We start from the raw sequence: 56,189 nt of genomic DNA, 5'->3' as shown, positions 1-56,189 counted from the left end.
TGGCCACGACGTACGTGCCGCCGCGAGTGAGCCAGGCCCGCCCGATGGAACCGCTGTACGACGGAGTCAGCGACACCTCGAATCCGCCGTAGCCGTAAAGAAGAGTGGGTCCGGGTGTGCTGTCTTCGGTGCCGACCACGAAGTAGGGGACCTGGGTACCGTCGGCCGAGGTTGCGAAGAACTGTTGCGTCACAATGTCTGTGGCATCGAAGAATGCGGGCGCAGACTTGACAACTGTGGGTTCGGATTCCCCGATGACTCCGTGCAGAAGCGTTGCCGGCGAGGTGTATCCGCTGGCGTTGAGGAAGTACTCGTTGCCGGAATCGGGATCGGTGTCCAGGATTTCGATGGTGGTGAGCTCGGGCAGGCCCTCGAAAGGCCTTTCTTCCCAAGTGTTGTCGGCGGGAGTCAGAATGCGCAGGGTGGTCCGGACGTCGGTCAGAACGACGAGAATCAGATGATCGCGGGTCCAGCTGTAGTGGTCGAGCGACGAATGATCGTCGGGCTCGAACAGGACCGTGAGTTCGCGAGCGCCCGCGAGGTAATCCTCGTATCGAGCGGCCAGCAAGGTGCCCGTTGCGTACTCGGTGTCCTCGACCGTCCACGGCGATTTGGTGCGAATCAGCAACCACTCGTGGTGAATCGAGATACCGGCGTCTTCGGGTGTGTCGATGAGAACGAGTTCGTCGTCGAGCGTGAGCTGGAACCGTCGTGAGTTGTAGAAGTCGACGGAGCGGGTGACGAAGTCCCGCTCGAAGCCAGGCGTCGGATCATGTGATGCGGAGACCGCAACGTCGGTGCTTTCGCCCTCGTACAGCGTTTCGGCGCTGGAGAGGGGAGTGCCGCGCTTCCATCGCTGTGCGAGACGGGGGTAACCGGAATCGGTGAGTGATCCCGGCCCGGTATCGGTTCCGAGATACACGGTGTCGATGTCGATCCAGTCGATGTCGGTCTTGGCCTCGGGAAGGTAGAAACCTGCATCGGGTCCATCAGGAGAGAGGAATTGTCGTGTCTCCATGTCGAATTCGCGAACCACTGCGGCGTCGGCTCCACCGCGCGACAAACTGATCAAGGCGCGATCGCGGTGGGGGCGCAGCAACTGTGTGCCCTTCCAGACCCAGTTCTCGCCCTCGGCTTCGGCCAACGCGTCGAGGTCGACCAACACGTCCCACTCGGGGTTGTCGCTTTGATACTGCTCGAGCGTGGTCCGTCGCCACAATCCACGAATATTGGTGCCGTCGCGCCAGAAGTTGTACAGATACTCACCGCGGCGACGCACGTACGGGATGCGAGCGTCGGTGTCGAGGACTTCGCGGACATCCGATTGCATCTGCTCGAAGCGCTCACCGGTTGCGAGTTGCGCTTCGGTGACGGCGTTGTGCGCACGCACCCAGTCGAGAGCGGTCTCGCCCGTGACGTCTTCGAGCCACAGGTACGGATCGCTGTCGACGGGGGAGTTCTGATCGGATGTCATGGCTCCATTCTTACTGCTCCCCGCCGACAGCATTCGACCCCGCTCCCGAAAGGCAGTGGGAACGGGGCCGAAAAGTGGGTGGACTCAGACGTTCAGCGAACGCGCGATCATCGGCCACGAGTTGTGGAGATCGTCCTGCCAGTAGCCCCACGAGTGGGTACCGGTGGGCTTGAAGTCGAACTGCGCGGGGATCTGCAGCTGATTCAGACGGTAGGCCAGATTGTGGGTGCAGTAGTTGACCGCTGCCTCGATGAGGCCGCCCACAATGATCTGGTTGGCCAGATTGGCGGGTTCACCGTTCATCGCCGGGTTGGCGAGGGTGTCGTGCGGGCCGGGCAGACCGGACCCGGTGGAGACGTACAGCTCGGTGCCGCGGAGCTTCTCGGCGTTGACAACCGGGTCGTTGTCGATCCAACCCTGACTGCCAACCGGGCCCCACATGTTCGCGATGTCAGCCCCACCACGGATACCGGTGACCAGCTGAATAGCGCCCTGGCCGACCGGCGTGCTGGTCTCGGCGCAACCGCTGTAGGCGCCGACGCTCTTGTACAGGCCGGGGGCCGCGATTGCGAGATTGAGAACCGAGGTGGCGGTCATGGAGATCGCGGAGATCGACTGGACCTTGTTGGTGTTGAATTCGGCGTCGATGACGGGCGGGAGTTCCTGTGTCAGGAACGTCTGCCACTTCTGACGACCGAGTTCGGGATCGTCGTTGACCCAGTCGGTGTAGTAGCTGAACGCGCCTTCGAGCGGGGTGACGACGTTGAGGTTCTTGTCCTGGAAGAAGTTCATGACGTCGGTCTTGCGCTGCCACGTCGCAGAGTCTTCGCCGCCGCCCGCGCCGTTGAGGAGGTAGAGCGTCGGGCGCGGTGCGCTGTTGTCTGCGGGGAGGATGACCTCGAGCGGAATGTTGCGACCCATCGACGCCGAGTACACGGAGATCGTGGACTTGCGGCCATTGTCGCTACGGCTCGCGAGGTACGAACCGGAGGTACCCGATGTGGCTTGTGCCGTTGTGCCGGATGAGTCGCCGCCCGCGGAGGCGATGGCGGGACTGATCAGCATCGGGATCACGGACAGTGCCGCTACTGCAGCGACCAAACGTCCCCGCGTGAATGTACGAGCGCCCATACGATCTGAAACCTCCACTACGTGTGCCCCGGCGTGTGTCCGGGGTCGATGTCACTGGTCAGTAAACCAGAATTGCCATGGTCAGGGGAGCGTTTGATGGTTCCAGCATCCATGTAGCACACAACCCCGCTCTCCAAGTCGAGGAGAGCGGGGTCGAGTGCTTGAAGCTGGTGGTGTCAGACGCCCATGGAGTTGGCGATCATCGGCCACGAGTTGTGGAGATCGTCCTGCCAGTAGCCCCACGAGTGGGTGCCGGTGGGCTTGAAGTCGAACGTTGCCGGGATCTGCAGTTCGTTCAAGCGGTACGCGAGGTTGTGGGTGCAGTAGTTGACCGCTGCCTCGATGATGCCGCCGACGATGATCTGGTTGGCCAACACGCCGACCTGGCCGTCGACTGCCTCGTTGGCGAGGGTGTCGTGCGGGCCGGGCAGACCGGAGCCGGTGGAAACGTACAGCTCGGTGCCGCGGAGCTTCTCGGCGTTGACAACAGGGTCGTTGTCGATCCAGCCCTGTCCGTCGAGCGGGCCCCACATGTTGGTGACATCCGCGTCGCCGCGCATGCCGACAACCAGTTCGATGGAGCTCTGGCCGACCGGCGTGCTGGTCTCGGCGCAACCGCTGTACGCGCCGACGCTCTTGTAGAGGCCGGGGGCTGCGATCGCGAGGTTGAGCACCGAGGTGGCGGTCATGGAGATCGCGGAGATCGACTGCACCTTGTTGGTGTTGAACTCTGCGTCGATGACGGGCGGGAGTTCCTGTGTCAGGAACGTCTGCCACTTCTGAACACCGAGAGCCGGATCTTCGTTAACCCAGTCGGTGTAGTAGCTGAATGCGCCCTCGATCGGGGTGACGACGTTGACGTTCTTGTCATTGAAGAAGTCCATGACATCGGTCTGACGCTGCCAGGTCGCGCGGTCTTCGCCGCCGCCTGCTCCGTTGAGGAGGTAGAGCGTCGGACGCGGTTCGCTCGTGTCAGCCGGAAGGATGACCTCGAGGGGAATGTCGCGACCCATCGACGGCGAGTACACGGTGATCGTGGACTTGCGGCCGTTGTCGGTGCGGCTCGCGAGGTAGGAATCCGTCGAATACGCTGCGGGAGCGGTACGAGTTCCAGCGGTGTCACCACCGGCAGAAGCCATGGCCGGACTGACAAGCATCGGCAGCACGGACACCGCTGCAATCGCGGCGACCACACGGCCGCGCTTGAATGTACGAGAACGCATAGGCTTAAGAACCCTCCACCTGAATTACCTTGTAGATCCGCCCCGGGTGGAACGATCCTTCGTCGACACTTCTCCGTATGGGTTTTTGCATCCCGACGCATATAGAGCGTGCAAGTCTTGATCTTTCTACAGCATCGGCGCGCTATTCGCCAGTGAACCGAAGATTTGCTGAACGATTGACCAGTTTCGAATTGACCTGGCTGTTTACCTATATGCTCAACGGGTGAACCGGACATATCCGATCTGGGAACAGCACTGCTGCTTGCCGTTGCAGTCCAATGCCTCTATTGCGGAGCTATTGCGGTACCGGCGGCCTGAGGGCAGTTACGTTTCGGTCAATGTCGGCTACGCGCCGCACACACGTGCCGATTCAACCGCCCTGGTCAAGAGTTTTGCCTGGCAGGCGCGCGTCGAGTATCCGGAAATCACACCGGTCTCGACGATTCTCGATGTTGCCGACGTGCAGCGATCCGGCGGAATCGCGCTGGCATTCGACCTCGAGGATTCCAACCCACTCGACGGCGATCCCGACAACATCGCGTACTTCTACGATCTGGGCGTGCGGTCGATGTTGCCGACGTACAACCACGTCAACGCCGCCGGCTGTGGGTGCCTCGACGCCGTCGACACAGGCTTGACTGCGTACGGCCGCGAACTCGTGGCCGAGATGAACCGCGTCGGCATGATGGTGGACGGCTCGCACTGCTCGACCCGGACCGGTCTGGATCTGGCCGCTGCCACGACACGTCCCATGATCTACAGCCATTCGAATCTCCGCAGATTGTGGGAGCACCCCCGAAACATCGCCGACGATCAGGCCAAGGCGTGTGCCGACACCGGCGGAGTTATCGGGATCAACGGCGTGGGAATCTTCCTCGGCGTCAACGGCCCCGACGACAACAAAGCCAGGCTGGAGGCGATGGCCGATCACATCGAGGAAGCCGTCGGACTCGTCGGTGTCGATCACGTCGGGATCGGTTCGGACTATTCGTTCGACGCGGAGGATTTCCTCGACGAGATACACAATCATGCGGCGTCGTTCTCCGAGGCGTACACCGCGTGGGGACCGCTGCAGTGGGTTCCGCCGGAAGACACCCTCACCTTGGACGTCGTTCTGCGTCGGCGCGGTTTCGACGAGTCCTCGATCGAAGCGATCTACGGCGGAAATTTCGCCCGAGTTGCCGCAGAAGTTTGGTCTACTGGCCGGTAAGGCGACCATCCGGGGACAGGAAAACGATGCAGGACTACCCTGTTACATCGTGACCTCACACTATGACGTCGTTGTCCTCGGAGCCGGCCCCGGTGGGTACGTCGCTGCTATCCGCGCGGCACAACTGGGCCTGAGCACTGCCATCATCGAGCAGAAGTACTGGGGCGGTGTGTGCCTGAACGTGGGCTGCATCCCGTCCAAGGCGCTTCTCCGCAATGCCGAACTCGCGCACATCTTCACAAAAGAAGCGAAGACGTTCGGCATGTCCGGAGACGTGTCCTTCGATTTCGGCTCCGCCTTCGATCGCAGCCGCAAGGTTGCCGACGGGCGAGTCAAGGGCATCCACTTCTTGATGAAGAAGAACAAGATCGCCGAATTCGACGGCAAAGGCACGTTCGCCGACGCCAACACCATCAACGTCGAGCTCAGCAAGGGAGGCATCGAGACGATCACGTTCGACAACGCGATCATCGCCACCGGTTCCTACACCAAGCTGCTGCCGGGCACCTCGCTGAGCGAGAACGTGGTGACCTACGAAGAGCAGATCCTCACCCGCGACCTGCCGGGCTCGATCCTCATCGTCGGCGCCGGCGCCATCGGCATGGAGTTCGGTTACGTCCTCAAGAACTACGGCGTCGACGTGACGATCGTGGAGTTCCTCGACCGGGCACTGCCCAACGAGGACGCCGACGTCTCGAAGGAAATCGCGAAGCAGTACAAGAAGCTCGGCGTCACCATCAAGACCGGCGCCGCTGTCCAGTCCATCAGTGACGACGGCAGCAAGGTCAGCGTTTCGATCAAGGACAACAAGTCCGGCGAGATCGAAACCGTGGTCGTGGACAAGGTTCTGCAGTCCGTCGGATTTGCACCGCGCGTGGAGGGCTTCGGCCTCGAGAACACCGGTGTCGCCCTCACCGACCGCGGCGCCATCGCGATCGACGACTACATGCGCACCAACGTCGAGAACATCTTCGCCATCGGTGACGTGACCGCCAAGCTGCAGCTGGCACACGTCGCGGAGGCGCAGGCCGTCGTTGCAGCCGAGACCATCGGCGGCGCAGACACGCAGACGCTCGGCGACTACCGGATGATGCCGCGTGCGACGTTCTGCCAGCCGCAGGTCGCGTCCTTCGGGTTGACCGAAGAGCAGGCCAAGGCCGAGGGCTACGACATCAAGGTCGCGAACTTCCCGTTCGCTGCCAACGGCAAGGCCCACGGTCTCGGTGACCCGACCGGTTTCGTCAAGCTGATCGCCGACACCACACACGGCGAACTGCTCGGTGGACACCTCATCGGACCGGACGTCTCGGAACTGCTGCCCGAGCTGACCCTGGCCCAGAAATGGGACCTCACGGTCAACGAGTTGGCACGCAACGTCCACACGCACCCCACGCTCAGTGAGGCGCTGCAGGAAGCGATCCACGGCCTCGCCGGCCACATGATCAACTTCTAGGTAGGGCCTGCGGCCCCCGTGCGTCTTTCTGGTAGCTCACGCAACCAGAAAGGCGCACGGGCCTTTTTGTATTGCCAACACGCCAGATCGCGACTTCGAGTCCGGGTCTGAGCTGACGGCGCACTAGCGTCCCGATTCATGAAAACTCGTTGTGTACTGCTCGCGGCCGCTCTGGCTCTCGGTCTCACCGCGTGTGGAAACTCGGCCGGTACCGAGTCGACCGCGGCTTCGACGGCATCCGCCGAAGCCGGCGCCTTTCCGGTGACAGTCGACCACGCCTACGGTTCGACCACGATCGATGCCGAACCCATGCGGATCGTGACCATCGGATGGAGCAGCCAAGATTCAGTGCTTGCCCTGAACAAGGTGCCCGTCGCGATGGAGAGCTTCTCGGGCGACGGTGTCGAGAACAACATATTGCCTTGGGACGCTTCACTGTTGAACGGCGCGACGCCGGTTCTGATGACCACCAATCCGGATGTGCCGTTCGAGCAGATCCTTGCCCTCGACCCCGACCTGATCCTTGCCGTGTATTCGGGGATCACCGCGGAGAAATATCAGCGACTGAGTGACATCGCGCCCACCGTCGCATTTCCCGATCAGCCCTGGGACACCGCCTGGGACAAGCAGATGAGCATGATCGGTGCAGCGCTCGGGCAGCCCGCACGCGCACAGGAGTTGATCGACGACACCGGAGCGTATTTCGAGCGGCAAGCCGCCGAACATCCGCAGTTCGAGGGCAAGACGGCAACATACGCGATGCGCACCGACGAGGGCCTGATCGTGTTCTGCAACACCGATCCTCGCATCCGTCTGCTGGGTCAGCTCGGGCTGAAGACCTCGCCCGGGGTCGACGCGGTGTGCACGTCCGGCGACAGTTCGGTGTCCGTGGGGATGGAGTCCATCGAAACCCTCGACGCAGACGTCTTCATTCTGGTTGACGCCGACGGCACCAATCTCGACAAGCTGATGGCCTTCGGTCCGTTTGCCAACATGACCTCGGTGTCGAACGGCCGGATCGTTCGCCTCGTCGGAATGGACTACGCGATGGCAACGTCAGCGCCGACGGTCTTGAGCGTCCCGTATGCGTTCGACGAGTTCATCGCTCAGCTTTCGGGGGCGCTCGACTGACTCTCAGGCTTTACCGATTGCGGGCCTCCCTGATTGCGGGCGTCACTGATTGCGGGCGTCGTAAGACTCTTGTGACGCAATGATTGTCGGCACGCGGGATTCGAGCAATTCGATCAGGGCGGTGATCTTGCCGGCCACGTCTGCGCCGAGTTCGGTCAGGCTGTATTCCACTTTGGGCGGGATGGTTTCGAGCACTTCACGGTGCACGAGACCATCCCGCTCCAGTGTCTGCAGGGTCTGCGAGAGCATGCGCTCGCTGACGCCGTCGACGCGTCGACGTAGTGCGCTGAACCGGTACGGGCCTTCGTGGAGTGCTGCCAATGCAAGTGCGCCCCAGCGGCCGGTTGCGTTCTGGAGCGCTGCCCGAGAATTGCATCCGCGAGCGAACACATCGGCCTCGAGGGTGGGATCCTGATCTGTTTCGGCAGCACAGTCAGGGGTATCGGTGCTGGTCATGTCCCCAGGTTACTACTAAACATACCGATAGCGCTAACTTGCAGGGTTGCACTTACGAATAATTAGTGCATGATGGTTGCAGAGCACATTTACGCTTCAACCTAAAACGGGAGTTCGCATGAGCATCGCAGTCACCGGAGCAACGGGAAACCTCGGACAACTTGTTGTCGAGGCACTGATCACGCGGGGCACACCCGCGTCGGACATCGTCGCCGTGGTTCGTAATCCGGAGAAGGCGGCGGATCTCGCAGCCCGCGGCGTGGTGGTTCGCAAGGCCGACTACACCGACGCCACCGCATTGGAAGCAGCCTTTGCCGGCGTCGACAAAGTGGTGCTGATCTCGGGCAGTGAGGTGGGCCAGCGGCTTGCGCAGCACACAAACATCATCAACGCGGCAAAGGCTGCAGGCGTCGGATTCATCGCGTACACAAGCATTTTGGACGCTCAGGATACGCCGATGAAGCTCGCAGCCGAGCACAAGGCGACCGAGGATGTGCTTGCCGCGAGTGGAATTCCGTTCGCACTCTTGCGCAACGGTTGGTACTGGGAGAACTTCCTCAATGACCTGGCCGGCGTTATCGAGCGCGGCGCAGTGGCCGGAGCGGGCGCTGACGGAAAGATCGCCGCTGCATCGCGGGCCGACTACGCCGACGCTGCCGCAGTTGTCGTCAACACGGACGGCCACGAAGGCGCAGTCTACGAATTGGGTGGTGACGAGCGTCTGACGTATGCCCAGTTCGCGGAGAAGGTCAGCGAATTTGCCGGCAAGCCTGTCGTGTATCAGTTTGTGCCGGAGGAGGCATACAAAGGCATTCTCGAGAGCGTCGGCCTGCCCGCCCCTGTTGCAGAGATTCTCGCGGATTCCGACGCTGCAATCGCCAAGGGAGCGCTGGACACCGAGTCCGGTGATCTGCAGAAGTTGATCGGCCGCGCCAGCACGCCGGTGGCTGAGGTTCTGAAGAAGGCGTAACCGCCGGTGCGCCTTTCTGGTAGCGGGAACTACCAGAAAGGCGCACAGGGGTTTACCCCATATGGACAGCGCCCTCAGCGGGGAGGTCGCCCTTCTTGGCGCGGACGAGCACCACAACGACTGGTGCGATGATCGCCAACAGGATTGCCGCCCAACCGAATGCGGCGGTGTATCCGGAGACCTCGGCACCGAAGACGTAGTCGGTCATCGAGGCGATGAAGTCCTGCACCGGCTGGGGGAGCAGAGCCAATTCGTCGCCGGTCGGAACGGTCGCGTTCGACATGTCGACGGGAATGCCTTCCGGGGGGATCGGCGCCGCGTTGTCGGTGGTGAATGCGGACTTGGCCGACGCGTAGATCGTGGTGAAGAGTGCGGTTCCCAGTGCGCCGCCGATCTGCAGCGTTGCGTTGACGAGGGCGCTGGCTGCGCCGGCGTCGTGGTCGGGAACACCGATCAGTGCAAGGTTCTGCATGGGCACCATCAGCAGGCCCAAACCGAAGCCGAAGATGGCAAGACCCGGGAACACGTGGGTCCAGTAGGAGCTGTGGACCTCGATCTGGGTGAGCATGAGCAGTCCGACTGCGGCAACCAGGGGGCCGGCGACCATGAGCGGCTTGGGGCCGATCTTGGTGGACAGCTGGGCGGCAGCGGTGGATGCAAGCACGATGAAGAAGGCCATCGGCAGCGAGCCGACGCCGGCCATGACAGGGCTGAATCCGAGCACGATCTGCAGGTAGAACGTCAGGTACAACGTGCCGCCGAGAAGCGCTGCGCCGACGAGCATGGACCCGATCAGTGCGGCGCCGCGGTCGCGGTGCCACGGAACGCTCAGTGGCAGAAGCGGATTTTTGCTACGACTCTCGACGACCACGAACAGTGCCAGGAAGACCAAGCCCAAAGCGATGAACAGGAGGGTATCGGTCTGACCCCACCCGTGCTCGGCGCGCGTGAATCCGTAGACCAGGGATCCGAGTCCGAGTGCGATGAGGACGGCGCCGGGAAGGTCGTAGCTCGTGTCGCCGTGTGCCTTGGTTTCCTTGACGATCGGGACGGCAGCAGCAATCGCGATGAGCGCGATCGGAATGTTCACGAGCAGGCACCAGCGCCAGTCGACGTACTGAGTCAGGACGCCGCCGAGCAGCAGGCCGATCGCTGCGCCACCACCGGAAATCGCGCCGTAGACGGCAAAAGCCTTGGCGCGCTCCTTTTCTCCGATGAAGGTGGTGGTGAGCATCGAGAGCGCGGCGGGCGCGAGCAGTGCCGCGAAGACACCCTGCCCGGCGCGGGCGATGAAGAGTTCGATACCGGTCTGGGCGATCCCGCCGATGCCTGACGCCACGGCAAAGCCGGCCATGCCGACGATGAAGGAACGCTTACGTCCCCAGTAGTCGGCGATGCGGCCACCGAGCAGAAGCAGTGCGCCGAATGCCAGCGCGTACGAGGTGACAACCCAGGCGCGATCGAGGTCGCTGATTCCGAGTTCTGCCTGCGCGGCGGGCAGGGCGATGGAGACGATGGTGCCGTCGAGCACCACCATGAGTTGTGCAAACGCGACGATGCAGAGCACCAGCCAACGTCGTTGATGATTCGGGTTTTCGGAGATCGCCGGAGACGGCGGCGTTGCGCCGCTTTCGACGTCAGTGGTGGTCATCGTTACAAGGTAAGTGAGCGCTTCTTCGAGAGTCAAACGAAATAGTTCGTTCGGTTACGATAATCACTATGGCTCCCACAGATGTGACCGCAACGAAGCAGCGAATCCTTGACGCAGCGCTAGAAGAATTCGGCACCTACGGACTCGCCGGCGCACGGATCGATCGCATCGCGAAGAACGGCAACGCCAGCAAGGAACGGCTTTACGCGTACTTCGGTGACAAGGTGGCGCTCTTTCACGCTGTGCTCGACGCCGATTTTGTCGAAGCCATGGAATGCGTGGAGTGGGTGGGCGGGGACATACCGCAGCATGCTGTCGAATTGTTCGATGCCATGACCCGAAAGCCGCACATCCAGCGCATGATGATCTGGGGCCAACTGCAAGGTGAAGGCCCGCGGATGCGTAAGCAAGCCGAAGAGCACTCCAGTTGGCTCCCGCGGATGGCTGCGATCCGCAAGGCTCAGGACGACGGCGGCATCGCAGCGCACTGGAATCCGGAAGACCTCATTACCTTGATCTTCGGCCTCGTCTTTGCCTGGGTGGTCGCACCCGGCATTATCGACAATCAATCCGTGGACGCGCAGGAACTCGCGCGCCGCCGTGAAGTGGTGCGGGAAGCGACAATTCGTATTTGCAAACCCTGATGGCCGGCTACGAAAAATCGCGTTGGACGCGCAACGTCGCGATAGTGGTAGCCAAGCCGTCGTATTGGGTGACCAGCAACGTGAATTCGATGAGCCGACGGTCGTCGAGGTGCTGGGACAACATGTTCCAGGTCACGTCGGTGACGTCTTTGGTGGTGACCAACTCGTCGACCGCGGTCAAGATCGCGTGGTGACGAGAACTCAACCCGGAAGCGTTGGGGCCCTCGATAATTCGGGCAAGCTCCTGGGCGTCGATTCCAGCCTTTCGGCCGAGCCTGATGTGGTGATCCATTTCGTAGTCGCACTGCCTCAGGTGTGCGACGCGCAGGATGATCAGTTCGGTGTCGTGGCGTGAGATCCTGCCGCCGGGCATCAGTGACCCGGAGTAGTGCAGCCAACCTCGGAACAGGCCGCCGGTCCGACCTAACGTGCTGAACAGGTGTGCGTCCGGTGCGCCCGCGGCTTTCGAGAGGACACGCCAAATTCCCCAGTTGATCGGGCCAAGTTCTTTGAATCGGCCTGGCCGGATGCGTGCGGTCATGACGCGTACTCCTCGAGTGTCGTGGGTTGATACGACGCTAACACTGCCCGGAATCGGATTACGGCAACCAGCGCGGCAAGTGCCGCGAGAACGAGCATCGGTATCGACGGTCCCAGGCTCGGTTCGAGGACAACCAGCAAGACCGGCAGTCCGAAGCCGAGGTACGTGCCGACGTAGAAGATGCCCGTCAATGTTCCGCGTGACGCCGGTGGCGCAAGGGTTTCGAGGTCGAGGAGACCGCTACGCAAGCACAGGCCGTATGCGGTTCCGAGCGTGAGGGCGCACACGACAAACAGGGCAAGCGGCGGGTGGGCTCCGCCGGCTGCGACGAGGCAGTATCCGAGCGCGGCTGATCCGGCACCGGCGCTTCCGGCCTGCCTGCCCCAATCGCGATGACGGGCAATGGTTTGAACGATGATGCCCGCGCCGAGTGTGAGTGCTGCGGCTATTCCGGGGAGTAGTGGTCCGGAGTATCGATCGCCTAGTCGCGCGGACATCGTCACGAATGAGACTGTCGCACTGGCAAACACCCAGGGCGCGAGCGGTAGCGCCCAGATCAAGGCCGAGCGGACGGATCGTTCCCCGTCGGCCGGTAACGGGAGCGCTGCCGAAGGTGAGGTCCGTGTTCGACTCCACATCGCCGCGGCGGCAACGGAACAGACGGACAGCAGCGCCGAGACGACAAAGGGCGTGGCCAAAGGAAAGGCCGCGAACTGGGCCATCAGGCCGGAGAACAAGGGACCCAAGGCAAAACCGGAAGTGAGGACAACGCCGGCCATCACGGTTCCGGCTTTGCCACGCAGATCAGCGGCCCAGGCTGTGCCGGCGCCGATTGCCAGACCGGCGCCGACGCCGACCACAAGACGGCCAACCAGGAGGCCGGAAGTGTTGTGCCACAGCAAGAGAAATACCGTGCCCAGCGACGCCACCAGAGCTCCTGGCAGGACAACGGCTGCTCGTCCGACACGATCGGACAGCACACCACCGGTCAACAGTCCGGGCAGCAGACCCAGCGCGTAGATGCCGAACACGCCGTCGAGAACCGCGTGCGAGAGTCCCTCGTGTCCCCGCAGCACCGGGATGAGGGAGGCAAAGTGGTTGGCGGCCCACCCCGTCGACAGAAGTACGGCAAGTACCGAGATGAACCCGCGACGGGATGGATCGCCCATGCCCCGCAGCTTAGGCGGGCACCAGGTTGCTGACGTCGGCGAGTAGTTCGAACGTGCGCAGCCACGCGGCGCGGTTGGTGCCGGTGGAGACGGTGATCAACTCGTCGGCCTGCGCGTGCTCGGTGAATTCGTCCAGGTACGTGCGGACTTCTGCGGGTGTGCCGACGGCGCTGTACCTGGCCATTTGCAGAACCTGTTGACCGGCGGGGGAGTCGAGCAACATGTCGGCCTCGTCGTCGGTGAACGTGCGGCCGCGGCCGAGGAGCAAGCTGACGCGGTTGCGCTTGGATTCGAGGAACTCTTGCTGAGCCTGCTCGGTGGTATCGGCGGCGATGACATTGACGCCCGCGATCACGTACGGCTCCGCCAACTGTTCCGACGGCTTGAACTCCCGGCGGTAGATGGTCACGGCGTCGCGAAGAGCGTTGGGCGCGAAGTGTGACGCAAACGCGTAGGGAAGGCCGAGCATCGCGGCAAGTTTTGCGCCGAACTGTGACGAACCGAGGATGTAGAGGGGGACATGGGTGCCCTTGCCTGGCACCGCGCTGATGCCCGGAATGCGCGAGGTGTCGCCAAGATATCCCTGAAGTTCGAGGACATCCTGCGGGAAGCTGTCGGACGAACTGGGGTCGCGGCGCAGGGCCTGCATCGTCTTCTGATCGCTGCCGGGTGCGCGGCCGAGGCCAAGATCTATGCGTCCAGGGTGCAGTGTCTCGAGCGTGCCGAACTGTTCGGCAATGGTGAGCGGTGCGTGGTTGGGGAGCATGATGCCACCGGCGCCAAGTCGGATCTTGGTGGTGTGAGCTGCAACGTGGCCGATCAGGACACTGGTCGCGGACGACGCGATGGAGCCCATGTTGTGGTGCTCGGCGTACCAGATTCGCTGGTAGCCCCACTCCTCGGCTCGCTGCGCCAGCGTGACACTGGCGTCGAAGCTGTCTTTGGCGGTCTCGTTCTGGCCGATGTGCGCAAGATCGAGGATGGAGAGTGGAACCGACATGAAGTGGGCACCTTTCGAGGCGGCAGAAAACAGTTGTTGTGAGGTGCAACCGCCGCGAGTGCATTCCTATTTCCTCACCACCCGAAAAATCGAAACGCGCCCTTCAGTATCGAACCGCACTTGCCAGTGCCGCCAACGACAACGCCTGCCGCGCGTGCTCGACAACCACGAGCCTGCCGTCGTCGATGTGCGCCCGCAACGACTCGAGCGCTTGTGGCAACTTGTTGTCGAGAACAAGTTCAGCTATCGCGATGTGCTCGTCGATCGTCGCTTCGATCCCGGCCGGTGTCAGGTAGTCGAACATCCGTACCGGCCGGATTTTGGCATTGACGGTTGCCAAGGCCTCCGTCAGTGCGGGGTTTCCGGCCGATACAAGTAGTGCCGTGTGGAACTCCTCGTCGAGGGTGACAAAGCTGGAGTCCGGTTCGAGTGAATGGGTGCGCAACGCATACCACTTTTCGAGTTCAGCGCCCAGAATATCTGCGTCGTGCCGGGCGTACTCCGTGTCGATGACTCGGCGAATTCCCTGCAGTTCGAGCAATATTCGTAGCTCGTACAATCCGTTGAGATCTTCCAGGCGTGGCCGATACGGATACAGCCCATGCTCGCCGCGTTGAACCAAACCGTCGGATTGCAAGCGGGCCAGAGCTTCTCGCACCGGAGTTCTCGATACTCCGTAGATCTGCGCGAGTCGCTCCTCGCTCAGTCGTTCCGTCGGCGTGATCTTCCCGGCCATCAGATCGGCCCGGATCGACTGATACACCTGATCCCGCAGCGATCCGGTCGAATGTTCGACGGCGGACATGTCAGATGGCCATCGCTCGTCGGACGGCATCGGTGGATGTAGTGCCTCCCTCTCCGGTCGACGTCACATGACCGGCCGCGAGAACGCTGTAGTGCTGCGCTGACTGGAGCGCGAACCCGATGTGCTGTTCGACCAGGAGGACTCCGAGATCGCCGCGATTGGTGAGGTCGATGATGGTGCGTTCGATCTCGGCGACGACGTTGGGTTGGATACCTTCGGTGGGTTCGTCGAGGATCAGAATTTTCGGTTCGGTGATGAGGGCGCGGGCGATGGCGAGTTGCTGTCGCTGCCCACCCGACAGCAAGCCGGCCCGGCGGTCGAGCAGTGTGGTCAGCGCGGGAAACATATCCAATGCTTCTGCAATCAGCGCCTTTCCGCGTTTGCGGCCGTCCGCGACAACCTGAAGGTTCTCGGCCGTGGTGAGTTGGCCGAAGGATTGTTGTCCTTGGGGGACATAGGCGAGGCCGCGGGTGACGCGGGCGCTCGGGCGCAGCGTCGTGATGTCTTCGCCGTTCAGGAGGATCGTTCCACTGGTCGGTTTGATCAACCCGACAGCGGCTCGGAGCAACGTCGTCTTTCCGGCGCCGTTGTGGCCCATGACGGCGGCGACACCGTTGCCCGGAACGGTGAGCGAGATTCCGTGGATGACCTCGGTGCGTCCGTATCCGGCGCGGACGTCCTTGATTTCAAGCATGATTCACTCCTCGCCGTGAGGCACAGCCGCAGCGGTGCCGAGGTAGACCTCTTGGACTTTGGGATCGGCCTGAACCTGCGCGACAGTTCCTTCCGCAAGAACCTTGCCTGCTGCGAGGACGGTGACCGAGGTGGCAAATGCTCGCATGAAGTCCATGTCGTGCTCGACGACAACCACGGTGCGCGCACCACCGATACGACGCAGGAGGTTGCCGGTTTCCTCGCGTTCTTCCAGGCTCATTCCGGCGACGGGTTCGTCGAGCAGAAGTACCGAACAGTTCTGTACCAGAAGCATTCCGATCTCGAGCCACTGCTTCTGCCCGTGCGCGAGGATTCCGGCGGGTGTATCGCGTAGAGCTTCGAGTCCGGTGGTTTCGAGGGCTTCCTCGATCTCGGGGAGAACGGATTTGCGGGTGCGCAGCAACTCCCACGGGGAGCGGCCCGCACCGGCAGCGATGTCCAGGTTTTGCAGAACGGAGAGTTCTTCGAAGACGCTGGCGGTCTGGAAGGTGCGCCCGACCCCGAGGCGGGCGATCTTGTGAACCTTCTTGCCCAGCAACTGTTCACCGGACTTGGTGATCGAACCCGTCGCCGGTACCAATCCGGTGATGGCGTCGACAAGGGTGGTCTTTCCGGCGCCGTTGGGGCCGATCAGAAAGCGAAGGTCACCCTGCATCAGAGTCAGGTCCACACTGTCGACGGCCTTGAATCCGTCGAAGCTGACACTCAAGTTCCGCACTTCCAGGTATTCGGAGGACATTCCGGCATTGCCGCCCAATACGGGGTTCGGTGCGCTTGTGTCGGTTGTACCGGTGCTGGTCATACGGACACCTCCACAGTTTCCGGTTCGCTGATTTTCGGTGTTTCGGGGGTGGTCTTTTCACGCTTGCGGCGGTGGCGCAGGAGCGCAAAGAGTCCGGCGACTCCGGCGGGGAAGAACCCGACGACGACGATGAACATCAGACCCTGGGCATAGATCCAGCCGGACGGCATCTTCTCGGAGAAGGCCGACTGAGCCCAGGCAACACCGATGGCACCGAGCACGGGGCCGAGAAGCGTTGCGCGGCCGCCGATCGCCACGCCGATGAGGAATGCGATGGAGGGAACGATTCCGACGTCGGCGGGGGAGATGATGCCGACGATGGGCACGAACAACGCTCCGGCGATACCGGCCAGGAATGCGGCGGTGACGTAGGCGACCAGCTTGATGTTGGCAGGGTCGTATCCGAGGAAGCGCACGCGCTCTTCCTGATCTCGCACTGCGACAAGCAGTTCACCGTAGCGCGAGTTCATCAGCTGCCGGATCAGGGCGACGGAGGCGAGGAGCACTCCGGAGGCGATGAAGAACAGCATCTGCTTGTTCGCGGGGTCGTTGAGGTTGAAGCCGAAGAACGTGCGGAAACGGTTGAGTCCGTTGCTGCCGCCGATGGTTTGCTGACCGATCAGCAGGATGGCGAATGCCGCGGCGAGAGCTTGCGAGAGGATCGCGAAGTATGCGCCCTTGACGCGTCGTTTGAAGACGCCGAGTCCGAGGAGAAACGCGACGGTCGCGGGCAGGAACAGTACCGCGAAGATCGCGACGAACGGGGAGGCAAACGGCTGCCAGTAACCGGGCAGTTCGGTCTTGCCGGCGATCGCCATGAAATCGGGTACCGCGTCACCTTTGAGTTCGGCGTCGGCGATCTTGAGGTGCATTGCCATGACGTAGGCGCCGATGCCGAAGAACACACCTTGGCCGAGGGTGAGCATTCCGCCTCTGCCCCAGGCGAGTCCGATGCCTACTGCGACGATCGCGAAGCACAGGAACTTTCCGAGCAGGGAGAGCCGGAAGTCGGAGAGCACGGCTGGGGCCAGTCCGAACAGGATGATCGCGGCGAGCGCGAATCCGCCCCAGACCCGGATTCGGGGATTGGTCAGGACGCTCATACGAGGCTCCTTGTCTTGACTGCAAACAGTCCCTGGGGACGCACTTGGAGGAAGACGACGATGATGACGAACAAGATGACCTTGGCAATCGATGCGGTGGTGGAGTACTCGATGAAGGAGTTCAGAATGCCGAGTGCAAACGCGGCGATCACTGCGCCCTTCATCTGTCCGAGTCCGCCGACGACCACAACCAGGAACGCGTCGATCAGATACGACTGCCCGATGGTCGGGCTGGTGGAACCGATCAGGGTCAGGGCGACACCGGCAACGCCGGCGAGTCCGGATCCGAGGAAGAAGGTGGTGATATCGGTACGGCGGGAAGATATTCCGCTGGTCTCGGCCAGATCGCGGTTCTGGACTACGGCGCGGATGCGCCTACCCATCGACGACTGCTTGAGTGCCAGAGACAATGCGATCACCGCCGCGATTGCCAGCACCAGAATGAAGATGCGGGTTTTCGGAACTACGGCGCCGAGGATGTCGATACCGCCCGAAAGCCAGGACGGTGCGGTGGTGTTGACGGCAGGCGCACCGAAGATGTCGCGCGCCAACTGCTGAAGGATCAGTCCGACGCCGAACGTCACCAACAACGTGTCGAGCGGGCGGTGGTACATCCGTGACACCAGAAGCACTTCCAGGGCCACACCCATCAATCCGCCGACGATGAAACCGACCAGTAGAGAGATGATCAACGAACCGGTTGCATTGGAGATTACCTGCTGTACAACGTAGGCCGTGTACGAGCCGGCCATGATGAACTCGCCGTGGGCCATGTTGATGACACCCATTTGGCCAAACGTGAGCGATAGTCCCAATGCAGCCAACAACAGAATCGAGCCGATGCTCAAACCTGTGAACAGCTGTCCGATCACAACATCCATGACAGACGTTCCACCTCTCTACCAGTCGGTTTCATTGCGGTCAGGTTGTTACTTGCTGGCGCCGAGACCCGAGGCCCACGGGTAGCTCTCGAGGTACGGGTCGGGCTCGATCGGCTGACCGGAATCCCAGACGGTGTAGATCAGTCCGTCGCTTCGGATTTCGCCGATGCGGGCGGTCTTGGTGATGTGATGGTTGTCGCCGTCGATGGTGACGAGGCCTTCGGGGGCTTCGAAGGTGACGCCGTCGGCGTTGTCCTGAATATCCTTGACAGCAAAGGAATTGGCCTTCTCGGCCGTGTTCTTCCACAGGTACACCGAGGTGTATGCAGCTTCCATGGGGTCGGACGTCGGCTTGTTCTGGCCGTACTTCGCCTTGTATGCCGCGACGAACTTGTTGTTCTCCGGGGTGTCGATGGTCTGGTAGTAGTTCCAGGCCGTCAGCTGTCCTTCGACGTTCTGCACGCCGATGCCGCCGACCTCTTCCTCTGCGATGGACACCGAGACAACAGGCATGTCGGCCGGCTTCAGGCCCACATTGGTGTACTCGCGGAAGAACGCGACGTTCGAATCGCCGTTGAGCGTGTTGAATACGGCGTCGGCGTCGGCCGTGCGGACCTTGTTGACGATGGTGGAGAAGTCGGTCGAACCGAGCGGCGTGTAGTCCTCGCCCTTGATCTCGATGCCGTTTGCTTCCGCGTACGCCTTGATGATGCGATTGGCGGTCTGTGGGAAGACGTAGTCACTTCCGACCAGGTAGAGGGACTTGACGCCCTTTTCCTTCAGGTAGTCCAGTGCCGGGATGATCTGCTGATTGGTCGTAGCGCCGGTGTAGAAGATGTTCTTGGAATCCTCGAGGCCCTCGTACTGAACGGGGTAATAGAGGAGCGAATTATTGTCTTCGAAGACCGGGAGCATGGCCTTACGGCTCGACGACGTCCAACCGCCGAAAACGGCTGCGACACAGTCGCTGCTGATGAGCTTCTCCGCCTTTTCTGCGAATACCGTCGGCTCGGATGCGCCGTCCTCGGCGACGATCTGAACCTTTTTGCCCAAAACGCCACCGGCGTCGTTGATCTCCTGAACTGCGAGTGCAATCGAATCGCGCACTGTCACTTCACTGATGGCCATGGTGCCGGACAACGAGTTGAGTGAACCGACCTTGATCGTGTCGCCGGAGGTGTCGACGCACGATGCTGCCGTGGTGTCACCCGACGTCGTATCAGAGGCTTTGCTTCCGCAACCGGTGAGTACCAAACCCAGAGCTGCAAGAGCTGCCGGAGCGGCGAGGGTGCGCTTCGAGAAGGTTCGCATAGACGGGCCTTTCGTCTTCATGACTTCAGTACCTGCTTTTCGCCGACGTGCAAACAGGGGCGTGGCTACAGGTACATGGCTTCGGGGAACGGACTACCGGATGTGATGTATCCGGCTCGCGTATACGGCGTTGTATTCGTCGATGCGGATGAGCGTAGGGAGAACTTGTTTCTGAAAGAAATAGACTCGATCACCATCGTGTGTCCGATATGTCGGTTGGATGAACGAGTGCTCACTCCGCAGGTCAGAGCAGGCTCGGTGTTAGCATCCTCGATATTCGATCAAGCATTCGCTTGACGATTGATGAGGGGATTAGACCAGTGCGTTCGACCCGACGGGAAGAGATACTCACTCACGCGGCAAAATTGTTCAGCGAGCGTGGTATCGCGGCAACGACGGTGCGAGATATCGCCGACGAGGTCGGAATTCTGTCCGGAAGCCTCTATCACTACTTCGAATCCAAGGATGCGATGGCGCACGAAATAGTCGTGCGTTTCCTCGAAGATCTCAACATCAGATACGAGGACTCGATCGAACCTGGCGGATCAGCTCGCGACCGGTTGGCGTCCATGGTCGAGGTCTCGTTCAATACCGCGCTCGACCACCCATACGCCACCGAGGTCTATCAAGGCGAGGCGATCCTGTCGTCCCAGCCTTCCGACGCGCCGATCACCGTTGCGGTCCAGAAGGCGCACAGCTACTGGCGCACGGCAATTGCGAGTGGGATTGCAGACGGGGAGTTTCGCGAAGACATCGATCCTGAACAGTTTCATCGGTTGATGCGGGAGTCGGTGTGGTCGACGGTGGCTCAATACCGTTCACAGTTGGCCGAGCTGGCGCCGGAACTGCAGCGGAATTTGATCCTTGTGTTTCTCGACGGTTTTGCCCGCCGCGGAGACGGTTCTACAGCGCTCGCTCGGGTGAAGGTCAAGGCTGACAATGTCGACGTTGCACCGCCGGTCGGTGAGGTTGCCGAACTGCGTTCGGACGTCGACGAGTTGAAGTCGGTTATCCGCGATCTGAGCACCGCGATTCGCGATCTGCAGGCCGAACAACGGGGCTGATCGCTCCCTGTTACGGCGGTTTTGACTATCTATGTGACCCAGTGCATACTTCTGCCCAGCGTCGTGAATCAAGCGCTTGTTTGATTTACCAAATATCGTTTGGACAGGAGTGGGATGTGAGACTCGGGAAGGCAATAGCCTTAGCCGCGGCAGTCGTGCTCGGGGCAGGTGCGTGTGCATCTGCTGGAGTCATTCCGGACAACGAGATCGTGATCGGGCTGGACGAGGATTCGACGGGCCCCGGTGCGTCGTACAGCACCATCGCGGGCAAGACGGTCCGCCTCAGCGTCGACTTGATCAACCAGGCAGGTGGGATCAACGGCAAGCCCGTCCGCCTCGTTGTCGAGAATGACGAGAGCAGTCCCACCAAGACGCCGTCGATCATTCGTAAATTGGTCGATCAGGGCGCAAGTGCCGTCATTCTGGCGACCGGCAGCGGCTCGGTCCTGCAGGCGAAGTCGATTCTCGAGCAGTCGAAGATCCCGGCGATTGCCCCCGTTGTCCTCAGCGACGCGTTTGCTTCCCCTCCTGGCAACGACTATTCGTTCATGATTCCCAACTCGCTCAAGCAATATGCCGAGGTGTATTGCGGAGCGTTCGAGAAGCTGGGCTACCGCTCACTCGGAATCCTCGGTGATGCAAGCGCTTCCATCGACGGCATCATCAAGACGCTGCGTCCGGCGCTGGAGAAGTGCGCAACGGTCACTGCCGTCGAGAAGGCTCCGGTAGACGCCGCGGACCTCACGGCGCAGGTGTCGCGACTCGCGGAAACGAAGCCTGACGCCATTCTTGTGGCCAGCATCGGTGGGCACTTCGAGATTCTGGCGCACAACACACTTTCGAAGATCGTTCCCGAGACGCAGCGTTTCTCACTGGCCTCCATCGGAAACCAGCCGGCGTCGTGGGCTTTGGCCGATCCGAAGGCCCTCAGTGGCATGGTCTACATGGGATCGCTCAGTGCCGACAATGCGCGAACTGCGGAGTTGACCGAGAAGGTCCGCGCGGTCAAGGGCGCTGACTATCAGTTGACCGCCTACGACGCGCAATCGTACGACGCGGTCATGATGCTGGCGAAGGCCATCGAGATTGCCGGTGATCATCAGGACCGGACCGCCGTTCGTGATGCACTCCAGCAGGTTTCGGGTCTTCCCTCCAGTTTCGGCCAGGACGATTTGACACTGTCCTTCAGCCCGGGCGACCACTTGGCCCCGGACAGCCTGTGCGGACTGGTGCTCATCGAATTCGGTGACGACAACAAGCCCGCCCATCCGTGGGATTCCTATCAGCCCCCGTGCGGATAACCGAGGAGCTTTGACATGACAGACGCACAACTCTGGCTTGCAGCCATCGAGATCGGTGCTTTCTTCTCGTTGATCGCCCTGGGGATGTACCTCGTGGTGGTCGGCGCGGATTTCTTCAACTTCGCGATGGGTCCGTACGCCATGGCAGCGGCTATGGCGAGCAGTTGGATCGCGGTCAATCACGGGTTGGCGCTGTGGTTGGCCATGCCACTGGGAATTGCTGTTGCAGTGGCGCTTTCGGTGCTGACCGAAAAGCTGGTGGTGAAGCAGGTTCAGAAGCGTTCGGGGCGTGGTGAGCTGCCGGCCTTGGTAGCCGTGACGGCGGTGCTCTTCGGTATTCAGCAGCTTGCGGGAACCGTATTCGGGCGTACGCCGTTGCCGGGGCAGAAGATCTTCGACTTCGATCCGATCACCGTTGGCGGCGCAACGCTCGACAGCGCGACTGTAGTTCTGATCGTGGCGACTGCGCTGGTGTTCATCGGAATCGGACTGTGGCTGAACAGGTCCACCGCCGGCCGGTTGCTGCGCGCCGTGGGCGACAACCCTGAGGCAGCACGGGTACTTGGCTTGCCGGTCGACCGTGTTCGATTGATTGCCTTCACGCTCGCGGGCGTCATCGCCGCGATCGCCGGACTGTTGTTCGCTCCCAAAGCCGGCGTGCAGTTCACCAGTGGATTGTCCTGGACGCTCACCGCATTCATCGCGCTGGTCATCGGCGGTACCGGGCGTAGCTGGGCACCGCTGATCGGCGGAATGTTGCTGGGCATCGTCCAGGTGTTCGCGCCGTACTACTTCGGTGCCAGCGCCGCACAGACCGCGATCCTCCTGATCGCACTGGTCTTCTTCGCCTTCCGCCCGGAAGGTCTGCTCTCGAGAAAGGTGCGCGTCTGATGGGTGCGATAACCACACCTCGCGCGATCAGGTCGCGAGCGCGGCTCGGCAACGTGTCGCGAGAAGCCCTGATTACGGTGACAGTTGTTGCCGTACTTCTCCTGTGGATGGGGCCTAGCCTGTACCGCCAGGACCTTATCTTCCTGGCCGCGACGTACTCGCTGATTGCACTGGGGATGTATGTTCCCTTCGTTCTGGCAGGTTCCCTGTCGATGGCCTACAGCGCCTACGCGGCGATCGGGGCTTACGCGGTTGCCTTGATGTCGGTGAAGACCGGGATGTCGATGTGGTGGGGGTGGCTCATCGGCGCTCTGGTCGCGGCGTGTGTGGCAGTGCTGCTCAGTCTTGCCACGCAGAAGCTTTCCGGATTCTACCTCGCCGCTGTGACTCTACTGTTCGGAATTGCCTTCGAGCACTGGCTCATCGACGGACCGAGTTTCACCGGCGGTTCGGCGGGAATCTCGGGCGTCGCGGCTCTCACGATGTTCGGCTGGGAACCACCTCGCTATGCGTTGGTCGTTTTCGCGATTCTGTTCGTCTGCGTCATCGCCGTTGCGGTCGATCGACTGCGGAAGTCCGTGTGGGGCCTGATGTTGCAAGCTTCGCGGGACAATCGGAACGTCGCCAGGGCATCCGGTGTCAACCCGATGCATCTGACCGTCGTGGCACTGGCTATCGGCGCGGCAATCGCGTCGACCGGAGGATCGCTTTTCACCGTCTCGGTTCAAGCGGTGACGCCGGAAACCTTCACGCTCAGCATCGTCTTCCTTGCCATCTTCATGCCGATCATCGGTGGCCGCGGCTCCGCGTGGGGCGCGCCGCTCGGCGCTCTCATCGTGGTGATCGTGACACTCAACATGCCCGGCTATCAGGGCAGTGGTGAACTCTTACTGGCCGGTGCGGTTCTGGTCATCCTGATCGTCGCACCTGGCGGCGTGATCGGTTGGTCTCGCGCGTTGATCAACCGTCTGACTGCTACCTACCAGGAGCGTGATTCCCGATGACCGATCCGTTGCTCGAGGTTCGTGGGCTCCACAAGTCCTACGGCGGTGTGCGTGCCGTCGACGACGTGTCGTTCAGTGTCGGTCGCGGTGAGGTGATCGGTCTGGTCGGACCGAACGGCGCCGGCAAGACAACACTCGTCGACTGCATCTTCGGTACCCAACAAGCCGATTCCGGAACGGTCACGATGGCCGGTAAGTCCCTGAGCGGCTCGTCGGAACGTCGTGCCAGGCAGGGGCTCTCGCGTACGTTCCAGCATCCGCAGTTGGCACTCGAACTCAATGCCGTCGACAACATCATCCCGGGACTCTACGGGCACCGGATCACGTCGCCGCTGCGCTCGCTGTGGTGGGCGATCAAGGGGCCGTTCGAGAACTGGGACAAAGCGTCGGACCAGGCTTCGGCGCTCGCGCGGGAGTATTCGATCAGCGACACCGAAAGCGCGTGCGGGGATCTGAGTCTGGGAGCGCAGCGGTTGGTCGAGGTTGCGCGCGCGATGGCCACCGGTCCGGAAGTGCTGCTCCTGGACGAACCGTTTGCAGGCGCGGATCACGACGGCATCGACGCTATTTCGGGCGCTGTCCGTTCCATTGCCGCGCAGGGCAAGGGTGTTGTTCTCGTCGATCACAACGTCGACCTCATCGCAGAACTTGCGACAACGGTTGTCCTGCTGAACTTCGGCGGCGTCGCGTTTTACGGTCCGCCGCAGGACTGCCTGTCCAGCGACGCGATGCGTGATGTGTATTTCGGTTCCGACGACGAAGAGGGTGTGAGCAATGCTCGAGGTCGATAAGGTCACTGTCCGTTACGGATCGGCCATCGCGGTACGCGACGTCAGCTTCGTCGCTGCCCCCGGTCAGGTCACCGCGCTGTTCGGACCCAACGGTGCGGGCAAGACTTCTCTGATGGGTGCGATCTACGGTTCCGTACCGGCGTCCGGCCGGATAACCGTCGATGGCCGCAGTGTCGAGAAGATGTCGGCACTCGAACGCGCACGCAGCGGTTTTGCTTATGTTCCGCAGGGACGGCAGTTGTTCATGCGCATGTCCGTCCGCGAAAATCTACGCGTGGGTGCCGATCTTCTAGGTCTGAACGCGGACGCAGTGGATTCGGCTTTTGCGCGCTTTCCCATTCTGAAGGACCGCGCTGAGAGTTTTGCCGGGGTACTCAGTGGTGGTGAGCAGCAGATGCTGGTTCTGGGCCGGGCGTTGCTGGCAAAACCGTCGTTGCTGCTTCTCGACGAGATGATGACCGGTCTCGCGCCCAAGATCGTGGCTGAATTACGCACGCTTGTAGGACAACTGGCATCGGAAGGGGTTACGGTGATTGTGGCCGAGCCCGCTTTGTCAGCATTGAAGGCGGTCGTGGACCGTGGGTACGTGATGCAACGCGGCGAGATTGTGCGCGAATGTGATTCCGCCGCTTCGCTGGACGCTGCTTACAAATTGTCGATGGGCGTGCACAGCGCCGAGGGGAGATGAACGACGATCATGCAGGAACCCACAACGTTGGACGTGGCAATCGGCGAGTTTGCCCTCGATCCGGATCGATTTTCCGGCGTCAGTATCAGTGAAATAGTCCGTCACTGGTCGGAGACCATTCCGGACCGCACGGCCTTCATCACCCCGACTTCGCGAATTTCGTGGGCGCAGTACGACGCGGCCGCGGACGCCATTGCGTCGGCACTCGAACTTTCCAGTGAGGGATACGGGCATGTAGCGGTGCTGCTTCCGGACACCATGGTCTTCCACGCCGCGCTGTGTGCCGCGTACCGGACCGGCCGGGTGGCCGTGGGAATCGGGTCGCGATCCGGGCTCCGCGAGATCTCGCATCTGATCGAACGTTCCGACGCCACAGTTCTGGTGACGACGCGATCTTTGCGCGGCGTCGACACGACGGAGTTGATCTCACAACTGCGACAGGCGCATCCCACCCTCGACGTGGTGTTTGCCGATGACACCGGAGCCGTGAGTTTCGAACGGGCCGCCGCGGTGGGAGGTGTTGTCTCTCTTCCCGTGCCGAAGCGGGTTTTCGAGGCCTCGAGCCCGACCTTCTCGACGGCTGCCGTGTCCATGCTTAACTCGACGTCCGGTACGACCGGACTTCCGAAGCTGGTAACTCAGACGGAAGATCGGTGGGTTGCATTCTCCGAGATCGGCGCAGAGGCAGCCGATGTCGGACCGGAAGAAGTCTTCCTCGGGGCGGTTCCGGCTCCCTTCGGTTTCGGCCTGTGGACGTCGCATTTCCTGCCCGCGTTGCTTGGCGCCCCCAACGTGGTCATGGAGCGATTCGACGTCGCGGTGATGATCGATCTCATCGAACGTGAAGGCGTCACCGTGTTGAACTGTGTGAGTACACAATTCAAGATGCTGTTGCGATCCGACGCCGCTGCGAGCGCAAACCTCGATACGTTGCGCGTCATGTTTACCGGGGGAGAGGCGGTTCCGTACTCGGAGGCGCTGGCATTCGAGGAACGAACCGGAGCAGCAGTGCTGCAATTCTACGGTTCCAACGAAACCGGAGCCGTCTCCGTCACCACCGTCGACGACGACTCCGACACCAGGCTGCGTACCTGTGGTCACGTCATCGACCGGATGCAGGTTCGGGTATTCGACGACGCCGCAAAAGAAGTGGTCGGATCCATGCGCCGCGGGCAACCGGCGGTCAACGGACCGTTGATGTGTCAGGGCTACTGGGGCGACGTCGACGCCAACAACGAGCTGTACACCGAAGACGGCTGGATGCTGCTCGGCGACATCGTCGAAATCGACGAGGACGGTCGCGTCCGCGTTGTGGGTCGTAAGGCCGACATCATCATTCGTGGTGGCAAGAACATCTCCGCCGTCGAAGTCGAGGAATACGTCCGTGCGCACCCGCTGGTGGATTTGGTTGCCGCGGTCGGCGTCGACGACGCTCTGTTCGGGGAAAAGGTGTGCGCCGTTGTCGTGACCACGGACAGTGAGGCACTGTCCGCGGCAGAGCTCACCGAGTGGATGCGTGAGCAGGGCATCACTCGCGAATACATTCCGGAGTATGTGATGACGCTGGCGGAGTTGCCTATGGCAGCCGGCGGAAAGGTTGCCAAAGGCGCTGTCAAGGAACTTGTGCGCGAGAAACTGGCTGAGGCGATCTGTTGATCCGGCGGCTTCGACGGTGTCGGGTTAGTCTGATTCGAACCTAGTGCCGAGCTGTCAGGACTCCGATGCCATATCGACTCAGGACACCGATGTCCCATCGACTCAGGACACCGATGTCCCATCGACTCATGACTCTGCTTCGCAGCCCGAAGCCCGGCGCGCTGATTGTGCGCTGGGTCTTCGGCCGTGACGCAGCAAAGGTCACCGACAAGCTGCGCAAACACGCGCCGGGAGGCGTCGACGCCATTCGGGATCAGTACTATCGCACCGATGATTCCGACGCCCGACTGGACGTGTATTTCCCGGCTGGTACGCAGACCGCGCTCCCCACCGTGGTGTGGACACACGGCGGTGCCTGGATTTCCGGCAACAAGTCCAACAACGCCACGTACTACGAGTTACTTGCCTCGCGCGGTTTCACCGTCGTGTCGCTGGACTACTCCATCGGACCGGAGCATCGGTATCCGACGGCGATCGGTCAGCTCAACGACGCGCACGCATATATCCTCGCGAACGCCGAGAGGTTGCACGTCGATCCGTCGAAGATATTTCTGGCCGGTGATTCGGCAGGTGCTCAGTTGTCGAGCCAATTGGCAACGATCATCACCAATCCGGAGTACGCGGACCTTGTCTGTGTGAAGCCGGCCTTGCATCCGGATCAACTGCGCGGAGTTGTGCTGAACTGCGGAATCTACGATGTTGCGAACATGGTAGGTGGCCCCGGCATCATCGGCTGGGGTGTCGATCGTTCGCTGTGGGCCTATACCGGTGATCGCCTTTTTGTCGATAGCACAGCGGCACAACAGATGTCGACGCTCCATCACGTCACGGCCGATTTCCCGCCCGCCTACATCAGTGGCGGCAATGCCGACCCGCTGACAGATCGTCAGTCGAAACCTTTGGCCGACAAGCTGACTGGATTCGGCGTCAAGGTGGACACGTTGTTCTTTCCGGAAGATCACGAGCCGCCGCTCGGACATGAGTACCAGTTCAACCTCGATGGTGCAGACGGTGTGGTGGCGTTCGAGCGCACCGTGGATTTCCTGTCGGCGCGGGTTGATTGATCGTATCCCCTTGTTCTGCTTGAGAATTTGACAATCCCGGCAATCTGGTCGTCGATAATTGACAGGCAATTCCCAGGAACCGCATCTCCGCTAGCCTTGTGCCCGATGCTGTTTCCGACACCCAGGAGTTGCCGTGCCCAAGTCGTCCACACGTCGATTGCCCAGGTGGGCGCTCGGCCTGTTGAGCGCGGTGTTCACGCTGATGATTATCGGCGGATCGGCGACGTACTTCAGCCCATGGCCGGGGACGTTGGCAATGCGGTGGATGGCGGAGGGAAGTGCAGATTCGGTTTCTGCGACGCTGTCGGAGTTGGCTCCGTCCGGCGTCGAGACGCGTACCGACGTGACCTACCGCAACGGCGATCCGGATGCCCTACTCGACGTCTATTTCCCGGATTCGGCGTCGGCAGCGCTGCCGACACTCATCTGGACTCATGGTGGTAGTTGGGTCTACGGCGACAAGGAAGATTACTCGGGCTACTACAAGAGTCTTGCCGGCCAAGGGTTCACGGTCATCTCCCTGGACTACTCTCTGGGCCCGGATGCGACGTACCCGACAGTGCTCCATCAACTGAACGACGCCTATCGGTACATCACCGACAATGCGGACCAGTTGCACGTGGATCCGAACGCACTCTTCCTCGGCGGCGATTCTGCGGGCGGCCAGATCTCGAGCCAGATTGCTGCAATGATCACCGACCCGGTCTACGCCGCCGAAGTCGGAGTCACGCCGAGCCTGTCGCCACAGCAGGTCCGGGGCGTCGTCCTGGACTGTGGCGTCTTCGATATGTACGAATTCCTCGATCCCGACGGCAGATTCGGGTGGACGGCAGACCGCGAATCCGTTTGGGCCTACACCGGGACCAAGGACTTCGAGAACTCACCGGCGGTCAGGCAGATGTCGACGATAAACATCGTCACATCGGCTTTCCCCCCGACCTTCATCACCGGCGGCAATGCTGACGAACTGACGGCCGGCCAGTCGAAACCGTTTGCGGACACACTTATTCGCCTGGGTGTCGACGTCGACGCGCTCTTCTACCCGGATGATTACGAACCGGCGCTCGAACACGAGTACCAGTTCGATCTGGATACTCTCGACGGGCAGATCGCATTCGATCGCACCGTTGCATTCCTGCGTGCGCATTCGCAGTAGCGTCGAGCCTCTATCGAATTACGTACGGCGAGATCGAGCTTCGATGCTCGCTGATGTCCAAGGCCTTGCCCAATGGAGGGAAAGCGCGCTGGGGGCAGTTCAAGCGTTCGCACACCCGGCAACCCGAACCGATCGGTGTGCCGGGATTGGACTCGTCCAAGTCCAAGCCGTCGCCGTAGACGAGACGGTGGGCATGGCGGATTTCGCAGCCCAATCCGATGGCAAAGATCTTCTGAGGCTGGCCGTACCTCGCGGCCCGGCGCTCGACTGTCCGCGCCACCCACAGGTACCGTCTGCCGTCAGGCATCTGGGCGATCTGCGGCATGATCTTGCCCGGGTAGGAGAAGGTTTCGTACACATTCCACAGGGGGCAGGTGCCGCCGCTGGTGGAGAAGTGAAAGCCGGTGGCGGACTGACGCTTCGACATGTTTCCGGCGCGGTCGACGCGGACGAACATGAACGGGACACCGCGTAGTTTCGGTCTCTGCAACGTCGAAAGTCGGTGGCAGATCGTTTCGTAGCTGGCAGAGTAGAACGCTGACATACGTTCGATGTCGTACCGGAAATCTTCGGCCACATCGTGAAACTGTCCGTACGGGAGGACGGTAGCCGCGGCGAAGTAGTTGGCCAGCCCGAGGCGAGCCAGCGACACCGATTCCTCGCTGGTGAAGTTCCCTTCGGCGACGAGGGAGTCGAGCAGGTCGTTGTGTTCGAGGTAAGCCAGCTCGGTGGCGAACTTGAATACCTGCTGACCACCGGAGAGGTGCGACGAGATCTCGAGGACCCGGTTCACGGGGTCGTACCGATGCAGAATGTTCTCGCCGAGGTCGATTCGGCGAACGATCTGCACGTCGTGAATCGTTTCCAGACGGCGGGCGATTTCGCCCGCGATGTCGCCACGGTGGAAACGCAGGCGTGACGTCAGTTCTTCCGCGGCAGTATCAAGATCGTGGATGTAGTTCTGCCGTTGGTAGAAGTAGTCGCGGACTTCCTCGTGGGGCATCGTGATGGAACCACTGCCGCTGCCGTCCGAAAAGCGATCCTCGGTGGCCGCGGCCAGCTGCGCCGTGGTGTTGCGGAAGCGGCGGTGCATGTTGACCATCGCCTTCGCCAACCCCGGATGGCTCGACACCATCTCGGCGATCTCGTGCGCGTCGGCGTCGATACCCATTTCCTGATCGAGAGCCACCTCGCGCATTTCGGCGATCAGACGCGTGTCGTCCTGCGACGAGAAGAAGGTGGTGTCGACACCGAACACCTCGCTGATCCGCAGCAGGACCGGCACCGTCAGCGGGCGGACGTCGTGCTCGATCTGGTTGAGGTAACTTGCCGATATTTCGAGCGTCTTTGCCAACGACGCCTGGCTCAGCCCACGCTCGGTACGCAGTTGGCGGAGCCGGACACCGACGAAGGTTTTCGACATTCAGCCAGGATACGAGGGGTGTAGGAAGTTCGCAAACTAGTGTTTGCAGACTTAACCTAGGCTTTGTCCTCCGAACGCGGAGCACCCATGCCGGGATCGATCTGGAACGGACCGTTCGCAGACGGGGCAAGTGGGAAGTCGAAGATCGCGGTCGGGAGATACACCGTCGAGCAGGAGTTCGGAATATCGACGACGCCGGAGAGCCGGCCTTCGATCGGCGCGGCGCCGAGTAGCAGATATGCCTGCTCCGGTGCGTAGCCGAACTTCGTGAGGTATTCGATCGCGTGCAGGCAGGCGCGCTGGTAAGACAGATGGGAGTCGAGATACTTCTGCTCACCGTCCAGCGTCACGGATGTGCCCGAGAATGCCAGCCACTCGGAGTACTGCGGATCTGTGTTGCCCGGCATGAAGATCGCATTCTCGGATACCCCGTAGGTGTCCATGCCGCCTTTGATGATGTCGACGCGCAGATCGATGAAGCCGCCCATCTCGATGGCGCCGCAGAAGGTGATCTCACCGTCGCCTTGGGAGAAGTGCAGGTCGCCGACGGACAGGTTCGCTCCGTCGACAAATACGGGGTAGAAGATTCGGCTGCCCTTGGTCAGGTTCTTGATGTCCTGGTTGCCGCCGTTCTCGCGCGGGGGAGCTGTGCGGGCAGCCTCGCCGGCAACACGCGTGTAGTCGTCGCCGGTGAGGGTGCCGAGTACGGCGTCACGGGGCTCGGGTGGAAGTGCCAGCGGAGGAACACGATTGGGATCGGTAGCGATCAATGCACCTTCGCGGGCATTCCACTTGGCGAGCAAGGCCGCTGACGGCGCAGTGCCCATGAGTCCCGGGTGCACGATACCGGTGAACGACACGTGTGGGATATGGCGTGACGTAGCAGTCTGCCCTGAGAAATCCCATACCGCTTTGTATGCGTCGGGGAACTGCTCGGTGAGGAATCCGCCGCCGTTGTTACGCGGGAAGATGCCGGTGTACCCCCAGCCCTGGCCGGCCAACGGTCCCGAATCTTCTTGGGGGATAGGGCCGATGTCGAGAATGTCGACGATCAGGAGGTCGCCGGGCTTTGCCCCTTCGACGGCAAACGGGCCGGAAAGCGTGTGCACGGTGGTGAGGGGCGCATTGAGGATGTCGTCCGCGGAGTCGTCGTTGTGAATGGCGCCGTCGAACCACTCGCGGCAGTGAACCCGGAACGCATCGCCCGGCTTCACCGTGACTGCGGCCGGAATATCAGGGTGCCAGCGGTTATGGCCGACGATGGCCTGCTCGGTGAACTTCTTGGTGGAATCGAGGGGGAACAGCAACTCCGGCATGTGAACTCCTCATCATCGAAGGTGATACTCAGGGGCGAGGTAGCTTGCGGTGCAACGGATTAGACGTAGTCGGGGTGACAGTGCGGCGAGTGCCCGGTAGTGAGCCGTTGACTACTGCCGGCTCGTGTGCGGATCGCGCAGTGGCGTCGAGTAGTCCCATCGCGGCAGAGGATGCGTGACTCAATCTCGGTGTGGACATCACGCGTCGGGAATCGGCGGAGCATTGTGGGCACACAATCGACGCGGGAACCTCGGCCATCGCAAACGACCGTTCGAGCGGTCCGCAGCCGGTGCAGCGAAACTCGTACAGGGGCATGGCCGTCACGCTAGTGGAGGTTGGCGTCGGCGGCAGCGGAACGACGAGCCCAGGCGCACACAAGTGTGCGAAATCAGGCCGAAGCGCACGTTTCGAGGCAACTTGTGTGCAATAAATCCCGCCTGCGCACGGTGAATCTGCGAATTCCACCCCGACGGGCGTGATTGCGGTCACTTCGAGTCACAAAATGTTGCTGGGAGTGATGCTGGAGTTGCCCGCCGGCGGCGCGCTTGCGTCGTCGCAAAGGGTTGCGTGCATTTCGTTCACAGCCTGCAGTTTCTTGCTACCGGCCAGTAGGAAACCTGCCCGATTGGCGAGGTTTGAACCCCTCTCGATCTTCACAGTCTTAGCAAAGTGTGTTGAAAAGCTAGCGAAGATTGGCATTAGCAACAGGTAGACGGCACTTTTTCGATGTGTCATTCTCGATGAGTACACAAAAAGGGCCTGGCAAGGATGTGAAGCAGTACGCACGTACCGCTCACAACGGGCCAGACCAGTAGATCTAAGAGATGGAGTCTTGATGTCGACCACCGGCACCCCGAAGACCGCAGCAGAGCTTCAGCAGGATTGGGACACCAACCCTCGCTGGAAGGGCGTAACTCGTAACTACACGGCCGATCAGGTCGTCAAGCTCCAGGGCACCGTCGTCGAGGAGCAGACCCTCGCTCGCCGCGGATCCGAGATCCTCTGGGATCTCGTGAACAACGAGGACTACATCAACTCCCTCGGTGCACTTACCGGCAACATGGCTGTGCAGCAGGTTCGCGCCGGCCTCAAGGCCATCTACCTCTCCGGCTGGCAGGTTGCCGGCGACGCTAACCTCTCGGGCCACACGTACCCGGACCAGAGCCTCTACCCGGCCAACTCGGTTCCGACCGTCGTTCGTCGCATCAACAACGCACTGCTGCGCGCCGACGAGATCGCCAAGACCGAGGGTGACACCTCCGTCAGCAACTGGCTCGCTCCGATCGTTGCCGACGCCGAAGCCGGCTTCGGTGGCGCTCTCAACGCATACGAGCTGCAGAAGGCCATGATCGGTGCCGGCGCAGCAGGCGTTCACTGGGAGGATCAGCTCGCTTCGGAGAAGAAGTGCGGCCACCTCGGCGGCAAGGTTCTCATCCCCACGCAGCAGCACATCCGCACCCTGACCTCGGCTCGTCTGGCTTCCGATGTCGCGGACGTTCCGTCCGTCATCATCGCCCGCACCGACGCTGAGGCCGCAACCCTCATCACCTCCGACGTGGACGAGCGCGACCGCCCGTTCCTCGACGGAACCCGTACGGCTGAAGGCTTCTACGGCGTCAAGAACGGCATCGAGCCCTGCATCGCTCGCGCCAAGGCTTACGCACCGTACGCAGACCTCATCTGGATGGAGACCGGCGTGCCGGACCTCGAGGTTGCAAAGAAGTTCGCCGAGTCCGTTCGCAGCGAATTCCCGGACCAGCTCCTGGCCTACAACTGCTCCCCGTCCTTCAACTGGAAGGCACACCTGGACGACGCGACCATCGCGAAGTTCCAGAAGGAGCTCGGCGCGATGGGCTTCAAGTTCCAGTTCATCACGCTCGCAGGCTTCCACTCGCTCAACTACGGCATGTTCGACCTGGCCTACGGCTACGCCCGTGAAGGTATGACGGCATTCGTCGACCTGCAGGAGCGCGAGTTCAAGGCTGCCGAAGAGCGTGGCTTCACCGCCATCAAGCACCAGCGTGAGGTTGGCGCCGGCTACTTCGACACCATCGCCACCACGGTTGACCCCAACACCTCGACGGCAGCTCTCAAGGGCTCCACCGAAGAGGGACAGTTCCACTAAGAACTGACATCGGGTGGGGGAGAGGCTCGGCTTCGGGTCTCTCCCCTGCTTGTATCACCGCACTACTTCTCTTTCGTCTTCAAAGCAGTTCCGATTGCGCCGGCCATCAGCGTCGACGCGGTTCGAAGTGCTTCCACAGCTACACCTCCACCAGACAAACTCCACGAGACAAACAAGGAGCTGACGTGACCAGCGAAAAAATTCAGCGCGTCGGCGTTATCGGCGCCGGAATCATGGGTGCCGGAATCGCCGAGGTGTGCGCCCGCGCACATGTCGATGTTCTGGTCTTCGAGCAGACTCGCGAGCTTGCAGCAGCCGGGCGTTCACGCATCCTGCGTTCGCTCGACCGCGGCGTGAGCAGCGGAAAGATCACAGAACGTGAGCGTGAGCAGGCCGCATGGCGTCTGCGTTTCACCTCCGATCTGGGAGATTTCGCGGACCGCCAGCTCGTTGTGGAGGCCGTCGTCGAAGACGAGAAGATCAAGAGCGAAATCTTTGCCGAGCTCGACGCGGTCGTGACGGATCCGGATGCGGTTCTCGCGTCCAACACGTCGTCGATCCCGATCATGAAGCTGGGTATCTCGACCAAGCGTCCCGAGCGAGTCATCGGTATGCACTTCTTCAACCCGGTGCCGGTTCTGCCGCTCGTCGAACTGGTGACGACGCTCAAGACCAGCTCCACGGTGTCGCAGCGCGCCGAGGCTTTTGCCAGTGACGTCCTTGGCAAGCAGGTTGTCCGCAGTGCCGACCGCTCCGGCTTTGTCGTCAACGCACTCCTGGTGCCGTACCTGCTCTCGGCCATCCGCATGGTCGAGTCGGGCTTCGCCACCAAGGAAGACATCGACAAGGCAACGGTTCTCGGCCTCGCGCACCCCATGGGTCCGCTGGCTCTGACGGACCTGGTCGGACTCGACACCGTCAAGTCCATCGCCGACTCCATGTACGAAGAGTTCAAGGAGCCGCTGTACTCCGCCCCGCCGCTGCTCCTCCGTATGGTCGAGGCCGGTCTGACGGGTAAGAAGTCCGGCGCAGGGTTCTACGAGTACACCGACAACGGTCGTTCCGCCAAGCAGGCAAGCTAAGGCCAATGGCCCTGTGCGCCTTTCTGGTAGTTCCGGCTACCACAAAGGCGCACAGGGCGCTTGCGCCCCTCGGTTAGAAAGGTCGACCGCATGTCCAGCAGCACTGCAGCATTCGGCTCCAGCGTCCTGGGGTACCCGCGCATCGGGCCGCGGCGGGAGCTCAAGCGTGCCCTCGAGTCCTACTGGCACGGCAATTCCGACAAGGACGCACTTCTCGCGGTTGCCAAGGAACTTCAGGAATCGACCTGGAGCGAATTGGCTGCAACGGGATTGAGTCAGGTTCCCGGCAATACCTTCTCGTTCTACGATCACGTTCTCGACAACGCCTTGCTGTTCGGCGCCGTGCCCGAGCGGTTCAAGCCGCTCGAAAGCGCTTTGGACCCACTCGATTTCTACTTCACGATGGCGCGTGGGCGTCCCGACTTCCCGCCCCTGGAGTTGGTCCGGTTCTTCGGCACCAACTACTACTACCGTCAGCCCGAGATCGACGCCGCCACCGAGTTCTCACTCCACTCGGAGGCGTTGCTCGACGAATTCGAGCGCGCCAAGGAACGAGGCATCGAACTGCGTCCCGTGATCATGGGACCGGTGTCGTTGCTTCTGCTCTCCAAGGTGGGGCCGGCAACCGAAGCGGTCGACGCCGATTTCACGCCGCTCGATCGACTCGACGATCTACTTCCCGTGTACGAGAAGCTGTTCGAGCAGTTGGCCAAGGCCGGTGCAACATGCGTTCAGCTGGACGAGCCTTCGGTGACGGAGGATCGCTCGGCAGAAGAGCTCGATGCGCTCAAGCGGGCGTACGAGAAGCTGTCCACCGCGCCGCTGCGTCCGCGTCTGCTGGTCACAGGACCGTACGGCAAGTTCGGCGAGGCTCTGAACATCCTGGCTGCCACCAAGATCGAGGCATTCGGACTGGACCTCGTGCACGGCCGGATCACGGCCGAAGAACTGGCTGCGGTTCCCCATATCAAGCGCAAGCGGATCTACGCCGGTGTGGTCGACGGCCGAAACGTCTGGCGAGTCGATCGTTTCAACACCTTGACTTACCTCAACGAGCTCAAGGACGTTGTCCCGGATCTTGTTGTCTCCACGTCGTCTTCGCTGCTGCACGTGCCGTACGACGTGCTCTCCGAGTACGACATCCCAGGAGACGTCGCGGATCGTCTGGCCTTTGCCAAGCAGAAGGTCGGCGAGGTCGTGACACTTGCGAAGGCCCTCACCGAAGGTCCGTCGGACAAGTGGCGCAAGCGTCCGACAAAGGTGCACTTCAAGCTCAAGCACGCCGTGCGAGCTCGGGTCAACGCAGTCAAGCCCGAAGATCGTATCCGCGCTCCGTACGAAGAGCGTCGTAAGGCTCAGCAGGAACGGTTGAACCTGCCCTTGGTGCCGGCTCAGACATTGGGCTCGTTCCCGCAGACCAACGAAATCCGCCAGGCACGTTACGAACTCGGCGAGGGTCGGTTGGAGTGGGACGACTACTACAAGCGCATCCAGGAAGAGATCGAACGCACCATCCGGCTGCAAGAGGATATCGGACTCGACGTCCTCGTGCACGGTGAGCACGAGCGCAACGACATGGTCCAGTACTTCGCCGAACTGCTCGAAGGCTATGCCTTCACGCACAACGGTTGGGTGCAGGCATACGGATCTCGTTGCACGCGTCCACCGATTCTCTACGGAGACATCGCGCGTCCGAAGCCGATGACGGTCGAATGGATTGCGTACGCGCAGTCGCTGACCGACAAGCCGGTCAAGGGCATGCTCACCGGACCGGTCACCATGATCGCCCGTTCTTTCGTCCGTCAGGACCAGCCGCTCTACGAAACGGCAGAGCAACTGGCCCTTGTCATTCGGGACGAAATTGCAGATCTCGAAGCGGCCGGCATCGCCATCATCCAGGTGGACGAGCCTGCAATTCGTGAACTGCTGCCGCTACGTGAGGACGGCCGGGAGGCCTACCTGGAGTGGGCCGTCGACGCGTTCCGTCTGGCAACAGGTGGAGCGAAGCCGGAAACACAGATTCACACGCATCTGACGTACTCCGCTCGGTCGTCGGTGGTCGACGCCATCGAACGGTTGGACGCCGATGTGACGGCTATCGTCGCGACCCGCTCCATCACGTGGGTGCTCGACGCACTGAAGGAAGGCGCGCTCACACACGGCGTCGGACCCGGTGTGTACGAGTCCCGTTCGGCGAGGATCCCGGATATCGACGAACTCGACGAATTGCTCACGGAGGCAAGCGAATCGATTTCTCTCGATCGTTTGTGGGCAAACCCGGACGGTGGGCTCAAGACCCGCCATCCGTGGCAGCTCGAGCCGTCACTGCGCAACTTGGTTGCGGCGGCGAGACGACTGCGTCGCCGGGCCGAGAACGCTCAGGATACCGACAACTAGACAAATCGGTACAAGAAGGGACCTGCAATTTGCAGGTCCCTTCTTGCGCGAGTAGGCATGTACCCATGGTTACTGCTGCTGCTTACGCCGCTATGTCCGCTGACGGTCCTCTGGAGAAGACCACCATCGAACGACGCGAGCTCGGTCCACTGGACATTCTCATCGACATCAAGTTTGCCGGAATCTGCCACTCCGACATCCACTCCGCCCGAAATGAGTGGGGCGGAACAAAATACCCGGTTGTCCCGGGCCACGAAATCGCGGGTGTAGTTGCCGCGATCGGCTCCGAGGTGACGACGCACAAGGTCGGCGACCGCGTGGGTGTCGGTTGTTTTGTCGAATCCTGCGGGGAATGTGACATGTGCGTCGCCGGTGAGGAGCAGTACTGCCGCACCGGAGTGACCGGCACTTACAACGCCAAGGGTCGCGACGGCGAGCGCACCCAAGGTGGGTATGCGACGTCCATCGTCGTCAACGAACACTTTGTTCTTTCGATCCCCGACGGCATCGAACTCGATGTCGCGGCGCCACTTCTGTGTGCAGGTATCACGTTGTACTCGCCGCTACGGCACTGGAAAACCGGACCGGGCACGAAGGTTGCGATCATCGGCTTCGGTGGACTCGGCCATGTCGGTGTGAAGATCGCCAAAGCGATGGGGGCCGAGGTCACCGTCCTGAGTCAATCACTGAGCAAGCAGGACGACGGTCTGCGTTTCGGTGCGGATCACTACTACGCCACCAAGGACCCCGGAACGTTCAAGGCATTGCGTGGACAGTTCGATCTGATTCTCAACACCGTTTCGGTCAACCTCGACATCGACGCGTACATGTCGTTGCTCGCACTCAATGGAACCTTGGTCGAATTGGGATTGCCGGAGAAGCCGATCGAGGTGCGCGCGTTCTCGCTTGCCGCGAACCGTCGTAGCCTGGCCGGCAGCATGGTCGGCGGCATTCCGCAGACGCAGGAGATGCTGAACTTCTGCGCCGAACACGGAATCGGAGCCGAGATCGAACTCATTCCGGCAAGTGAGATCAACGTCGCTTACGATCGCGTGGTCGCAAGCGACGTCCGTTACAGATTTGTCATCGACACGGCCACAATCTGATCGCGGTCGCTACTGCGGGTTAGTCGAGTTGCTCGCGAAGGCTACTGAGAGTCTTCGCGAGCAACCGCGACACATGCATCTGCGATACCCCGACCTTCTCGGCGATCTGCGTCTGCGTGAGATTGCCGAAGAACCGCAGCATCAACACGGTCCTTTCCCGGTCAGGTAGCTTCTCGAGCAGTGGCCGCAGAGCTTCGTGATTTTCGACATTTTCGAGAGCTGCGTCGTAATCGCCGAGAGTTTCCACCAGGGGTAGATCGTCGGTGTGGTTGGACGCAGCGCCGTCGACCGACACTGTTTGATAAGCGTTTCCGGCGATGAGCGCTTGGGCTACTTCTTCGCGCTCGACACCCAGCGTCGCCGCAAGTTCGTCGACGGTCGGAGCGTGCCCCAACTGCTGTGACAGCTCGCTGATCGCCTGGCCGAGTTGGAAGTGCAATTCCTTCATGCGGCGAGGAACGCGGACCGCCCAGCCGGTGTCCCGGAAGTGTCGACGGACTTCTCCCATGACAGTGGGGACGGCAAACGATACGAAGTCCGATCCACGACTGACATCGAACCGGTCGACCGCGTTGACCAGACCCAGCCGTGCGACCTGAACAAGGTCGTCATGTGCCTCGCCGCGGCCGTCGAAGCGCCGGGCAATGTGCTCGGCCAGCGGCAGGCAGCGCGTGATGAGCGCGGCCCGCACTCGCTCGTACTCAACTCCGTGACGATCGAGGGTGTCCAACTTCTCGAAAACGGCTATGACGTCTCGATACTCGTCTGTCGACCGACGACGCGGCCGCGGTGGGCCATGCTCGGGCGATGCCCCGCGAGCGGACGATGTCACTGGCGCCTGCCGTCGGCTTTGGTGAACTTCATAGTCGTGATGTACCCGGCGCCATTCGGATCTTCTTCTTGATCAAGGGAAATCGAGTCGGTGAGGGCGGTGAGGACGTGCCACCCGAAGGATCGCTGGTCGGCACCGTCGGACTCAGCTGTCGTGGTCGCGACCGAAATATGTAATTGGGACGCCGCGTAGACAAATCGGCACACCAGTACAGAATCGGGGAGAGCTCGGACGATGAGATGCGTACAGATCTCATCCATGGCCAGCCTGATGTCGGCGATGGCGTCGAGGTCGAAGCTCTCCTGAATCGCGACGGTCGCAGCGAGCGCCCGCAATATCGACAGTTGGTCAAGGGTTGCCCGGATTCTCAACTCGACGACGGGTTGAGTGCGATCCTGATCGGGTTCGATTGCGCTGAGATGTGGCATGAGTTCTCCGGATCGTCGTACCAGGTGCCGGCCCCGGACGCTGGTGCGGTGAACCATACCGACCGATACGATCACAGACACCCCTATACAGAAAATATCTACGCCGGTGCGCAGACGCTTAATGGGGATTACCTCCAAAGGGTGCAGTTCAAACCACAACTTTGCGCAACCTCGACCACCAGCTCGTGACGTGCGACCGAACCGAACGCTCACACCGCGCTTGTGACCTCCGTCATCTCGGGGTACTGTTCCTAACCGAGGTTGAGCACACAGCCGATGAGGGATTATCCATTATTTATGGGGCCCGATATCGCGTGCGCCCCTGGTGGATGTCCCCCGTTTCTTTGCACAGTGTATGCCGTTGCGGGATGGGAGAACCATGACTGTTGTTCCAAAATCATCTGTTCCAGGATCGCCTCTTTCCGGGCCGTCCGTCTCTGGATCGTCTGTCCCTGGGAAGGCGAACGTAGGTTCGAAACCGGGCTTTTCGTACGCAGGTCGAGGTTCGCTCGACTACGGTCCGCCGCCATCGGCGACGTCGACCGCCTCGTTTCGCGCGAACAAGGTCAGTGCCTCTACGGTCGTGATTTCGGTTCGCGGTGAAATCGACTTGTTGAGCGTCAACGCATTCCGTGATTATCTGTCCAGCCAGGTTGTGCCGGGTCGGACCCTGGTTGTCGACATGTCGGATCTCGAATTCATGGGTATGTGCGGGTTGTCGTCGTTGTCGATCCTTGCCACGCTCACCCGGGATGCCGGCGGTGCTCTTGCCTTGATCTGTGGTCGACCGGTTCAGCGTCTCCTCAGAGCCGCCGGCCAGGAATCCATGTTCGACTGCTACACCTCGTTGGAGCACGCAGTCGGCCTCGGTGAAACCAAACGTTTCCTTGCCTGAAAGCGCTGAGTCATACGGCGTTAAGGAGTATCGGAGATACAGCGTCAAGGCGAATCGAACTTAAGGAGAATCGGGTCGCTCACCGAGCTACTTCGCTTCGGTGAGCGACTCTGTGTGCCCGCGTGCGGGGCGGCGCGGTGACGCAGCGACCATAGGTCCGCACAACTTCGCCGGCCACGTGTTCCCACGAATACGATTCGCACATCCTGGCTCTGCCCGCGCGTGAGAACAAGGCTCCTTCCTCAGCGTTGTCGAGCAGGTGCCGAACCACCCTCGCGGTCTGCTTCGGATTGTCGACCGGAACGCGGTGTCCGGTCAGTCCGTCCACCACGGTGTCGCGCAGCCCGCCGACCGGTGTTGCGACAACGGGAACACCGCAAGCCATAGCCTCGAGCGCGACGATGCCAAACGGTTCGTAGCGGGCCGTGCAGAGCAGTGCGTCCGCCGACCGCATCAACTTCGGCAGCGACTGGTGGGGAACGCGGCCGAGAAGTTTCACTCGATCCGCGACGCCCAGTCGTTCGGCGAGCTTCTGCAACTGCGTGGCGATCTCGTCGGTGGGCAGACCTGACGACGGTGGACCGCCGGCCACCACCAACTCGGTGTCGGGCAGCGACGCCAGAGCCGCTATCGCGATGTCGAATCCCTTCTGCTCTACCAACCTTCCGACGCACAACAATCGGTGCGGCGCGTTTCGTTTTGCCCGCGGCCCCTCCGGAGTGAAGTGGTCGATGTCGACGCCGGACGGAACCATGGTTGTCCGCGAGCGAGGCGAGCCGAGCCGGACGAGATCGAACACCTCGTCCGAGCTCGTCGCGATTACATGCGTCGCACCCTTCGCAACCAACTGCTCCAGATGGGAACGCTCCGAGGGGTTTTCGTCGGACAAGCCGAGATGGCGCCGTTCCGTGATACCGAGCGAATGGAATGTTTGCAAAACCGGGATGCCGAGAATCCTCGTTGCCAGTTCCGTGGCTATACCCGACATCCAAAAATGCGCGTGCACTACGTCGGGCCGGTCCAGAGTCCACAAATTCCGTAGTTCACTACCGAATTCGCCGAGATACTGCAGTAGTTCCTTGTCGCTCAGCGCATGCAGCGGACCGGCTTCGGCATACACGACGGTATAACCACCGCGTGCGCGAACACGGTCGGGACCGTGCGCACTCTGCCGCCGCGTGTACACCGTAACGTCATGGCCCGCGCGAACGAGCGCCGAGGACAACTCGTCGACGTGCAGATGCTGGCGTCCGGCAACGGAATTGCCCACCTGAGCCAGTGGGTCCGCATTGACCGACACCATGGAGATATTAAGCATTCGTCCGGGTGCGATGGCGGGCGAATAAGTCATCTGGGCGCCTCTCGGTTGACTGTTTCGTCTTCGGATACCCCCAGTGCATGATCTGAACCGGGTTTCGCTGCGCCCCGGGATGGGCACATTTCAAACACGCACGGTGAGGAGTGGATCGATGACCGAACAGGTACTAGTCGACGCGAGTGTGGGGCTCGGATTCCAGCGGTACATCCAGTCGGTGGCCGAGGGCGTCGGCGCAGGAATCGAGCAATGGTGCTGCCGGGGTGAGCATCCGATGGAGGCGTACATCGCCCTCGATCGAGAGGTGCCACGTTTCCCCGGCCGGGAAGTTGCATTGCTGTGGGAGGAAACATGTGGTTGGGCGTTGGCAGTGGAAACCCGATCGGGTGAGGATCTGATCGTTCTCGGATACTTCGGGGACGACGCAGTGCCCACTGCGGACGTGGTCGCGGCATTCGGCGCGAGCGTCGGCACTCCTGACGCCCGGATGCGTCGACGCGCGTCGTGGACCAACGATCGTCCGTTGGCAGATTCCGATCGGACTGCGCGCCTGCTCCGTCAATACGGTCACGACGCGAACTGATCGAATCCGCTAACTCACCACTACGTTCAGATCAACTAGTTCACTACGTTCAGTGCCGGATCCAGGACCGGCGCTGACGCCGCCTCTGTGTCCAGATCATCCATCAGCCGGAACACGATGTGCCCGCCGATTGCGCCGCCGACACCGATGGCGCTCAGCCCGACCAGTGAAAGCAGCCGCGCGAGTAGCGGAGGCGGGGAATCGTTGCTGCGCAAGAAGTACGACACCAGGAAAGCGTCGATGCCTACCGCATTGCTCGCTGCGTGGACGAGCCCGACCCGGCGCGCGATCGTGTCGCGTTCAGACCAATCGAGCCAGCCCGTGATGAGGGCGGGCGGTGTTGTGACCAGTCCGAGAAGGATCAGGTTGCGCACTGTTTTCGGGTCCCGCACAACATAATCGAACACAACGGATGCAGTCCACGCTCCGATGGGAACGGCCACCAGTGCGGGATGTAGCGGGTGCTCGACTGGTGATCCACGAAGGATCGACGCAACTTTGCGCGTAGCCGGTGAGCGTGAGGTTGCGTCGAGGATTCTGCGTTGAAGCCCTGTGGACGGACCGTCCAGTTGGTCGGCGGATTCGATTCTGCGGAAAAGGTTTCCGATATTCATGTAATTCGGCTACCCCAGGTGTCGCCGGGGAAACCCGCTTGTCGGGCTGTGTGCTCAGGCGTACGGTCGAATCGAAAGAGATCCGATCCGAGGAGCCAACATGAAGCTCAATCTCTTTGCGGCCTGGGCGTCGTACTTCCTGGTTCTAGTCACTGTGGTCTGTCTGGGCGGATTCCTCTTCGCAGCCGGATCAGGCAACGCCGGCTGGGCGCTGGTTTCGGGGTTGGCGGCAGCGGTGTCCATAGGCCTCATGATCGCGCTGTACAGCGGAACCGTTCGGCACGATCACAAGGTGCATCGGGAAACGCCCCACTTGTTCTGACTCTCCATCAGGCTGTTCTGAATATCATCAGGACTCGGCGAGTCGAGCCTTCTCGATCTCGACGTCGAAATCGGCTGGCGGCCATGACAGGTCGAGGCTCTCGAATGCGTCGATCAACAGTTCGGTGACGGCGATGCGGCTGTACCACTTGCGATCACACGGCACGACGTACCACGGGGCGTGCTCGGTGGACGTGTTGTCGAGCATCGCCTGATAGGCCTCTTGATATGCGGGCCACAGTTTCCGTTCGGTCACGTCGCCCGGGTTGTACTTCCAGTACTTCTCCGGCCGGTCGAGTCGCTCCTGCAGACGTTTCTTCTGCTCGTCGAGCGATACGAACATCGCGACCTTGACGATGGTGGTGCCGGCGTCGACCAGTTCCTTCTCGAACTGATTGATCTCGTCGTAACGTGCTCCCCAGACATCCGGCGGCACCAGATCGTGAACTCGCACCACAAGAACGTCCTCGTAGTGGGAGCGGTCGAACACCCCGAGATAACCGCCGCGGGGAAGTTGCTTCTTGATCCGCCACAGGTAGTGGTGCTGCTTTTCCTCGTCTGTCGGAACACCGAAGGACGCGTGGTCGACACCCTGTGGATCGACGTGCCCCACGACGTGGCGGACCATTCCGCCCTTGCCCGAGGTGTCCATTCCCTGCAGGACGAGGAGGACTGACCGCGAGTCACCCGAGCGACCGTTGGCATACAACAGTTCCTGCAAGCCAGACAGCACGGCGCCGCGTTCTTCGAGGAGACGCTCGCCGTCAGCTTTCTTCCCGGTGAATCCCGGAGTGCTGTTGCGGTCGAGACCTTCGAGATCGAAGCCAGACTGCGATCGAAGAATCGTCACGGCCGGTGTTTCCCACAGCGAGTCGTCTGTCATACCCGGAGACTGTGCCACAGCCGAGGTGGCCTCCGTGGGAACTTCAGGCTCAGTCGTTTTCGGGAGCGATCAGCGGATGAGGCATGGATTTGAACTTGGCCGGCGAACCCTTGACGGCGGCGATACCGGTGATGCCGCCCCACGTCATCATCGTCAAGTAGTCGATCAAGGATTCAGCGGACATCGACTTGTTGGAGATCCACCAGTGCGTCGCCAACTGAATACCGCCGACGATGCCGTACGCCCACGGCAGAGATCCGCCGGAATCCATTTCCATCTCGCGCAGACGATTGCCCAGCACCGTGGACAGGAGTTCGGCGATCATTCGCTCCGACTCGGCGACGACGTCACGACTTGCGCCGGCTCCGTTTGCCATGACATAGAGGTAGATCGCCGGGTCCGACGCAACAGTCTCGACATACGCGGTGATCGTTGCGTGTGTCAGTTCGAAATCGTCGAGTTCGTCGCTGATGGCCTGATAGATGCGCGGCGCGAGAATTGTCTCGACGTACCGCATCATCGTGGCCGTCGTCAGGTCACTCTTGTCAGTGAAGTAGCGGTAGAGGACAGTCTTGGACACGCCGATTTCGGACGCGATCTCATCCATACCGATTTCACGGCCACGCGCCCGGATCGCTGCGATGGTGCCGTCGACAAGCTCTTCACGTCTGGCGATCTTGTGTTCGCGCCAGCGTCGTTTGCGTCCGTCGGACTTCTCGGGCTTCGTGTCAGCGACAACTGGGCCGTCTACCTGCTCGTTGTCCTGCACAGCGTTCTTAGCCACGGGGTATCTCATATCTGTGGTGCGATCCACGTCCGAGCGGTCTCATTCCGTTTCAGCTTAGTGTCCGGGGAATTACGGTGGGCACGCACCTGCGGCTTCGACGCACCAGCGACAAGCTTTCGGCACAATGGCAAGGGTGCAGCAATTGAGCCCTAACGCTTTCGACTCGACTTTCGGCGACGACGCCAAGCGTCGGGACCTCCGCAAGATGAAGTTCTTCGCGACCGGTCTCCTCGGTTTCGCGACGGTCGTCTATCTGTTCTGTCGATGGCAGGAATCACGCGGCGCGGGCGAGTGGGTCGGGTACGTGAGGGCTGCGTCCGAGGCAGGAATGGTCGGCGCGCTGGCGGACTGGTTTGCCGTCACGGCGCTGTTCCGTCACCCGATGGGCATACCGATTCCGCACACAGCGATCATCAAACGCAAGAAAGACCAGCTCGGGGCCAGTTTGAGTTCGTTTGTCGGTCAGAACTTCCTGGCCCCGGACGTTGTGTCCGCGAAGGTGCAGCAGGCACAGATCCCGCTGCGGCTCGGGACGTGGATGGCCGAGCGAGACAACGCTGCGCGTGTTGCCGCGGAGACGTCGACGATCCTGCGGGGACTGGTAGAAGTGCTGCGCGACGAGGACATCGCGCAGGTCATCGACCACACGATCGTCAAGCGGTTGGCAGAACCGATGTGGGGCCCGCCGATCGGCCGGGTACTCGGTGAGCTTCTGAAGGAGAACAAGCAACTGCCGATCATCGAACTGCTGGCCGAACGCGCTCATCAGTGGGCGCTCGGCAGTCAGGAAACCATCGACCGGGTGATCGTCCGGGACTCTCCCGCGTGGTCGCCGAAATTTGTCGACGCGATGCTCGGCGAGAAGATCTACAAGGAACTGGTCGAGTTCACGTGGAAGGTGCGGGCAAATCCCGAGCACGAGGTTCGGCTGGCGGCCAATCGCTTCCTGATCGATTTTGCGGACGATCTGCAGAACGATCCGGAGACTATCAAAAAAGCCGAGGGCATCAAGGCCGAGATCATGGGGCGAGAGGAAGTCACCGGACTCGCGTCGGCGACGTGGAAGGTCGCGAAGCGGCTGATCATGGAATCGGTCGACGATCCCAACAGCACCCTGCGGACCAAGGTTGCCGAGAACGTCGTCGGATTGGGCATCCGCCTGCGCGACGACGAGTCGATGCGAGGGAAGGTCGACGGGTGGCTGGCCGCCGGTACGACGTACATCGCGGAGAACTACACCGACGAGATCACCGGTGTCATCAGCGACACCGTCGAGCGCTGGGACGCCGAAGAAGCAAGTCGCAAGATCGAGCTTCAGGTCGGTCGTGATCTTCAGTTCATCCGCATCAACGGCACGGTGGTCGGCGCGATAGCCGGTCTGTTCATCTACACGGTGTCGACGCTGATCTTCGGCTAGTAATCGGCCCTCGAATGTGACGTGCACCCCAGTGCTAGCAGTAGTGCTTGCAATAGTTAGCACCCTCTCCTACTCTGGGAAATGTCCACAGGAAAGGGAAGACGCAATGTCTGCGAAGTCGACGAACTCCGATGAAGGAGAACGTGAATCATCCGGTGCCGCAGCCGGAGCCAGCGACTTGGCAGCGCGCGTCGTCAGCTCTGCGGCACACGACATCGGGGGATTCATTCGTGCGCAGCGCGAAGCCGCACAAGTCTCGATGCGCCAACTTGCACAGCTCGCCGGTGTAAGCAATCCGTACCTCAGTCAGATCGAACGAGGACTACGGAAACCGTCAGCCGACGTGCTCGCGCAAATAGCAAAAGGGCTCCGAGTGTCTTCGGAAGTCCTCTACGTCCAGGCCGGATATCTCGAACAACGGCCACATAGTCCGATCCGTGACGCCGTGCTCGCAGATACCTCCATCAGCGAGCGACAGAAACAAGTGCTGCTCGAGATCTACGACTCGTTCTGTCGGGAGAACGATTCGACGCGGCCCGCTGCAGTAGCCCAGAGCGCAGCCCCCACCACAATTCCGGACTCAGACCTCCCAGAAGGAGAACAACATGACCGATAAGACCGCCATCGACAACGTCAAGACCTCGATCTACGCCGCAGTCGGCGCCGGCGACCTCGTCGTCCAGGCCGTTGCCGACGTTGTTGCCCAGGTTCGTGAGCGCGCCGAGACCAGCCAGGACGAGGTCACCGGCCGCGTCGACGGTGCACGCGAAAAGTTCGCCGCAGTGCAGGGCGACGTCGTGGAAAGCGTTGAGGCTCTTCGTGAGCGTCTCGCCGGCCTGCCGTCCGAGCTGCCCGAGGAGCTTGCCGAGCTGCGCGAGAAGTTTGCACCCGAGGAGCTCCGCAAGGTCGCCGAGGCATACCTCAAGGTTGCAGGCGATCTGTACAACTCGCTGGCAGAACGCGGCGAAGATGCAGTTGAGCGCATCCGCAAGCAGCCGGCCGTCGAAGAGGGCATCGCCGCTGCGGAGTCCGCTCTCGGTGACGCCGTCGAGCTGACCGAAGACGCACTCGGAACCGTTGCCCGTCAGACGCGCGCCGTGGGCGAGCAGGCTGCCAAGCTGGCCGGCCGCGCTGCCGGACGCATCTCCGACACCGCCGAAGAGGTTGGCGAGAAGATCTCCGACGCCGGCGAGAAGATCGCCGATGTGGGCGACGAAGCTGCGCTCAAGGTCCTCGACCTCGGCGACCAGGCAGACGAGGCTTCCAAGGAAGCTGCAGCTCGCGTGACCGCTGCCGCATCCGATGTCCAGGAGCGCGCAACGGCCGCTGCCAAGAAGACTGAACCCACCAAGGCTGCACCGGCCAAGGCTGCGCCGGCGAAGGCTGCTCCCGCGAAGGCTGCTGCCGCACCGGTGAAGGCCGCTCCGGCCAAGACCGCTGCACCGACGAAGGCTGCACCGACCAAGAAGGCTTGATCGGCTGGCTCGACAAAGTGAGAAGGCTCCTGCGCTCTCGGGTGCAGGAGCCTTCTGTTCGTGATGTCGGACTACGGAAACTAGGATGTAAGACGTGGTAGCTGTGGATGGCATTATCGGCCTGATTTTTCTCGCACTGAAGTTGCTTGCCTTGGCAGGTGCTGTCTTCGCGATCGTGCATGCCGTGCGGCAGCGCCCTGACGCGTTCACCGCAGTCAACAAGCTGACCAAGCCGATCTGGCTTGGCATCCTTGTCGTCGCGGCTTTGGTGTTGTTGGTGACGTCTCCGGTGGGAATGCTGGGCATCATCGCGGTAGTCGCAATCTGCGTCTATCTCGTTGACGTGCGGCCTCGCGTGGACGACATCCAGCGCGGTCCGCGCTGGTAGCGCGTTTTTCGCAGTTCGTCCCCACCGGGGTGGCACTATGCGGTGCTATTGTGGGTTAACGGCAGTCACACATAGATTGCCGGTCCTCGTGGGGAGTGAACTGCGATGTCTGTCGAGCATGGCCGATCGACGAACGATCGGCGCCCATCCCGACTGACGCGTGCCGGTGACCGCCAGGAAACAGCGTCCAAGCTCCTTGCCTCGGCTGCCCGCACGTCCTACGACCCGTTGATCGAAATCGACTGGGAAGCTCCCGTCCCCGGCGACCTGTACGGGATGAGCCCCGAGTGGTGCAGCCTCTACGGCACGCCGATGTGGGACGAGATGACGCAGCAACAACGCATCACGCTCACCATCCACGAGGCTGCCAGCATCGCCGGCACCGGCATCTGGTTCGAAATGATCCTCATGCAGATGCTCGTCCGCGACATCTACTTCCACGATCCTTCCACGGCGCACGTGCAATTTGCGCTCACCGAAATCGCCGACGAATGCCGGCACTCCACGATGTTTGCGCGCTCCGCAGCCAAATTCGGCGTCCCGTCCTACCGCCCGAAGACCTGGATCCGCACCGCCGCGCGCCCGTTCAAGGCCACGGCCACCGGATCCCTGGCCTACGGCGGAACACTCTTCGCCGAAGAAATCCTCGACATGATGCAACGCGAATTCATGCGAGACACCCGAGTGCAACCGCTCACCCGAACCGTCAGCAGAATCCACGTGGTCGAAGAAGCCCGCCACATCAGATTCGCCCGCGAGGAAACCGTCCGACGAGCAGCCAACATCACCCGGTTCCAGCAAGCCCGCGTCCGGTTCGTCCTTGCCGTCACGGCTTACTTCGTGGTCACCAGCCTCGTGAACAAGAACGTTTACGCAGCCGCCGGACTCGACGCCGAAGCGGCAATCCACGCCGCCAAAAACAATGTCCACTACCACGACATGGTGCGTCGAGGATGCGCGAATACCGTCGAATTTCTTACCGAGGTCGGCCTGATCGGCGGCCCGTCAACGATGTTGCTGCGCCGAGCGCACATCATCTGACACCCATCATCCGTATCGATTTTCTTTCGAATTCAGTCAGGGGTACATGCATGTCCAGCAGTTCGCGAACCACCACACTCCGGGTATTGGCCGGAGTTGCCGGAGCCGGAGCGTTTGCGGCAGCCGTCGCCGCTATCCGTCGTCGTAGCTCCACCAGAGGGCTCACTCTCGTTGCCGACGTCGAACCGAACGCACTCTTGAAGACCCCGACGTTCAAAGCGGACATCAGCGAACTGACCACCGAAGACGGCGCGATCATCAACATCCGGGCATACGGCCCCGTCGACGGTGATCCCATTGTTCTCAGTCACGGCTGGACCTGCTCAACCGAATTCTGGTACCCACAGGTCAACGCGCTGGCCGGCGAGTACCGGGTCATCACGTACGACCAGCGCGGACACGGACGCAGTACTGTCGGCACTCTTCCGCTTGGGCCCGACGTACTCGCCGACGACCTCTCGGCAGTGCTCGGAGCGACCGTCCGTGAAGACAAGAAAGCCGTCATCGTCGGACACAGCATGGGCGGCATGAGCATCATCGCGTGGGCCGGAAAGCACCCCGGCGACGTCAAGAAGTACGCGTCGGCGGTAATGCTGGCCAGCACGGCAAGTGACCGTCTGATTGCCGAAACCACCGTGATTCCGCTGCCGGAACGCTTCCCGCGGGTGCCGGTTCCGGTCGGCCGCGCCATCCTCAGCTCGCCCGTGCCATTCGTGTCCTCGGGCGCGATGACCAAGGCGATCCAGTACGTCTCGATGTCGCCTAACGCCACCAAAGCCGAAGTTCAGTTCTGCGAGAACATCGTTCGAGAGTGCAAGCCGCGCATCCGCGGCGGTTGGGGAGCGGCCCTGAGCACTCTCGACATTCACGAGGGACTCGACAATCTCGAAGTGCCGACCACCGTTCTCGTCGGATCACTCGACCGACTCACGCCACCCGTCCACGCACGCAAACTTGCGCAGGTGCTCGACGAAGCCGGCAACCTCGAACGGCTGATCGTGATTCCCGGTGTCGGTCACATGTCGTCCATCGAGAGCATCGACGAATTCGACCGCGAGATCGTGCGGTTGCGCAATCTCTAGCTGAACGCCCTGCTAGCTGAACACCACAGTCTTGCGGCCGTGTACCAACACCCGATCTTCGAGGTGCCACCGCAAACCGCGGGAAAGAACAAGCTTTTCGATATCGCGACCCTGGCGGACCATGTCGGCAACATCGTCGGCATGGTCGACGCGGATCACGTCCTGCTCGATGATCGGGCCGGCATCAAGTTCCGCGGTGACGTAGTGGCACGTCGCACCGATCAGCTTCACACCCCGAGCAAAAGCCTGGTGGTACGGACGGGCCCCGATGAACGACGGCAAGAAGCTGTGATGGATGTTGATCGCGCGGCCCGCCCAGTGCTCGCACAGTGACTGCGGCAGAACTTGCATGAACCGAGCCAGGACAACCGCGTCCGGGTCATGGGCGTCGACCAGGGCGCGCACCTTCTCGAAGGACGGTCCGCGTTCGGCCGGGTCCTTGGGGAAGGGAACGTGGTGGAAGTCGATCCCGTGACGCTCGGTCACGCTGCGCAAATCCTCGTGGTTTCCGATGACGGCGCTGATTTCGGCTGGGAGTTCGCCGCCGGCCGCGCGTCCGAGGAGGTCGTGAAGGCAGTGACCTTCCTTGCTCACCAGCAGGACGATTTTCTTGGGAGCCCCCGAATCGTGCAGCGTCCACTCGGTTTCGGGTCCGATCTCGGCGGCAACGGCCTTGAAACGCTCACGCAGTTCCTCGATGCTGATACTCACCGACGATGCCCGCACTGCCTGACGAGTGAAGAACCAACCGGTGTCCGCGTCAGCGTGATACGCCGCTTCGACGATCCAGCCACCGACATCGGTGAGGAAAGACGAAATGCGCGCGACGATGCCCGTCGTGTCCGGGCAGCCGAGGGAGAGTACGTAGCGTCGATCATCAGTCGAGGGTGCAGCGGTCATACCGCCTAGTCTCTCAGGTGTCGCAGTGCCGCTCGACGCATGGTCGTATGCCAAGCTTTCTTTCATGGCCCACGCTGCGCTCACTCGTTCACAGGTTGCCGCAATGGTCGACCACACCCTGCTCAAACCCGAAGCCACGGCCGCCGACGTCACGGCGTTGATCGACGAGGCCCGGGAATTGGGCGTTCTCGCTGTGTGCGTCTCACCGTCGATGCTGCCGATCCGGGCCGACGGTCTGATCACCGCCGCGGTGGTCGGCTTTCCGTCCGGCAAGCATCACTCCTTGGTGAAGGGTGCCGAGGCTCGTCTTGCCGTTGATCAAGGTGCCCGCGAGATCGACATGGTCATCGATGTCGGGGCAGCACTCGCCGGTGACTACAACGCTGTGCTTGCCGATGTACTCACCGTCCGTGAAGCCATGGGCGAGCACGCGGTGCTGAAGGTGATCCTCGAGACTGCGGCACTGCCCGACGAAGCGATAGTCGAATGCTGCCGCGCGGCAGTACATGCGGGCGCGAACTTCGTGAAAACTTCCACAGGTTTCCATCCCGCCGGCGGGGCAAGCGTCGAGGCTGTTGCGTTGATGGCCAAAACCGTCGGGCCGTCGGTGGGAGTCAAAGCCAGCGGTGGAATCCGCACGACGCAGGCAGCACTCGACATGATCGCTGCCGGTGCCACCCGCCTCGGGCTTTCGGGAACCCGTGCTGTGCTCGACGGTCTGGGGGAGTAGCACTGGATTACCCGATTCGGAAGTGATTCAGACCTGATTCAAAACGGTGGCGGGTCGTTGCCGTAGTCGACGGTTTTGTGGGGCACGCGCTTTCGGGGTGTGGAGATCGGGAAGGTTTGCCGCCGTTTGCGTTCCGCATTCTTCGCCGCCCGGTTTTGAATCTTGACGCGGCGATGTTTGCGTTCGCTTCGGATGCGGCCAGCTTTGTTCTCCAGTCGAGTTCGTCGCGGTTTGCCGCCTTCCGGTGGCGGCGGTTCCTGCATCCCGGCGAGTAGTCCGGCAGCCCTGGTGCGGTAGCAATGCCCGGTCTGCGAGGTCAAGGTGATACTGCGATCCGGATTCGGGGCGAGCAGCCACTTCCCGGAATGCTTGAGGCGGTGATGGTTGCGGCAGAACGCACTCAGATTCGACGCAACCGTCTTCCCGCCCTTCGCAGGGTCCGCGTGGTTGAACGGATCGTTATGGTCGAGGTCGCAATTCCAGGCCGGGACATCGCAGTGCGGCCACTGGCAACTGCCCGCGCTGACCCGCAGCCAGGTGTCGAGTGCCGCGCCAGGGCGGTACACAGATGCCGAGGCAGGCTCAGGTGTCGGTTCGGGATCTGCGGGTACGCGCACTTCTTTTATCGTGGCGTCTTTTGCGATGTCGCGGGCATGTTCGGCGCTGATCACCCCGAACCCGTCGAGATGCGCAGGTTCATCCGATCCTGCGTGCAGTGCGGAATCGTGTATCACCACATGCACGAGTGGCCGGCGAATGATGACAACACCGCTACGATCCTGCGGGCAATCACCGCGGTCGCAGTCACACACCAACACCGTCGAACCGCTCACCAGGGCGCCCAAGGCATCGGCTCGGCGCTGTTCGTACGTGCGGGAATCGTGGCGGCACACCGACATGGCCAATTCCCGCAACCTGCCGTCGAAGGCGCGGGCTTGTTCGGCCGGGATACTGCCCAGGATGCGAGCCATGCCGTCTTCGGCGGCGCTGACTCCGACAAACCTGTCGGCGAGGGCGCGGCGGCGTCGTTCCCGCATACCTTCCGGATCGACGCGGGCGACGATCCGGTCGATCGCCGCCGTCAACCGCCGACCCGTCAACCCCATCCCACCGTCCACCGGTGGAGCCAACACCTGCTCGAGCAACAAGCGTTCTACTTCGTCGATCAGCTCGTCACCGACATTTGCGGTCGCGGACTCGATCAGCCCGACCCGGTAGAAGTCGAGTTCACCGCGGGCCATCGCGGCCCGCGTGCGATGCAACCGCGTCTTCAACGCAAAACCCAAACCGATGAGCTTCCCGGCAGCAGCGCGCCCCATCGTCAGGACCGCGCCGACCTCGGATTCGGCGAGCTCGTGCGCCGACGACGTCCACGTACCGCCCTCGACATGCTCAGCGCTGCGGCGGGTGAAGAACTCCGCCACCACCGCCAGTTTCCGCTCGACCAACATCGCTTCACATGAATGCAATTCGGCCATCAAATCGACGAGGGCGCAATCGGTTTCGGTACCACTCAGCTGTGCTGAGATACCGAAACTTCCCACCCCCGGATCGAACATTCCCCAACCGTAATCGAAATCCTGTTCGAATAGAACGGTTATTCGAAATCAGTCGGAAAAGTCCGATAACAGGTAGAGATCAGGTGAGAATTCCGCAGCTGTCAGGGACTGCGGATGCATTCTGGGCCGAGGCATTGGCAACGGGCATCGCGTAGGCGCCGCCCTCGAGTGAAATCTCGATCGCGTCATCGGTAACGGTGAGCTCGGTGGGCTTCATGTCCAACGGGTAGGTCTGCAGGCTGTCGGTCAGAGTCTGGACGATGCCGTCGACCAGGTCGGTCGGAAGTCCGAATCCCAGGATCTCGGCGCCGACGGTTTGTACGTCGACAACTCCGTTCGAGATAGTCGGCTTGACCGTGAGCTTCGCGAGACCTGCCGGTCCGACGTCGAAGGCCAAAGTTCCCGCGGCGGAATCAGCCGTGACACCGGTGACAAGTCCGCCGAAGGTCTGTTCCTGGAGGGTGGCCAGGATTCCGGCAGTGGACCAGGTGACATCGGCGCTCGAGCTTCCGATGGTTCCGCTGTTTCCGTCGGACGGTTGGAGATTGATGTCGTTGACCTTTGCGTGGACCTGCATTCCCGTTGCCGGCCCGAATGACGAATCGTCACTGTCGATGGTGATGTACGGGACCTTCTTGTCGATGGCCTGAAGCAGGACAGGCTTCCAGCTCAAGCCCACGTCTACCTGCGAGCCGAGTTCACTCTGAAACTGGTCGGCCATGCAGCTTTTGACTTGATTGCGAACGTAGAGTTCTCCGCCGACAAGCGCTGCGACCAGTACAGCGATCACGACGAGCAGGATGATGAGCACACGGTTGCGCGGGGGCGCGTTGTTTGCTGCGACAGTCATCTCAGGGATTCTTCCCGACGACTCTGAACGAACTCTGTGAATACGCGCCCATCCGATACTGTGATCTGAAACACAGAATGCCGTAGCCTGGCGGAAAAGCGCTCCAGACGGTCACCGGAGGTGGTCATGGCTCCAGACTATGAAGCACTCGAATTGTTGGCACTGCGCCAATGTGGGTTTGTTGCGACTGATCAGGCCGCCGCCCTGGGTTTTTCCGGCAGTGACTGGGACTGGCTCTTGGAATCCGGAACCTGGATTTCGGAGTGTCCGGGGCTGTTCCGACTGGATCGGGTACGCCGCACCGCGATGGACGAGTTTGCCAAATGGTGTACGTGGTTTGCCGGCCGAGCAACCGTTTCGCACTACAGCGCTGCCGAACTTCACGGTCTCGGCCACTTACAACCACGGTTCCTGCACTTGTCCGTCGGAGTGCCCGTTTCGGCGCCGACTCGTCAGCTTGCTCTGCACCGATGCTTGCTCGCGGAATCGGAATGCGAGCAGTTCGGAGCCATTCGAATTACGACGCCGGTGCGTACTGTCCTCGACATTGCGTCGGGTGGCATTTCCCAGGACCTGCTCAACGAAGTGGTGTCCGACGGCGTCGCGATCGGTCGACTCGACGCCCATGAGTTGTACCGCTCGTGCGAGAACGCCGCCGTCGACGTGGCTGTTCGCGTGGAATTGGCACTCACCGCAAGCCTGTAGTGGTAACCGACCTTGTGCCAAATGCACCAATTTGGCGAAAAGGGTAGTTGCGTTACAGGCAAAGGGATAACGTCACGGCATCAAAGCAGATGGACACTTGTCCTAGACACCTGTACTGGACGCCTGTCTGCTCCGTCGTCGAGAGGGATGTCTGTGAGTGGTGTTCGCCGTGTTGTCGGTGGTCTGAGTGTGTTTGCTGTTGCTGCGGGTTTCGTGGCGGTTGCGGGTGTCGGGGTTGCGGGGGCTGCTCCGGTGACGGCTGAATTCAATTCGAGTGGTTACAAAATCACTCGAACAATCAGTGACGGGACGCCGTCCGAAGGTGATGTGATCACCTCCACCACGGTATTCAAGCGGACCGACTTTGTGGTCAATTATCTGTACGCGGTTCGGGATTTTCATCCGTCGTGCATGACGTATGTCGAGGGTTCGGCGAAGGTGAACGGGAAGGCGTACGCGCCGGAGACTCCGGTGAGCACTGACTCGGTGCGCGTGAGCGCGAGCATCACCGATTGGCCGTTGTATCAGAACAATACGAAGTCGTTCGAGTTTCAGTATCGGGTCGGCGCAGGGTGTGAGCGCGGTAATGATTTGGCGAGCACAGTGCATTTCGACGGTTCGGCTTGGGTGAATGACACGACAAGCGGTCG

General features: G+C 61.5%; 56 protein-coding genes (2 of these 56 running past the window's edge). 30 read left to right on the top strand and 26 right to left on the bottom strand.

Annotation, left to right across the window (positions count from 1 at the left end; genetic code table 11):
• The 3 genes from CJ178_RS12110 to CJ178_RS12100 form a co-directional block, all read right to left on the bottom strand.
• Positions 1–1,474, bottom strand: the 5' portion of a protein-coding gene (locus CJ178_RS12110) for a prolyl oligopeptidase family serine peptidase (protein ID WP_257013111.1). Its footprint begins 578 nt before the window's first position; 1,474 of the gene's 2,052 nt are visible here — the first part of the coding sequence; its start codon is at positions 1,472–1,474; its stop codon lies beyond the left edge, outside the window.
• An 84-nt stretch (positions 1,475–1,558) separates the two neighbouring features.
• On the bottom strand, positions 1,559–2,605 hold the full coding sequence (locus CJ178_RS12105; RefSeq protein ID WP_033235570.1) for an alpha/beta hydrolase: 1,047 nt from the start codon (positions 2,603–2,605) through the stop codon (positions 1,559–1,561).
• A 176-nt stretch (positions 2,606–2,781) separates the two neighbouring features.
• Positions 2,782–3,828, bottom strand: coding sequence for an alpha/beta hydrolase (locus tag CJ178_RS12100; protein WP_033235569.1), 1,047 nt, complete (start codon positions 3,826–3,828; stop codon positions 2,782–2,784).
• Positions 3,829–4,051: 223 nt separating this feature from the next.
• Between CJ178_RS12100 and CJ178_RS12095 the strand changes: the two genes are divergently transcribed.
• The 3 genes from CJ178_RS12095 (at position 4,052) to CJ178_RS12085 (ending at position 7,622) form a co-directional block, all read left to right on the top strand.
• A complete protein-coding gene (locus CJ178_RS12095; RefSeq protein WP_095886772.1) occupies positions 4,052–5,038 on the top strand; it encodes a dipeptidase in 987 nt (328 codons plus the stop codon).
• Between the two features lie 49 nt (positions 5,039–5,087).
• Positions 5,088–6,491, top strand: a complete 1,404-nt coding sequence (gene lpdA, locus CJ178_RS12090; protein ID WP_095887944.1) for a dihydrolipoyl dehydrogenase — start codon at positions 5,088–5,090, stop codon at positions 6,489–6,491.
• Positions 6,492–6,629: 138 nt separating this feature from the next.
• Complete coding sequence (locus CJ178_RS12085; RefSeq protein ID WP_095886771.1) at positions 6,630–7,622, top strand: iron-siderophore ABC transporter substrate-binding protein; 993 nt, start codon at positions 6,630–6,632, stop codon at positions 7,620–7,622.
• A 42-nt stretch (positions 7,623–7,664) separates the two neighbouring features.
• Here CJ178_RS12085 and CJ178_RS12080 read toward each other — a convergent pair whose 3' ends face one another.
• The gene (locus CJ178_RS12080; RefSeq protein ID WP_095886770.1) at positions 7,665–8,078 is read right to left on the bottom strand and encodes a winged helix-turn-helix transcriptional regulator; all 414 of its coding nucleotides are present in this window, start codon (positions 8,076–8,078) and stop codon (positions 7,665–7,667) included.
• A 118-nt stretch (positions 8,079–8,196) separates the two neighbouring features.
• Between CJ178_RS12080 and CJ178_RS12075 the strand changes: the two genes are divergently transcribed.
• Positions 8,197–9,048, top strand: a complete 852-nt coding sequence (locus CJ178_RS12075) for an SDR family oxidoreductase (protein WP_095886769.1) — start codon at positions 8,197–8,199, stop codon at positions 9,046–9,048.
• Between the two features lie 52 nt (positions 9,049–9,100).
• On the opposite strand, the gene CJ178_RS12070 is transcribed toward CJ178_RS12075, so the two are convergent.
• Positions 9,101–10,699, bottom strand: coding sequence for an MFS transporter (locus CJ178_RS12070; protein ID WP_092802254.1), 1,599 nt, complete (start codon positions 10,697–10,699; stop codon positions 9,101–9,103).
• Between the two features lie 68 nt (positions 10,700–10,767).
• Between CJ178_RS12070 and CJ178_RS12065 the strand changes: the two genes are divergently transcribed.
• Positions 10,768–11,343 (top strand): TetR family transcriptional regulator, encoded by a 576-nt coding sequence (locus tag CJ178_RS12065; RefSeq protein WP_045063965.1) that lies wholly within the window; start codon positions 10,768–10,770, stop codon positions 11,341–11,343.
• A gap of 7 nt (positions 11,344–11,350) precedes the next feature.
• Here the strand turns inward: CJ178_RS12065 and CJ178_RS12060 are convergent, their stop codons facing one another.
• The 9 genes from CJ178_RS12060 to urtA form a co-directional block, all read right to left on the bottom strand.
• Positions 11,351–11,884: a carboxymuconolactone decarboxylase family protein gene (locus tag CJ178_RS12060; protein WP_033235561.1), complete on the bottom strand. Its 534-nt coding sequence runs from the start codon at positions 11,882–11,884 to the stop codon at positions 11,351–11,353.
• Positions 11,881–13,053: an MFS transporter gene (locus CJ178_RS12055; protein ID WP_095886768.1), complete on the bottom strand. Its 1,173-nt coding sequence runs from the start codon at positions 13,051–13,053 to the stop codon at positions 11,881–11,883. Before CJ178_RS12055 ends, CJ178_RS12060 begins: the two co-directional genes overlap by 4 nt.
• A gap of 10 nt (positions 13,054–13,063) precedes the next feature.
• A complete protein-coding gene (locus CJ178_RS12050; protein WP_095886767.1) occupies positions 13,064–14,053 on the bottom strand; it encodes an LLM class flavin-dependent oxidoreductase in 990 nt (329 codons plus the stop codon).
• 103 nt (positions 14,054–14,156) lie between these two features.
• A complete protein-coding gene (locus tag CJ178_RS12045) occupies positions 14,157–14,858 on the bottom strand; it encodes a GntR family transcriptional regulator (RefSeq protein ID WP_095886766.1) in 702 nt (233 codons plus the stop codon).
• Between the two features lies 1 nt (position 14,859).
• Entirely contained in the window at positions 14,860–15,552 is a 693-nt protein-coding gene (urtE, locus tag CJ178_RS12040; protein WP_033235557.1) for an urea ABC transporter ATP-binding subunit UrtE, read from the bottom strand.
• Between the two features lie 3 nt (positions 15,553–15,555).
• Complete coding sequence (urtD, locus tag CJ178_RS12035; protein WP_033235556.1) at positions 15,556–16,374, bottom strand: urea ABC transporter ATP-binding protein UrtD; 819 nt, start codon at positions 16,372–16,374, stop codon at positions 15,556–15,558.
• Positions 16,371–17,477 carry an urea ABC transporter permease subunit UrtC gene (gene urtC / locus CJ178_RS12030; RefSeq protein WP_033235555.1) on the bottom strand — a complete coding sequence of 369 codons (1,107 nt, stop codon included), beginning with the start codon at positions 17,475–17,477 and terminating at the stop codon, positions 16,371–16,373. The genes urtD and urtC overlap by 4 nt, the downstream gene beginning before the upstream one ends.
• Positions 17,474–18,358 carry an urea ABC transporter permease subunit UrtB gene (gene urtB, locus CJ178_RS12025; protein ID WP_095886765.1) on the bottom strand — a complete coding sequence of 295 codons (885 nt, stop codon included), beginning with the start codon at positions 18,356–18,358 and terminating at the stop codon, positions 17,474–17,476. The genes urtC and urtB overlap by 4 nt, the downstream gene beginning before the upstream one ends.
• A gap of 48 nt (positions 18,359–18,406) precedes the next feature.
• On the bottom strand, positions 18,407–19,669 hold the full coding sequence (gene urtA, locus CJ178_RS12020; protein ID WP_033235553.1) for an urea ABC transporter substrate-binding protein: 1,263 nt from the start codon (positions 19,667–19,669) through the stop codon (positions 18,407–18,409).
• Positions 19,670–19,989: 320 nt separating this feature from the next.
• On the opposite strand from urtA, the gene CJ178_RS12015 reads away from it, so the two are divergent.
• The 9 genes from CJ178_RS12015 to CJ178_RS11975 all read left to right on the top strand — a co-directional run bounded on the left by CJ178_RS12015 (position 19,990) and on the right by CJ178_RS11975 (position 29,284).
• Entirely contained in the window at positions 19,990–20,733 is a 744-nt protein-coding gene (locus CJ178_RS12015) for a TetR/AcrR family transcriptional regulator (RefSeq protein ID WP_095886764.1), read from the top strand.
• Between the two features lie 116 nt (positions 20,734–20,849).
• Positions 20,850–22,034, top strand: coding sequence for an ABC transporter substrate-binding protein (locus CJ178_RS12010; RefSeq protein ID WP_092802227.1), 1,185 nt, complete (start codon positions 20,850–20,852; stop codon positions 22,032–22,034).
• Positions 22,035–22,049: 15 nt separating this feature from the next.
• Positions 22,050–22,925: a branched-chain amino acid ABC transporter permease gene (locus tag CJ178_RS12005; RefSeq protein ID WP_033235550.1), complete on the top strand. Its 876-nt coding sequence runs from the start codon at positions 22,050–22,052 to the stop codon at positions 22,923–22,925.
• The gene (locus tag CJ178_RS12000) at positions 22,925–23,929 is read left to right on the top strand and encodes a branched-chain amino acid ABC transporter permease (protein ID WP_045063945.1); all 1,005 of its coding nucleotides are present in this window, start codon (positions 22,925–22,927) and stop codon (positions 23,927–23,929) included. Before CJ178_RS12005 ends, CJ178_RS12000 begins: the two co-directional genes overlap by 1 nt.
• On the top strand, positions 23,926–24,720 hold the full coding sequence (locus CJ178_RS11995) for an ABC transporter ATP-binding protein (protein WP_095886763.1): 795 nt from the start codon (positions 23,926–23,928) through the stop codon (positions 24,718–24,720). The genes CJ178_RS12000 and CJ178_RS11995 overlap by 4 nt, the downstream gene beginning before the upstream one ends.
• The gene (locus CJ178_RS11990) at positions 24,704–25,408 is read left to right on the top strand and encodes an ABC transporter ATP-binding protein (protein WP_095886762.1); all 705 of its coding nucleotides are present in this window, start codon (positions 24,704–24,706) and stop codon (positions 25,406–25,408) included. Before CJ178_RS11995 ends, CJ178_RS11990 begins: the two co-directional genes overlap by 17 nt.
• A 9-nt stretch (positions 25,409–25,417) precedes the next feature.
• Positions 25,418–27,064, top strand: coding sequence for a class I adenylate-forming enzyme family protein (locus CJ178_RS11985; protein WP_033235546.1), 1,647 nt, complete (start codon positions 25,418–25,420; stop codon positions 27,062–27,064).
• Between the two features lie 128 nt (positions 27,065–27,192).
• Positions 27,193–28,128: an alpha/beta hydrolase gene (locus CJ178_RS11980; protein WP_230590255.1), complete on the top strand. Its 936-nt coding sequence runs from the start codon at positions 27,193–27,195 to the stop codon at positions 28,126–28,128.
• A 133-nt stretch (positions 28,129–28,261) separates the two neighbouring features.
• Positions 28,262–29,284 (top strand): alpha/beta hydrolase, encoded by a 1,023-nt coding sequence (locus CJ178_RS11975; protein ID WP_257013110.1) that lies wholly within the window; start codon positions 28,262–28,264, stop codon positions 29,282–29,284.
• Between the two features lie 10 nt (positions 29,285–29,294).
• Here CJ178_RS11975 and ramB read toward each other — a convergent pair whose 3' ends face one another.
• Genes ramB through CJ178_RS11960 form a run of 3 tightly spaced genes read right to left on the bottom strand, consistent with a single transcriptional unit; the run spans position 29,295 to position 32,339 of the window.
• Positions 29,295–30,707 carry an acetate metabolism transcriptional regulator RamB gene (gene ramB / locus CJ178_RS11970; RefSeq protein WP_033235543.1) on the bottom strand — a complete coding sequence of 471 codons (1,413 nt, stop codon included), beginning with the start codon at positions 30,705–30,707 and terminating at the stop codon, positions 29,295–29,297.
• 56 nt (positions 30,708–30,763) lie between these two features.
• Positions 30,764–32,023 carry a formamidase gene (gene fmdA, locus CJ178_RS11965; protein ID WP_095886760.1) on the bottom strand — a complete coding sequence of 420 codons (1,260 nt, stop codon included), beginning with the start codon at positions 32,021–32,023 and terminating at the stop codon, positions 30,764–30,766.
• Positions 32,024–32,051: 28 nt separating this feature from the next.
• Positions 32,052–32,339 carry an FmdB family zinc ribbon protein gene (locus CJ178_RS11960; RefSeq protein ID WP_095886759.1) on the bottom strand — a complete coding sequence of 96 codons (288 nt, stop codon included), beginning with the start codon at positions 32,337–32,339 and terminating at the stop codon, positions 32,052–32,054.
• A 520-nt stretch (positions 32,340–32,859) separates the two neighbouring features.
• On the opposite strand from CJ178_RS11960, the gene aceA reads away from it, so the two are divergent.
• The 4 genes from aceA to CJ178_RS11935 all read left to right on the top strand — a co-directional run bounded on the left by aceA (position 32,860) and on the right by CJ178_RS11935 (position 38,734).
• The gene (gene aceA / locus CJ178_RS11950) at positions 32,860–34,149 is read left to right on the top strand and encodes an isocitrate lyase (RefSeq protein ID WP_003941533.1); all 1,290 of its coding nucleotides are present in this window, start codon (positions 32,860–32,862) and stop codon (positions 34,147–34,149) included.
• 185 nt (positions 34,150–34,334) lie between these two features.
• Positions 34,335–35,231, top strand: a complete 897-nt coding sequence (locus tag CJ178_RS11945) for a 3-hydroxybutyryl-CoA dehydrogenase (protein WP_033235540.1) — start codon at positions 34,335–34,337, stop codon at positions 35,229–35,231.
• Positions 35,232–35,321: 90 nt separating this feature from the next.
• Entirely contained in the window at positions 35,322–37,628 is a 2,307-nt protein-coding gene (metE, locus tag CJ178_RS11940) for a 5-methyltetrahydropteroyltriglutamate--homocysteine S-methyltransferase (RefSeq protein ID WP_095886757.1), read from the top strand.
• A 65-nt stretch (positions 37,629–37,693) separates the two neighbouring features.
• On the top strand, positions 37,694–38,734 hold the full coding sequence (locus CJ178_RS11935; RefSeq protein ID WP_095886756.1) for an NAD(P)-dependent alcohol dehydrogenase: 1,041 nt from the start codon (positions 37,694–37,696) through the stop codon (positions 38,732–38,734).
• A gap of 19 nt (positions 38,735–38,753) precedes the next feature.
• Here the strand turns inward: CJ178_RS11935 and CJ178_RS11930 are convergent, their stop codons facing one another.
• Together CJ178_RS11930 and CJ178_RS11925 are read right to left on the bottom strand one after the other, a co-directional pair.
• Positions 38,754–39,566: a SigB/SigF/SigG family RNA polymerase sigma factor gene (locus tag CJ178_RS11930; protein ID WP_033235537.1), complete on the bottom strand. Its 813-nt coding sequence runs from the start codon at positions 39,564–39,566 to the stop codon at positions 38,754–38,756.
• Positions 39,563–39,994 (bottom strand): ATP-binding protein, encoded by a 432-nt coding sequence (locus tag CJ178_RS11925; RefSeq protein ID WP_033235536.1) that lies wholly within the window; start codon positions 39,992–39,994, stop codon positions 39,563–39,565. The genes CJ178_RS11930 and CJ178_RS11925 overlap by 4 nt, the downstream gene beginning before the upstream one ends.
• Before the next feature lie 355 nt (positions 39,995–40,349).
• Here CJ178_RS11925 and CJ178_RS33705 point away from each other — a divergent pair, with 355 nt between their 5' ends.
• Positions 40,350–40,889 carry an STAS domain-containing protein gene (locus tag CJ178_RS33705; protein WP_342393910.1) on the top strand — a complete coding sequence of 180 codons (540 nt, stop codon included), beginning with the start codon at positions 40,350–40,352 and terminating at the stop codon, positions 40,887–40,889.
• A 79-nt stretch (positions 40,890–40,968) separates the two neighbouring features.
• On the opposite strand, the gene CJ178_RS11915 is transcribed toward CJ178_RS33705, so the two are convergent.
• Positions 40,969–42,240 (bottom strand): glycosyltransferase, encoded by a 1,272-nt coding sequence (locus tag CJ178_RS11915; RefSeq protein ID WP_095886755.1) that lies wholly within the window; start codon positions 42,238–42,240, stop codon positions 40,969–40,971.
• 118 nt (positions 42,241–42,358) lie between these two features.
• On the opposite strand from CJ178_RS11915, the gene CJ178_RS11910 reads away from it, so the two are divergent.
• Positions 42,359–42,787: a DUF6292 family protein gene (locus tag CJ178_RS11910; RefSeq protein WP_045063918.1), complete on the top strand. Its 429-nt coding sequence runs from the start codon at positions 42,359–42,361 to the stop codon at positions 42,785–42,787.
• 35 nt (positions 42,788–42,822) lie between these two features.
• Here the strand turns inward: CJ178_RS11910 and CJ178_RS11905 are convergent, their stop codons facing one another.
• Positions 42,823–43,401: a DUF2231 domain-containing protein gene (locus tag CJ178_RS11905; protein ID WP_045063917.1), complete on the bottom strand. Its 579-nt coding sequence runs from the start codon at positions 43,399–43,401 to the stop codon at positions 42,823–42,825.
• A 100-nt stretch (positions 43,402–43,501) separates the two neighbouring features.
• Between CJ178_RS11905 and CJ178_RS11900 the strand changes: the two genes are divergently transcribed.
• Complete coding sequence (locus CJ178_RS11900) at positions 43,502–43,723, top strand: hypothetical protein (RefSeq protein ID WP_033235535.1); 222 nt, start codon at positions 43,502–43,504, stop codon at positions 43,721–43,723.
• Positions 43,724–43,750: 27 nt separating this feature from the next.
• Here CJ178_RS11900 and CJ178_RS11895 read toward each other — a convergent pair whose 3' ends face one another.
• Positions 43,751–44,605: a polyphosphate kinase 2 family protein gene (locus CJ178_RS11895; RefSeq protein WP_095886754.1), complete on the bottom strand. Its 855-nt coding sequence runs from the start codon at positions 44,603–44,605 to the stop codon at positions 43,751–43,753.
• Positions 44,606–44,654: 49 nt separating this feature from the next.
• Complete coding sequence (locus tag CJ178_RS11890) at positions 44,655–45,389, bottom strand: TetR/AcrR family transcriptional regulator (RefSeq protein ID WP_033235533.1); 735 nt, start codon at positions 45,387–45,389, stop codon at positions 44,655–44,657.
• Between the two features lie 136 nt (positions 45,390–45,525).
• Between CJ178_RS11890 and CJ178_RS11885 the strand changes: the two genes are divergently transcribed.
• The 6 genes from CJ178_RS11885 (at position 45,526) to CJ178_RS11860 (ending at position 50,795) form a co-directional block, all read left to right on the top strand.
• On the top strand, positions 45,526–46,809 hold the full coding sequence (locus CJ178_RS11885; protein ID WP_033235788.1) for a DUF445 domain-containing protein: 1,284 nt from the start codon (positions 45,526–45,528) through the stop codon (positions 46,807–46,809).
• A gap of 106 nt (positions 46,810–46,915) precedes the next feature.
• Positions 46,916–47,425 carry a helix-turn-helix domain-containing protein gene (locus CJ178_RS11880; protein WP_033235532.1) on the top strand — a complete coding sequence of 170 codons (510 nt, stop codon included), beginning with the start codon at positions 46,916–46,918 and terminating at the stop codon, positions 47,423–47,425.
• Positions 47,415–48,284 (top strand): heparin-binding hemagglutinin, encoded by an 870-nt coding sequence (locus tag CJ178_RS11875; protein ID WP_095886753.1) that lies wholly within the window; start codon positions 47,415–47,417, stop codon positions 48,282–48,284. The genes CJ178_RS11880 and CJ178_RS11875 overlap by 11 nt, the downstream gene beginning before the upstream one ends.
• Positions 48,285–48,378: 94 nt before the next feature.
• Positions 48,379–48,672: a DUF2516 family protein gene (locus tag CJ178_RS11870; RefSeq protein ID WP_033235530.1), complete on the top strand. Its 294-nt coding sequence runs from the start codon at positions 48,379–48,381 to the stop codon at positions 48,670–48,672.
• 105 nt (positions 48,673–48,777) lie between these two features.
• Positions 48,778–49,713, top strand: coding sequence for an AurF N-oxygenase family protein (locus CJ178_RS11865; protein WP_095886752.1), 936 nt, complete (start codon positions 48,778–48,780; stop codon positions 49,711–49,713).
• Positions 49,714–49,763: 50 nt separating this feature from the next.
• Positions 49,764–50,795 (top strand): alpha/beta fold hydrolase, encoded by a 1,032-nt coding sequence (locus CJ178_RS11860; protein ID WP_033235528.1) that lies wholly within the window; start codon positions 49,764–49,766, stop codon positions 50,793–50,795.
• A gap of 12 nt (positions 50,796–50,807) precedes the next feature.
• Here CJ178_RS11860 and purU read toward each other — a convergent pair whose 3' ends face one another.
• Positions 50,808–51,695 (bottom strand): formyltetrahydrofolate deformylase, encoded by an 888-nt coding sequence (purU, locus tag CJ178_RS11855; protein WP_033235527.1) that lies wholly within the window; start codon positions 51,693–51,695, stop codon positions 50,808–50,810.
• Positions 51,696–51,759: 64 nt separating this feature from the next.
• Here purU and deoC point away from each other — a divergent pair, with 64 nt between their 5' ends.
• Positions 51,760–52,425, top strand: coding sequence for a deoxyribose-phosphate aldolase (deoC, locus tag CJ178_RS11850; protein ID WP_033235526.1), 666 nt, complete (start codon positions 51,760–51,762; stop codon positions 52,423–52,425).
• Positions 52,426–52,463: 38 nt separating this feature from the next.
• Here deoC and CJ178_RS11845 read toward each other — a convergent pair whose 3' ends face one another.
• Both CJ178_RS11845 and CJ178_RS11840 read right to left on the bottom strand, forming a co-directional pair.
• On the bottom strand, positions 52,464–53,984 hold the full coding sequence (locus tag CJ178_RS11845; RefSeq protein ID WP_095886751.1) for an HNH endonuclease signature motif containing protein: 1,521 nt from the start codon (positions 53,982–53,984) through the stop codon (positions 52,464–52,466).
• A gap of 79 nt (positions 53,985–54,063) precedes the next feature.
• On the bottom strand, positions 54,064–54,834 hold the full coding sequence (locus tag CJ178_RS11840; protein WP_033235524.1) for an LmeA family phospholipid-binding protein: 771 nt from the start codon (positions 54,832–54,834) through the stop codon (positions 54,064–54,066).
• A 126-nt stretch (positions 54,835–54,960) separates the two neighbouring features.
• Between CJ178_RS11840 and CJ178_RS11835 the strand changes: the two genes are divergently transcribed.
• On the top strand, positions 54,961–55,539 hold the full coding sequence (locus CJ178_RS11835; protein ID WP_092803323.1) for a type IV toxin-antitoxin system AbiEi family antitoxin domain-containing protein: 579 nt from the start codon (positions 54,961–54,963) through the stop codon (positions 55,537–55,539).
• A 147-nt stretch (positions 55,540–55,686) separates the two neighbouring features.
• Positions 55,687–56,189 carry the 5' portion of an Ig-like domain-containing protein gene (locus tag CJ178_RS11830; RefSeq protein WP_095886750.1) on the top strand. Its footprint extends 937 nt past the window's final position, so the window shows 503 of its 1,440 coding nt (coding positions 1–503); its start codon is at positions 55,687–55,689; its stop codon lies off the right edge, out of view.

The sequence above is a fragment of the Rhodococcus sp. ACPA4 genome (assembly GCF_002300185.1).
Taxonomy (GTDB): Bacteria; Actinomycetota; Actinomycetes; order Mycobacteriales; family Mycobacteriaceae; genus Rhodococcus_F; species Rhodococcus_F globerula.
The sequence above is the reverse complement of the archived record's forward strand: the minus strand, read 5'-3'. Positions and strand labels throughout refer to the sequence as shown.

What these genes read in the sequence shown, in the direction of transcription:
- CJ178_RS12075 (WP_095886769.1), top strand. Translation starts at nt 8,197, where the DNA reads ATGAGCATCGCAGTCACCGGAGCAACGGGAAACCTCGGACAACTTGTT.
- CJ178_RS11960 (WP_095886759.1), bottom strand. Translation starts at nt 32,339, where the DNA reads ATGCCCCTGTACGAGTTTCGCTGCACCGGCTGCGGACCGCTCGAACGG.
- CJ178_RS11845 (WP_095886751.1), bottom strand. Translation starts at nt 53,984, where the DNA reads ATGTTCGATCCGGGGGTGGGAAGTTTCGGTATCTCAGCACAGCTGAGT.
- CJ178_RS11980 (WP_230590255.1), top strand. Translation starts at nt 27,193, where the DNA reads ATGACTCTGCTTCGCAGCCCGAAGCCCGGCGCGCTGATTGTGCGCTGG.
- urtD (WP_033235556.1), bottom strand. Translation starts at nt 16,374, where the DNA reads ATGACCAGCACCGGTACAACCGACACAAGCGCACCGAACCCCGTATTG.
- CJ178_RS11905 (WP_045063917.1), bottom strand. Translation starts at nt 43,401, where the DNA reads ATGAATATCGGAAACCTTTTCCGCAGAATCGAATCCGCCGACCAACTG.
- urtA (WP_033235553.1), bottom strand. Translation starts at nt 19,669, where the DNA reads ATGCGAACCTTCTCGAAGCGCACCCTCGCCGCTCCGGCAGCTCTTGCA.
- CJ178_RS11875 (WP_095886753.1), top strand. Translation starts at nt 47,415, where the DNA reads ATGACCGATAAGACCGCCATCGACAACGTCAAGACCTCGATCTACGCC.
- CJ178_RS12065 (WP_045063965.1), top strand. Translation starts at nt 10,768, where the DNA reads ATGGCTCCCACAGATGTGACCGCAACGAAGCAGCGAATCCTTGACGCA.
- purU (WP_033235527.1), bottom strand. Translation starts at nt 51,695, where the DNA reads ATGACCGCTGCACCCTCGACTGATGATCGACGCTACGTACTCTCCCTC.
- CJ178_RS11860 (WP_033235528.1), top strand. Translation starts at nt 49,764, where the DNA reads ATGTCCAGCAGTTCGCGAACCACCACACTCCGGGTATTGGCCGGAGTT.
- metE (WP_095886757.1), top strand. Translation starts at nt 35,322, where the DNA reads ATGTCCAGCAGCACTGCAGCATTCGGCTCCAGCGTCCTGGGGTACCCG.
- CJ178_RS11840 (WP_033235524.1), bottom strand. Translation starts at nt 54,834, where the DNA reads ATGACTGTCGCAGCAAACAACGCGCCCCCGCGCAACCGTGTGCTCATC.
- aceA (WP_003941533.1), top strand. Translation starts at nt 32,860, where the DNA reads ATGTCGACCACCGGCACCCCGAAGACCGCAGCAGAGCTTCAGCAGGAT.
- CJ178_RS12000 (WP_045063945.1), top strand. Translation starts at nt 22,925, where the DNA reads ATGGGTGCGATAACCACACCTCGCGCGATCAGGTCGCGAGCGCGGCTC.
- CJ178_RS12050 (WP_095886767.1), bottom strand. Translation starts at nt 14,053, where the DNA reads ATGTCGGTTCCACTCTCCATCCTCGATCTTGCGCACATCGGCCAGAAC.
- CJ178_RS12070 (WP_092802254.1), bottom strand. Translation starts at nt 10,699, where the DNA reads ATGACCACCACTGACGTCGAAAGCGGCGCAACGCCGCCGTCTCCGGCG.
- CJ178_RS11990 (WP_095886762.1), top strand. Translation starts at nt 24,704, where the DNA reads ATGCTCGAGGTCGATAAGGTCACTGTCCGTTACGGATCGGCCATCGCG.
- CJ178_RS11880 (WP_033235532.1), top strand. Translation starts at nt 46,916, where the DNA reads ATGTCTGCGAAGTCGACGAACTCCGATGAAGGAGAACGTGAATCATCC.
- CJ178_RS11900 (WP_033235535.1), top strand. Translation starts at nt 43,502, where the DNA reads ATGAAGCTCAATCTCTTTGCGGCCTGGGCGTCGTACTTCCTGGTTCTA.
- deoC (WP_033235526.1), top strand. Translation starts at nt 51,760, where the DNA reads ATGGCCCACGCTGCGCTCACTCGTTCACAGGTTGCCGCAATGGTCGAC.
- CJ178_RS11995 (WP_095886763.1), top strand. Translation starts at nt 23,926, where the DNA reads ATGACCGATCCGTTGCTCGAGGTTCGTGGGCTCCACAAGTCCTACGGC.
- CJ178_RS11895 (WP_095886754.1), bottom strand. Translation starts at nt 44,605, where the DNA reads ATGACAGACGACTCGCTGTGGGAAACACCGGCCGTGACGATTCTTCGA.
- CJ178_RS11910 (WP_045063918.1), top strand. Translation starts at nt 42,359, where the DNA reads ATGACCGAACAGGTACTAGTCGACGCGAGTGTGGGGCTCGGATTCCAG.
- CJ178_RS11985 (WP_033235546.1), top strand. Translation starts at nt 25,418, where the DNA reads ATGCAGGAACCCACAACGTTGGACGTGGCAATCGGCGAGTTTGCCCTC.
- CJ178_RS12045 (WP_095886766.1), bottom strand. Translation starts at nt 14,858, where the DNA reads ATGTCCGCCGTCGAACATTCGACCGGATCGCTGCGGGATCAGGTGTAT.
- CJ178_RS11925 (WP_033235536.1), bottom strand. Translation starts at nt 39,994, where the DNA reads ATGCCACATCTCAGCGCAATCGAACCCGATCAGGATCGCACTCAACCC.
- CJ178_RS11935 (WP_095886756.1), top strand. Translation starts at nt 37,694, where the DNA reads ATGGTTACTGCTGCTGCTTACGCCGCTATGTCCGCTGACGGTCCTCTG.
- CJ178_RS12085 (WP_095886771.1), top strand. Translation starts at nt 6,630, where the DNA reads ATGAAAACTCGTTGTGTACTGCTCGCGGCCGCTCTGGCTCTCGGTCTC.
- CJ178_RS12100 (WP_033235569.1), bottom strand. Translation starts at nt 3,828, where the DNA reads ATGCGTTCTCGTACATTCAAGCGCGGCCGTGTGGTCGCCGCGATTGCA.
- CJ178_RS12080 (WP_095886770.1), bottom strand. Translation starts at nt 8,078, where the DNA reads ATGACCAGCACCGATACCCCTGACTGTGCTGCCGAAACAGATCAGGAT.
- fmdA (WP_095886760.1), bottom strand. Translation starts at nt 32,023, where the DNA reads ATGCCGGAGTTGCTGTTCCCCCTCGATTCCACCAAGAAGTTCACCGAG.
- CJ178_RS11835 (WP_092803323.1), top strand. Translation starts at nt 54,961, where the DNA reads ATGGCTCCAGACTATGAAGCACTCGAATTGTTGGCACTGCGCCAATGT.
- urtB (WP_095886765.1), bottom strand. Translation starts at nt 18,358, where the DNA reads ATGGATGTTGTGATCGGACAGCTGTTCACAGGTTTGAGCATCGGCTCG.
- urtE (WP_033235557.1), bottom strand. Translation starts at nt 15,552, where the DNA reads ATGCTTGAAATCAAGGACGTCCGCGCCGGATACGGACGCACCGAGGTC.
- CJ178_RS33705 (WP_342393910.1), top strand. Translation starts at nt 40,350, where the DNA reads ATGCCGTTGCGGGATGGGAGAACCATGACTGTTGTTCCAAAATCATCT.
- CJ178_RS11865 (WP_095886752.1), top strand. Translation starts at nt 48,778, where the DNA reads ATGTCTGTCGAGCATGGCCGATCGACGAACGATCGGCGCCCATCCCGA.
- ramB (WP_033235543.1), bottom strand. Translation starts at nt 30,707, where the DNA reads ATGTCGAAAACCTTCGTCGGTGTCCGGCTCCGCCAACTGCGTACCGAG.
- CJ178_RS12060 (WP_033235561.1), bottom strand. Translation starts at nt 11,884, where the DNA reads ATGACCGCACGCATCCGGCCAGGCCGATTCAAAGAACTTGGCCCGATC.
- CJ178_RS12005 (WP_033235550.1), top strand. Translation starts at nt 22,050, where the DNA reads ATGACAGACGCACAACTCTGGCTTGCAGCCATCGAGATCGGTGCTTTC.
- urtC (WP_033235555.1), bottom strand. Translation starts at nt 17,477, where the DNA reads ATGAGCGTCCTGACCAATCCCCGAATCCGGGTCTGGGGCGGATTCGCG.
- CJ178_RS11915 (WP_095886755.1), bottom strand. Translation starts at nt 42,240, where the DNA reads ATGACTTATTCGCCCGCCATCGCACCCGGACGAATGCTTAATATCTCC.
- CJ178_RS12055 (WP_095886768.1), bottom strand. Translation starts at nt 13,053, where the DNA reads ATGGGCGATCCATCCCGTCGCGGGTTCATCTCGGTACTTGCCGTACTT.
- CJ178_RS12105 (WP_033235570.1), bottom strand. Translation starts at nt 2,605, where the DNA reads ATGGGCGCTCGTACATTCACGCGGGGACGTTTGGTCGCTGCAGTAGCG.